Origin of the sequence: Chitinophaga jiangningensis (assembly GCF_900142605.1) — a bacterium.
Lineage (GTDB): Bacteria > Bacteroidota > Bacteroidia > Chitinophagales > Chitinophagaceae > Chitinophaga > Chitinophaga jiangningensis.
In genome coordinates this window covers 749,727-803,839 of sequence record NZ_FRBL01000002.1, presented here as the reverse complement: position 1 = coordinate 803,839, position 54,113 = coordinate 749,727, and the positions used below count along the sequence as shown (strand labels likewise).

General features: G+C 48.5%; 40 protein-coding genes (1 of these 40 only partly in view). 15 read left to right on the top strand and 25 right to left on the bottom strand.

Annotation, left to right across the window (positions count from 1 at the left end):
• Positions 1 to 91: 91 nt before the first annotated feature.
• Positions 92 to 2,422 carry a beta-glucosidase family protein gene (locus tag BUB18_RS07605; protein ID WP_073079534.1) on the bottom strand — a complete coding sequence of 777 codons (2,331 nt, stop codon included), beginning with the start codon at positions 2,420 to 2,422 and terminating at the stop codon, positions 92 to 94.
• Positions 2,423 to 2,471: 49 nt separating this feature from the next.
• On the bottom strand, positions 2,472 to 3,434 hold the full coding sequence (locus tag BUB18_RS07600; RefSeq protein WP_073079600.1) for a 2-hydroxyacid dehydrogenase: 963 nt from the start codon (positions 3,432 to 3,434) through the stop codon (positions 2,472 to 2,474).
• 589 nt (positions 3,435 to 4,023) lie between these two features.
• Here BUB18_RS07600 and BUB18_RS07595 point away from each other — a divergent pair.
• The 3 genes from BUB18_RS07595 to BUB18_RS07585 all read left to right on the top strand — a co-directional run bounded on the left by BUB18_RS07595 (position 4,024) and on the right by BUB18_RS07585 (position 6,803).
• Entirely contained in the window at positions 4,024 to 5,523 is a 1,500-nt protein-coding gene (locus tag BUB18_RS07595; protein ID WP_073079532.1) for an ArnT family glycosyltransferase, read from the top strand.
• Between the two features lie 211 nt (positions 5,524 to 5,734).
• Positions 5,735 to 6,424, top strand: coding sequence for a hypothetical protein (locus BUB18_RS07590; RefSeq protein WP_073079530.1), 690 nt, complete (start codon positions 5,735 to 5,737; stop codon positions 6,422 to 6,424).
• A gap of 1 nt (position 6,425) precedes the next feature.
• Positions 6,426 to 6,803: a hypothetical protein gene (locus BUB18_RS07585; RefSeq protein WP_073079528.1), complete on the top strand. Its 378-nt coding sequence runs from the start codon at positions 6,426 to 6,428 to the stop codon at positions 6,801 to 6,803.
• 286 nt (positions 6,804 to 7,089) lie between these two features.
• On the opposite strand, the gene BUB18_RS07580 is transcribed toward BUB18_RS07585, so the two are convergent.
• Together BUB18_RS07580 and BUB18_RS07575 are read right to left on the bottom strand one after the other, a co-directional pair.
• Complete coding sequence (locus tag BUB18_RS07580) at positions 7,090 to 8,136, bottom strand: response regulator (RefSeq protein ID WP_073079527.1); 1,047 nt, start codon at positions 8,134 to 8,136, stop codon at positions 7,090 to 7,092.
• Between the two features lie 4 nt (positions 8,137 to 8,140).
• Positions 8,141 to 9,451 (bottom strand): PAS domain-containing sensor histidine kinase, encoded by a 1,311-nt coding sequence (locus BUB18_RS07575; RefSeq protein ID WP_073079525.1) that lies wholly within the window; start codon positions 9,449 to 9,451, stop codon positions 8,141 to 8,143.
• Between the two features lie 50 nt (positions 9,452 to 9,501).
• Between BUB18_RS07575 and BUB18_RS07570 the strand changes: the two genes are divergently transcribed.
• A complete protein-coding gene (locus tag BUB18_RS07570) occupies positions 9,502 to 10,164 on the top strand; it encodes a Rossmann-fold NAD(P)-binding domain-containing protein (RefSeq protein WP_073079523.1) in 663 nt (220 codons plus the stop codon).
• 87 nt (positions 10,165 to 10,251) lie between these two features.
• On the opposite strand, the gene BUB18_RS07565 is transcribed toward BUB18_RS07570, so the two are convergent.
• The 11 genes from BUB18_RS07565 to BUB18_RS07515 form a co-directional block, all read right to left on the bottom strand.
• A complete protein-coding gene (locus BUB18_RS07565; RefSeq protein WP_073079522.1) occupies positions 10,252 to 15,813 on the bottom strand; it encodes an Ig-like domain-containing protein in 5,562 nt (1,853 codons plus the stop codon).
• Positions 15,814 to 15,843: 30 nt separating this feature from the next.
• Complete coding sequence (locus tag BUB18_RS07560) at positions 15,844 to 16,755, bottom strand: PorP/SprF family type IX secretion system membrane protein (protein WP_073079520.1); 912 nt, start codon at positions 16,753 to 16,755, stop codon at positions 15,844 to 15,846.
• A 92-nt stretch (positions 16,756 to 16,847) separates the two neighbouring features.
• A complete protein-coding gene (locus tag BUB18_RS07555) occupies positions 16,848 to 17,897 on the bottom strand; it encodes a helix-turn-helix transcriptional regulator (protein WP_073079518.1) in 1,050 nt (349 codons plus the stop codon).
• 367 nt (positions 17,898 to 18,264) lie between these two features.
• Positions 18,265 to 20,826, bottom strand: a complete 2,562-nt coding sequence (locus BUB18_RS07550) for a TonB-dependent receptor (RefSeq protein WP_073079516.1) — start codon at positions 20,824 to 20,826, stop codon at positions 18,265 to 18,267.
• 119 nt (positions 20,827 to 20,945) lie between these two features.
• A complete protein-coding gene (locus BUB18_RS07545; protein ID WP_073079514.1) occupies positions 20,946 to 21,659 on the bottom strand; it encodes a LytR/AlgR family response regulator transcription factor in 714 nt (237 codons plus the stop codon).
• A complete protein-coding gene (locus BUB18_RS07540) occupies positions 21,659 to 22,693 on the bottom strand; it encodes a sensor histidine kinase (RefSeq protein ID WP_073079513.1) in 1,035 nt (344 codons plus the stop codon). The genes BUB18_RS07545 and BUB18_RS07540 overlap by 1 nt, the downstream gene beginning before the upstream one ends.
• Before the next feature lie 73 nt (positions 22,694 to 22,766).
• Positions 22,767 to 24,098 (bottom strand): ABC1 kinase family protein, encoded by a 1,332-nt coding sequence (locus BUB18_RS07535; protein ID WP_073079511.1) that lies wholly within the window; start codon positions 24,096 to 24,098, stop codon positions 22,767 to 22,769.
• 2 nt (positions 24,099 to 24,100) lie between these two features.
• Complete coding sequence (locus BUB18_RS07530) at positions 24,101 to 24,727, bottom strand: TetR/AcrR family transcriptional regulator (protein WP_073079509.1); 627 nt, start codon at positions 24,725 to 24,727, stop codon at positions 24,101 to 24,103.
• A gap of 94 nt (positions 24,728 to 24,821) precedes the next feature.
• Complete coding sequence (locus BUB18_RS07525; RefSeq protein ID WP_073079508.1) at positions 24,822 to 25,994, bottom strand: MFS transporter; 1,173 nt, start codon at positions 25,992 to 25,994, stop codon at positions 24,822 to 24,824.
• Positions 25,995 to 26,153: 159 nt separating this feature from the next.
• Entirely contained in the window at positions 26,154 to 27,152 is a 999-nt protein-coding gene (locus tag BUB18_RS07520) for an LLM class flavin-dependent oxidoreductase (RefSeq protein WP_073079506.1), read from the bottom strand.
• A 182-nt stretch (positions 27,153 to 27,334) separates the two neighbouring features.
• Positions 27,335 to 27,892 carry an NADPH-dependent FMN reductase gene (locus tag BUB18_RS07515; RefSeq protein WP_073079504.1) on the bottom strand — a complete coding sequence of 186 codons (558 nt, stop codon included), beginning with the start codon at positions 27,890 to 27,892 and terminating at the stop codon, positions 27,335 to 27,337.
• 75 nt (positions 27,893 to 27,967) lie between these two features.
• Between BUB18_RS07515 and BUB18_RS07510 the strand changes: the two genes are divergently transcribed.
• Both BUB18_RS07510 and acnA read left to right on the top strand, forming a co-directional pair.
• A complete protein-coding gene (locus BUB18_RS07510; protein WP_073079502.1) occupies positions 27,968 to 28,603 on the top strand; it encodes a helix-turn-helix transcriptional regulator in 636 nt (211 codons plus the stop codon).
• 40 nt (positions 28,604 to 28,643) lie between these two features.
• Positions 28,644 to 31,370, top strand: coding sequence for an aconitate hydratase AcnA (gene acnA, locus BUB18_RS07505; RefSeq protein WP_073079500.1), 2,727 nt, complete (start codon positions 28,644 to 28,646; stop codon positions 31,368 to 31,370).
• A gap of 86 nt (positions 31,371 to 31,456) precedes the next feature.
• Here the strand turns inward: acnA and BUB18_RS07500 are convergent, their stop codons facing one another.
• Positions 31,457 to 33,694, bottom strand: coding sequence for a cation:proton antiporter (locus BUB18_RS07500; RefSeq protein WP_073079498.1), 2,238 nt, complete (start codon positions 33,692 to 33,694; stop codon positions 31,457 to 31,459).
• A gap of 151 nt (positions 33,695 to 33,845) precedes the next feature.
• Complete coding sequence (locus BUB18_RS07495; RefSeq protein WP_073079598.1) at positions 33,846 to 34,373, bottom strand: dihydrofolate reductase family protein; 528 nt, start codon at positions 34,371 to 34,373, stop codon at positions 33,846 to 33,848.
• Between the two features lie 80 nt (positions 34,374 to 34,453).
• Between BUB18_RS07495 and BUB18_RS07490 the strand changes: the two genes are divergently transcribed.
• Positions 34,454 to 35,350, top strand: coding sequence for a YihY/virulence factor BrkB family protein (locus tag BUB18_RS07490; RefSeq protein WP_073079496.1), 897 nt, complete (start codon positions 34,454 to 34,456; stop codon positions 35,348 to 35,350).
• An 8-nt stretch (positions 35,351 to 35,358) separates the two neighbouring features.
• Here the strand turns inward: BUB18_RS07490 and BUB18_RS07485 are convergent, their stop codons facing one another.
• The 6 genes from BUB18_RS07485 to BUB18_RS07460 form a co-directional block, all read right to left on the bottom strand.
• On the bottom strand, positions 35,359 to 37,467 hold the full coding sequence (locus BUB18_RS07485; RefSeq protein WP_073079494.1) for a type IA DNA topoisomerase: 2,109 nt from the start codon (positions 37,465 to 37,467) through the stop codon (positions 35,359 to 35,361).
• A 39-nt stretch (positions 37,468 to 37,506) separates the two neighbouring features.
• Positions 37,507 to 38,880: a polysaccharide lyase 6 family protein gene (locus BUB18_RS07480; protein WP_073079492.1), complete on the bottom strand. Its 1,374-nt coding sequence runs from the start codon at positions 38,878 to 38,880 to the stop codon at positions 37,507 to 37,509.
• Positions 38,881 to 38,966: 86 nt separating this feature from the next.
• The gene (locus BUB18_RS07475; RefSeq protein ID WP_073079490.1) at positions 38,967 to 39,377 is read right to left on the bottom strand and encodes a response regulator; all 411 of its coding nucleotides are present in this window, start codon (positions 39,375 to 39,377) and stop codon (positions 38,967 to 38,969) included.
• Between the two features lie 406 nt (positions 39,378 to 39,783).
• Positions 39,784 to 41,463 carry an NAD(P)/FAD-dependent oxidoreductase gene (locus tag BUB18_RS30135; RefSeq protein WP_218587999.1) on the bottom strand — a complete coding sequence of 560 codons (1,680 nt, stop codon included), beginning with the start codon at positions 41,461 to 41,463 and terminating at the stop codon, positions 39,784 to 39,786.
• A 6-nt stretch (positions 41,464 to 41,469) separates the two neighbouring features.
• Positions 41,470 to 42,870: an ATP-binding protein gene (locus BUB18_RS07465; protein ID WP_073079489.1), complete on the bottom strand. Its 1,401-nt coding sequence runs from the start codon at positions 42,868 to 42,870 to the stop codon at positions 41,470 to 41,472.
• Between the two features lie 10 nt (positions 42,871 to 42,880).
• Positions 42,881 to 43,705 carry a universal stress protein gene (locus BUB18_RS07460; RefSeq protein WP_073079487.1) on the bottom strand — a complete coding sequence of 275 codons (825 nt, stop codon included), beginning with the start codon at positions 43,703 to 43,705 and terminating at the stop codon, positions 42,881 to 42,883.
• Between the two features lie 171 nt (positions 43,706 to 43,876).
• Here BUB18_RS07460 and BUB18_RS07455 point away from each other — a divergent pair, with 171 nt between their 5' ends.
• On the top strand, positions 43,877 to 44,854 hold the full coding sequence (locus tag BUB18_RS07455; RefSeq protein WP_073079484.1) for an NAD(P)H-quinone oxidoreductase: 978 nt from the start codon (positions 43,877 to 43,879) through the stop codon (positions 44,852 to 44,854).
• 20 nt (positions 44,855 to 44,874) lie between these two features.
• Here the strand turns inward: BUB18_RS07455 and BUB18_RS07450 are convergent, their stop codons facing one another.
• Positions 44,875 to 45,585: a Crp/Fnr family transcriptional regulator gene (locus BUB18_RS07450; protein ID WP_073079482.1), complete on the bottom strand. Its 711-nt coding sequence runs from the start codon at positions 45,583 to 45,585 to the stop codon at positions 44,875 to 44,877.
• Between the two features lie 76 nt (positions 45,586 to 45,661).
• Between BUB18_RS07450 and BUB18_RS07445 the strand changes: the two genes are divergently transcribed.
• Complete coding sequence (locus BUB18_RS07445) at positions 45,662 to 46,282, top strand: class I SAM-dependent methyltransferase (protein WP_073079473.1); 621 nt, start codon at positions 45,662 to 45,664, stop codon at positions 46,280 to 46,282.
• A 56-nt stretch (positions 46,283 to 46,338) separates the two neighbouring features.
• Positions 46,339 to 46,554, top strand: coding sequence for a hypothetical protein (locus tag BUB18_RS07440; RefSeq protein ID WP_143159859.1), 216 nt, complete (start codon positions 46,339 to 46,341; stop codon positions 46,552 to 46,554).
• A 445-nt stretch (positions 46,555 to 46,999) separates the two neighbouring features.
• On the opposite strand, the gene BUB18_RS07435 is transcribed toward BUB18_RS07440, so the two are convergent.
• Positions 47,000 to 47,785 (bottom strand): AraC family transcriptional regulator, encoded by a 786-nt coding sequence (locus BUB18_RS07435; protein WP_073079469.1) that lies wholly within the window; start codon positions 47,783 to 47,785, stop codon positions 47,000 to 47,002.
• A gap of 137 nt (positions 47,786 to 47,922) precedes the next feature.
• Here BUB18_RS07435 and BUB18_RS07430 point away from each other — a divergent pair, with 137 nt between their 5' ends.
• The 5 genes from BUB18_RS07430 to BUB18_RS07410 all read left to right on the top strand — a co-directional run.
• A complete protein-coding gene (locus BUB18_RS07430; protein WP_073079467.1) occupies positions 47,923 to 49,254 on the top strand; it encodes a TolC family protein in 1,332 nt (443 codons plus the stop codon).
• A 6-nt stretch (positions 49,255 to 49,260) separates the two neighbouring features.
• On the top strand, positions 49,261 to 50,325 hold the full coding sequence (locus BUB18_RS07425) for an HlyD family secretion protein (RefSeq protein ID WP_073079465.1): 1,065 nt from the start codon (positions 49,261 to 49,263) through the stop codon (positions 50,323 to 50,325).
• Complete coding sequence (locus BUB18_RS07420) at positions 50,318 to 51,913, top strand: MFS transporter (protein ID WP_073079463.1); 1,596 nt, start codon at positions 50,318 to 50,320, stop codon at positions 51,911 to 51,913. The genes BUB18_RS07425 and BUB18_RS07420 overlap by 8 nt, the downstream gene beginning before the upstream one ends.
• Before the next feature lie 295 nt (positions 51,914 to 52,208).
• Positions 52,209 to 53,471 (top strand): acetyl-CoA C-acetyltransferase, encoded by a 1,263-nt coding sequence (locus BUB18_RS07415; protein WP_073079462.1) that lies wholly within the window; start codon positions 52,209 to 52,211, stop codon positions 53,469 to 53,471.
• Between the two features lie 66 nt (positions 53,472 to 53,537).
• Positions 53,538 to 54,113, top strand: partial view of a hypothetical protein gene (locus BUB18_RS07410; RefSeq protein ID WP_073079461.1) — the start only. The gene runs 2,178 nt beyond the window's last position; only the first 576 of its 2,754 coding nucleotides appear in the window; its start codon is at positions 53,538 to 53,540; its stop codon lies off the right edge, out of view.

The following is a 54,113-nucleotide window of genomic DNA, read 5'->3' as shown; positions in this document are numbered from 1 at the left end:
ATTTGGAGTGAGTTGATTTTAGGGTAGATTAGCAGGGAGATGTAATCGGATAGACGCCTGCGAGGCGTCTCTACTTCACGAAATCATAGTCCTACCATACCGCCATATTTTTCTCTATAATTATTTCTTTCCCAATTTTATATTCGGTAGATGTAATAACCGATTCCGCATTACTGCCGATTTCTATTTTATAAGTTCCGGGTGTCACTACCCAGGCCATCCTCGTGTCATCAAACCAGGCCAGGTCGGCCATTCCCAGGGTTAACTGCAGTGTTTCTTTTCCACCTGGTGGCAGTATACCAGTTTTTGCAAATGCTTTCAGTTCTCTTACCGGGCGGCCCTGTTTAATGGCCGGTGCAGCTATATACAGCTGTACTACTTCCCTGCCAGGGCGGGTGCCGGTGTTGGTAACAGTTACGGCTACACGGATTGGTGTAACACCGGGCGCACTCGTTACACGTGGACGGCTATACGTAAAATTCGTATAGGATAATCCGTATCCGAAAGGAAATGCAGTGGCAATCTTCTGTGTGGTATATCCTCTGTAACCAACATAAATATCTTCCGTGTAATTTACCTCAGCAGGCCTGCCCATCATAGGATTACCATTATCGTTGCCGCCGGGAAGTTCTTTTCCGGGGAAGTCTGCAGCGGAGGGAACATCCTTGTACTGCATAGGGAAGCTCGCTGCAAGTCGCCCGGAAGGATTAATATTTCCGCTGATCACATCGGCGATGCTGCTGCCACCTTCCTGACCGGGTTGCCAGGCCAGCAGGATTGCATCTGCATAGCGGCGCCAGCTGGCTGTTTCAATCACTCCACCGATGTTGAGTACAACTACCACTTTTTTATTGTTCGCATGAAATGCTTCGCTGATTACTTTCAGCATGGAGTGTTCATCGTCGCGTAGCAGGAAGTCGTCCGCTACTTTGCGGTCGCTGCCCTCGCCGGCATTGCGGCCGATGGTGATGATGGCTACATCCATGTATTTGGCGAGGCGGCTGATGGCCTCTGCATCCGGCTGTTGCTCCGGTATGGGTGGTGGCGTGCTGAATAGGGTGGTGGGTTTCGGCAGCTGTGCTGTTTTTTCTGCAATATAGCGGGCGTATTCTGTTTGCAGGCCTGCATCAAGCACGTAGCCACCTTGCAGCAAGGCTTTGTCGAGGTCGGTGACGTAAGCTTTGTTTACATCACCACTGCCGGTACCGCCGGCGATGAGCTTATAGGAGGTAACGCCAAACAGCGCTATTTTTCCCGGCGGAGCAATGGGCAGGGTACTATCGTTTTTGAGCAGCACCATGCTTTCTGCGGCGGCCCTGCGTACGATGGCGGCGTTAGTGGTAAGGTCCGGCTTATCGGAATATTTATATTTTTTGAAGGAAGGGGACTGCACTACCATTTGGAGGATGCCTGTAACATTGGCGTCCAGCGTTTGGGTGGTAAGGGAGCCGTCTTGCAAGGCGCCGAGCAGGGCTTGTGATTGGGCGTGGAAGCCTGGCATCAGCAGGTTGTTCCAGGCGTTGAGCTGTTTCACCGGGCTGGTGCCGCCAAACCAGTCAGTCATTACAATGCCTTTAAATTTCCATTCATCGCGCAGGAGGCGTTTTAGCAGCGCGGGGTTTTCGGAAGTATATAAGCCATTAATTTTATTATAGGAAGACATTACCGTCCAGGGCTGACCGAGTTTTACGGCCATTTGGAAACCGCGCAGGTATATTTCACGGAGGGCACGCTGACTCACGATAGTATTAAGTTGCATGCGATTGAATTCCTGGTTGTTAGCGGCGAAATGCTTGATGGAGGTACCTACTCCGGTAGACTGCACGCCGCGAACCATGGCGGCGGCCATATGGCCGGTGAGCAGCGGATCTTCTGAATAATATTCGAAGTTACGCCCTCCCAGCGGATTACGCTGGATATTCATGCCGGGGCCGAGGATCACATCAATACCATATTCCAGTGCTTCCTTACCCATGGCTTTGCCGATTTGCGTTACCAGCGCCGTATCCCAGCTGGAGGCCAGGAGGGTGGCTACGGGGAAGCCGGTGGCATAGTAAGGTTTGGTGGAATCGTTGTTGCGGTAGGGGTTGATGCGGATGCCTGCGGGGCCGTCGGACAGGGTGATGCTGGGGATGCCGAGTCGCGGGATGGCATGCGTACGGCCGGCAGCACCGGGTACTTTTTCCGGGATGTCGGCATCCTTCGGGTCACCGGGCGGGAGGAGGCCGGGTGGGAGGCCTTCCATGCGCAGGCCCATACCTGTTACCAGGCTCACCTTCTCCTCTGGTGTCATAGCCGCTACTACGCGGGGAATACTTTGTTTGTCTGTAAGTCTGATATTGTTTTTATCCTGTGCCATCGTACTTACTGTTAATCCTAACAGGATAGGGATGGACAAGCACGGGGAAATGTTGTACTTCATAGGGAACAGTATCTGCTATTCCCAAGATATTCATTTTACCGTATTTTTTCTAGCTTTTAATAAGGCTGGGCAGCGGCTGTCCTTTAGCTGCAGCGATAATGTTTTCAGCGGCCAGCAGCGACATCTTACCTCTTGTTTCGGCGGTGGCGGAGCCAATATGCGGGAGTATGGCTACGGTAGGCAGCGACAGCAGCGGGTTATCAGGGCTCATGGGTTCCGGGTTGGTGACGTCAAGGCCGGCGCCCCAGATGAGGCCTTCCTGAATTGCCTCGTACAGGGCTGTTTCATCGTGTATGCCTCCCCGGGCCGTGTTAATAAAGATGGACGTTGGTTTCATCTCCCTGAAAACCTCCTTGTTAAACCTGCCCTTTGTTTCGGGGGTAAGGGCCGTATGTACACTCAGCACGTCGCTGTTATGCAGCAGCTCTTCGAAGCTGACATAGGTGGCGTTAAGTACTTTTTCTGCTTCCGCGTTAGGATGGCGGTTATTGTAAATGATGTTCATGTCAAAGGCGCGCTGACAGCGGCGTGCCAGGATAGTGCCGATATTGCCGAGCCCCCATACGCCCAGCGTTTTACCTTCCAGGTCGATGCCCAGATTGGCCGTAGGATCAGAAAAGCCCCATTCATGATTGAGGATGCGTTTGTGCATATAGAAAGCCTTGCGGGCAACAGATTGCATAAGCAGAAAAGCCACGTCGGCAGTGGATTTGCTGGGAACGCCCGGTACGTTGGTAACGGGAATGCCTATTTCTTTTGCAGCCTGTACATCAATATTATCGTATCCGGCACTCATGAGTGCAATGATTTTCAGGTGGCTGCATTTGTTGAGGAAATCACGGTTCATGGCTTTGCCGCCGGCGTAATATAGTGCCTCGTAGGCTTTCAGTGTATCCGCCAGTTCATCTGGCGAGAGGCTTCTTTTTTCCTTCCATTCTGTTACCTGTATTCCTGCCTGCTCCATGCGGATGCGGCCTTCAGCAGGAATTACTCTTGTTGCAAAAACCTTCATAATATGTTTATTGGTGGTGGGGGTATGGAGCAAAGATAATGCCTTTACGGTTTTTGTTGACCGGGGTTGGGATCAGGGCCGCGGGCCCTGATCCCAACCCCGATTATTCCGCTGGAATAATCGGGGTATATTAATAATTTGTTTTTCTTTTTATACCTTTAACCTCCGAACAGTGTAACAATGATGAAACGCCACAGCACAGCTGTTGCTGAAAGGCCCTGCTATTAATTCTCACCAGCATCTTGTTGCCTGCTCACTTAAGTATCAAACCAGTATTATTAAAATATTGATACCAACCACCAGGAGCGTCGCAGCAGCAAGATCCTTGACCGCATGAAGGATCCCGGGGATGTTTCCCCATGCTGCCGGCTTCCATGGTGAAGTGGCAGGCAGACAAAATTCACAGCTTCATCGATTCTTCTACGCCGGTTTAGTTAACTGTCCATACTTTGCCCCTGCATTTACAAATTGTGGAAGAAAATATGCAACAATACTTATTCAGGTTTGTTATAATATGCTATTTACTTCGGGGGCATGGTATTTGCGCAAGGGCAAAAAACAAGACTGTCACACAATAACTGGGGTATGCATGATCCAACCGGCGACTAACCTATATGGCTATATTAAAACTGATAAGTGGGTATATATTTCCCTGGCGATGATATTGGTAATGCGTGTCGCTTTTATATGGCTGATGGGACCGATGCCACAGGATGCCTATTATTATTTCTACGGGCAGCACCCTGCGCTCAGTTATTTCGATCATCCTCCCGGCGTGGCGGTATTGACACGAACATTCACAGAGATTTTTGGCGCACATAGTTTTGCCATTAAGCTGGGTGATACAGTGGTGACCTTGCTGATGGCAGGATGTTTTTATATGCTGTCGAAAAAGTTTCTGAGTCCGCATAAATCCTGGAAAGCCTTACTACTCATGCTTTCCACGCTGATGGTTACTATTTTATCGCTGGTTACCACGCCTGATGTGCCGCTGATGCTATGGTGGGCAATATCACTGTTATGTTTGTATAAAGTAATTTTTGAGCAAAAGGGGCATTGGTGGATATGGACGGGTTTTGCCATGGGATTGGCTTTTGACAGTAAGTATACCGCAGTGTTTTTGCCGGCGGGTACCATCCTGTTTTTGCTGCTGAGTGCACGCAGCAGGAAGTGGCTGCTATCACCGTGGTTTCTGCTTTCAATCGTATGTTTTTTCATTGCAATTTTGCCGGTGATCATCTGGAATGTAAATAACGGATTTGCATCGTTTAAGTTTCAGTCGTCCGAACGGGCAGGTGATATTGAACTGAACTGGCTGGATGTACTGGGTGTGGTAGGGCATCAGGCGGCGATACTGATTCCGGTATTATTTTTTGCGCTCTGTTATTTTATCTGGAGAGCAGCGCGGCGTTATGGCATACGTTGGTGGCGTGTGCCGGAGAAAGAACTATGGCTCTTATGTTTCTTTTTACCTGTTTTCATTGGCTTCTTCCTGATATCCCCCATATACTGGGTGAAACTAAACTGGATGATGCCGGGTTATATTACGGGGATTATATGGGTAAGTGTATGGATAGGGCAGCGTTGGATGCGTTGGCAATATATTATTTCGCTGGTGGTGCATCTGGCATTAGGGGTGGAAATTTTGTTTTATCCGGTGCCGGTGAAGTCGGACGATACCTGGGCGGGCTGGCCTGGCCTGGGAAAAGCGGTGCAGCAGTTACACGCAACTTATCCTGATGATTTTATTTTTTCAGCAGATGATTATAAAACCAGTGCGATACTCAACCTTTATATGGGGAAGATGGTTTACTCCCAGAACATTATTGGCAGGCGGGCGTTGGAGTTTGATTATGTGGGTACTGATTTGCAGACGCTGAAAGGCAGGAATGCTATTTTTATCAATTCGCTCACGGATGTAAAAGATGATATTGATGAGCAGGCCTTTGTGAAGGATTTACAACCGTATTTCAGCAGCATCACTCCGCTGGAACCTATTGTGGTGAAGCGTAACGGCAGGCTGGTTAGAAAATGGCTGGTATTCCGCTGTACGGATTATAAGCCTCCGGTAGTCAGGGATTTAGAATAACCGATGATCGTCGTCAATGCTTTTGTTGATTACAATCATCATCGTTTGTATAAACATCATTTTGTTTTAGATGTCAGGTGTATTAGATTTGTTGTACAGTTAACATCTATCTAAAGTTAAACGGATGTCGGTCTTTACCGGTATCTCGTCACCGCAGCTAGCTGCGGTGACATTTTTTTCCAGTGACAATTACAATAAAACGTACCATCATATGTATACAGAATTTTCTCTCAACTCCATCCAACAAAGATTTTGCGAAGGTTTTCTGTTTTTTCCGTTTAAGCAGTTGAAGAAGTCTGGGAACTATATATATAAGCAGTACAAGCCCAATTCCGGCATTCGCCAGGTATTGGAAGAGCGGAAGGTGGCGTTTGATTTTCATGTTTTCTTTGCACAGCAGTTGTTGGAGAAAATCAATAAAGTCGCCATTCCTAACGGTATTGCTCTGATGCGGCAGGTAGAGCGGTTGTTTGAAAGCAACCATCGGTCGGAGCAAACTACAGCTGCGGTATTTACCACCTTCACGGACATGCTTAGTACTTATTACAACGAGCTGTCCAATTATCAGTCAGTGGTGTTGCTGCGGCAGCAGGAGGCTGCCAAGCCAATGGTAAAGCGTACACCGGACTGCACAAATGCAGGGAATGTATTCAGTAATGAATGGTCGCACTTAATTAAGCAGTTTATTTTAAACGGCAATGCGGTCATTGAATTTTTACAGGAAAACCTTGAAACAGAAAATAGTTATAACCACCTGCCATCTGATTGCACCCGCCAGGATGTTGAAGAAGTCGTAGTGGCTATCAGAGCCTTTAATACCATCCAGTACCAGCTTATTTCCGTACTCCAGCAATGGAGTCAGCGGCAACAGCAGCACAACAGGCAGGTATATCTGAACTAGTATGCATTATTTAGAGAATAGCACTCATTCAAAGGCGGAACTTGACAGGATTTGTTGTTCATGGTTAACAATAGTAGAAGATCTGAGGGAAGAAAATGCGTTGTTAATCCGCCTGCTGGCAGCAGTATTATCAACCACTGTAACCCAGGAGTTTGTTGAAACCGCTGAAAAATATCAGGCAAGGTTTCTTATCGTTGAAGAAGGACTACTTTTATTACGTCATGAAATAGGTGAACAACGGCAATGGCTGAAAGGGAAACAAAAAGGTACAAATCCACATTCGCCCGAAAGATTACAGCGCGACATAGACCGAACTGAGCTTGACTTTGTAACACTCAGAGCCAACTTCCTGCAGTTTGCAGGAGTGGAGCGCTCATAATTCTTCCCGCACTCATTGGCTCGCAAAAGGACATAAGGATTTTAAGCTCGCAAAGACTTGTTGGGATTTAGGCGCCTTCGGCGCCAGGACGCGATCTTTTTGCACGCAAAGCAGCAAAGCAGGTAAGCAGCAAAGACTTGTGTTATGTTGTTTGTTGCAAACATAGGAATAGCATATACAGGTGAGCAGCCAGAGAATTACTATATAAAAGTCGCGGGGTTTTCGTCCCGGGACTTTTTCAAAAAGAAGGGTCGCTGTAGGCGATCCTTCTTTTTGAAAAAGCAAATCACGCAATAAGCGTCGCTAACTTCTCCCGGTCAGTAATGATAATATCTCCTTCTTTTAACTGTATCAGTGATTCATTCCTGAAATCCCCGAGCGTCCGTATCAGGGACTCCTTCGCTACACCTGCCATGGCAGCCAGGTTTTCGCGACTGATATGCAGCGTATAGTCGTTGCCGGTATTATTGAATTTCTTATCCATCATCAGCAGCGCCTCCGCCACTTTTTTACGGAGTGAGTTATAGGCGAGGCCTATCAGCTGCTTCTCGCGCTCAGCTGCATTCCTGGCCAGCAGCTGCACAAACTTTCGCATCACCTGCGGATGCTGATTGATCAGCAGTTCGAAGTCGGCCTGTGGTATAAGTCCCAGCACACAGTCTTCCATACATTCCGCATCTTCCTGGTACATACATCCCTGCATCAGGGCCTGGTAGCCAAAGAAATCGCCTTCGTTATACAATCCTACGATCAGCTCTTTTCCTTCTTCATTTCTTTTGGAGATTTTAATTTTCCCTTGAAAGATATAGTAGAGGTACTGCGGCTGGTTACCTTCGGCGTATACCTGTTGCTTCTTTTTAAAGTGATTAGTGGGTTTGTGTTGCTTCAGGGTATCGAGCAGCTCCTGTGTGCTCAGGTGCTGCAAGAGCTGTGTGGTGCTGGCTACGGGCTCGTATTGCAGTTCCGTGCGGCGGCGCAGCCGCGACGCAATGGCATTGAGCAGCTCAGTGCCTTCAAAAGGCTTGGTGATATAGTCATCGGCACCCAGGTCCATGCCTTTGCGCATGTCGCTGCGTTCCGTTTTAGCGGTCAGAAATATGAAAGGGGTATGCTGCAGTGTTTCGTTTTTATGCAGGAGGTGCAAAACGCCAAATCCATCCAGGACAGGCATCATGATATCACATACAATCAGGTCGGGCTTATGCGCTATCGCCATTGCCACGCCTGTTTTACCGTTTGTTGCAGTTAACACCTGGTAGTTGGCCAATTCGAGAATTTCGGTCATGTTGTCCAGAATCTCCCGATTGTCTTCAATCAATAAAATTTTCTCCATAAGCTTAAATTTCCCGCACAGGAAAGGTTACAATGAACTCAGTCCCTTCGTTTATACGAGAGTGACATTGGATGTTACCGCCCATTATTTCGGTGTACCGGGATACGATATGCAAGCCCAGGCCAGTTCCCTGGATATGAGATACATTACTTCCCCGGAAAAACCGTTCAAATAAATGCTGACGGTCCTCTTCCGATATGCCGATTCCATTGTCCCTGACAGACAGTTGCAGGTTGTGTCGATGATCGCTTTTGCTCCGGACAGTGATTACCGATCCTTCCGGTGAAAATTTAATGGCATTGGACACCAGGTTCATCACAATGTGTTTCAGGAGGCCGGGGTCGAGCATTGCTTCCTGACCGCCTTCGTGTATGTACTCCACGTGTTGTGACGCCTTTTGTAGTCCCTGCATTTCGCTAATGACAGTGCCTATTAGTTTGCCCGGCTCAAAGGTACTATTCCGGACCTGAATTTTTCCTTCCTCAATTTTACCTACAGAAAGGAAATCATTCAAAATATCAGTTAACATATTAACAGAAGAAACGATCCGCTGGATATGTTTATCGCGTTTTAACTGATCATCACTGGTTTGGTACTGGCTGATCAGGTATACGGAAGATAAGATGGTACTCAACGGGGTACGAAACTCATGAGAGGCCAGCGATACAAACCTGGATTTCAATTCATTTAGTTCCTTCTCCTTCTCCAATGCCTGCCTTAATTCAGCTTCCGCACTTTTCTTTTCTGAGATATCGATGGCAATGCCAACATAACCGGTGATTTGGTTGGCATTCCTGATGGCACTGATGGTAAGCGATACGGGAAGCTTTGTGCCATCGCGGCGGATATAGTTCCACTCGTACTCATTGGGCATGTTAAGCTTGGCCTTAATAGTCAGCGTATCCAGCCCCGGATCTACAATCTGCTGCAGCTGTAAGGAAAACTCGGCAGCCCTGGTTTCCATTTCTGCGTAGTCGTGGAACAGGAGGGGGGATTCTATTTCAATCACGTCTACAGCCCTATAACCCAGCAGGCGTTCTGCCGTTGGGTTAAAGTAACGGATATAGCCTTCCGGACTAAACACCATCATGATGGCATCGGCATTGTTCCAGATGCTGTTCAGGAAGCTGTTCATTCGCTGAAGCGCATTGTCCTTTGCTTGTTCTGCACGGAGCCTGTTCTTCAGTTCTTCTACAGTAGCAGTCAATGTACGGGTACGTTCTTCCATCAGGCTGTCAATAACAGCCTGCTGCTCCTCGGTAAACCCTGTGATCTGCCCCTTGTTGCTGATGGTCATATGAATACGGTCATACATAAATTTAAGGATTCCGGTTACTTTCTGTAACTTTCCTATGACATATTTCGATGAAAATTAATGTGATCATAACAGGTACGACCGGTATGGTGGGCGAAGGCGTTTTGTATGAATGCCTCGAACATCCTGACATTGCCGCTGTTCTGGTCATTAACCGCAAGACTTGTGGCGTGGTGCATCCCAAACTCAAAGAAATAATTCATCACAATTTCTTTGATATTACTGCAATCGTCCCGCAGCTACGTGGATTTCATGCCTGTTATTTTTGCCTGGGGGTTTCCTCACTGGGTATGAAGGAAGAAATTTACCGGCATTTTACGTATGATCTTACCTTGTATATGGCGGGCGTGATTGCGGAAGAAAACCCCGGGATGACCTTCTGCTATGTATCCGGCGCCGGTACGGACACCACCGGCACCAGCAGGCGCATGTGGGCCCGCATTAAAGGGCAGACCGAAAACGCCCTGCTTCAACTGCCATTTAAAGCGGTATACAATTTCCGGCCGGCTTATATACAACCTATGCGCGGTTCAAAGAACACTCATAAATTCTATTACGCTTTTTCATGGCTTTACCCCCTATGGCGGTGGGCATTCAGGAGTTATGTTTGTACGCTGAGGGAGCTCGGCAGGGCGATGATAGTAGTGACGGAAAAGGGGTATGAGCGTAGTACGCTGGAGTCTGGGGATATTGTGCGGGTGTTGAAAAGCTAATTTTTCAGGTGGTTGCCCCCACCTTCGGTGGGGACAACCACCTGATTCGTTTAGGGACCTGTGGTCCCTAAACGAATCAGGTGGAGACTACCGGATAATGGTAATAAACCCTTTTATCTGATGTTGTCCATTCTCAAATTCCAATATATAATAATAAGTACCTTCTGCTAACGGCTGCCCGTTCACCGTACCATTCCAGTTGTTAGTATATCCTTTTGCTGTATACAACAACCTGCCGCTACGATCAAAAATCTTCAACTCATTTTGGCGGTACATATCTATATTCTTAATCACCCAGGTATCGTTTATACCATCCCCGTTAGGGGTGAGGATATTGGTGGCCACGAGGTTGAAATCATGCTTTACGGTAACGGTTATATCTTTTTTCACGCTGCAGCCTGCGGCGCTGGTGATGGTTACTTCATATCGTGCATCGTTTTCAGGGCGGGATACCGGGTTCGCAATATGGCTGTTGCTGAGCGGGGCGGTGGAAGTCCAGCTGTAGCTATCGCCGCCACCTGCCTGTAACTGCACTGCTGCCCCTTTGCTGATGTTGATATTATCAGCAGCGATAGTACCTGTCGGCAACGGATGCGCGGTAACCATCACCGGGGTACTGGTTTTGCGGAAACCGTTGGCATAAGTTACCTGCACCTGGTAAGTGCCGGATGCGGTGGCTTCCAGCGTTGATACGGCAGCGTCAGGTACGGCAATGCCATCGTGCACCCATTGATATGCCGCGCCAGGTGTAGCGGAGAGCACCACCCTGTCTCCCTGACAAAAAGCTAAGCTACTACCGGCACTGATTTCCGCCTCCGGCCATGCTAATACTTCTACTTCAAAGGTGACAGGGCTGGCAGGTTCATAGGTGCCGTTACCTGCCTGTGTCAGCGTTATCAGGGCTTTACCTGGCTGCTCAAAGTGCAGCTGGCTGGCCTGGATACTTACCACCCGGGTGTTGCCCGACTGGATACTTACCGGCAATCCGGCGCTGGAGGCAGCTTTCAGGTCGTAGTTCGCATCGCCTTCATGAATAACGCCAGGGGCCGTGTATTGCAAGTGTTGCTGCAGTTTGCTAACAGTGATGGTAATGGTAGCCTGTAACTGTTGCGGGTTGGCACTATTAGCGTCTGCCACCGGTATGCCGTAGATTGGGTAAGTGCCGGCAGTATTGCCGTCATAATTTCCCGGCAGCCAGGTGATATTGGCATCGGCATGGTCACCATTATCATAGCTGATGCGGACGGTAGTCGGCAGCGTAAGCTGGCCAAAGGAGGTGCCCACTGGCACCGTGATGTTGTTAATGGCTGCTAATGCTGTCATATTCCGTTTATCCACCACCACCTGCATGCCTGCGAAAACCTGATTACGGTTGTCTGTAACGGCATCCATGATAACCGTCCCGGTATAGGTGTAGTTGCCCGCTTGTGCCGTGTTGGCATTGCCCGCCCAGTTGATGCCGGCCGTAGCTGCAGTACCATCGCTATAAATGATATCAACGGTGGCGGGTAAACGAATATCCGCAGGATCACTGCCCAGCGCTACATGTATATCAGCCGATTGATGGATTACAGTGATAAAGCGCTTTTCCACTGTTACCTGCAACCGGGCCGTTTCTCCGGCCGCATTGTCCGTATTTACATCTGTCTGCAAACTGCCTGTGAGCGTATACGTTTGCGGCAATGCCGGATTATAGCTCCCGGCTTGCCAGCTAACAGGCACCTGGGCCGTGCTGCCATTATCAAAGTCTACCTGGATAGCTGTGGGTAATCCTATCTGTTGGAAGGCCGTGTTATAAGCCACGTTGATGGCTGCTGGTGAATGCACCACGCTAACCAAGCGTTTTTTCACTACCACGCGCAGGCTGGTTAGTACATTATTCCGGTTGTCCGTAACGGCATCCAATACCGGAATACCCTGGTAGTGGTAGGTGCCGGCAGTTTCCGTATCTGTGCTTCCTGTCCAGCTAACAGGTACCATGGCGGTAGTGCCATCGCTGAAGGTAGCCGAAAGGTTAGCCGGCAAAGTAATGTCCGCAGGGTCACTGCTGAGAGGAACGGTAATATCCGCTGCGGCCGTGATAGCGGTGAGGTAACGTTTATCCACGATTACTTTTGTCTGCAGCTTCAAATTGTTTGGATTCAGGGTGTTGGCATCCAGCGTAAAGCTGCCCTGGAGAATGTATTCGCCCGGTTGGTCAGCCAGGTAGCTGCTTCCATCCCAGGTCACATTTGTGGTAAGGGCAGTTTGATCATCGAAATGCAGTTGCACCGTGGCAGGTAATCCAATGTTTTCAAAGGAGGTATGGAATGGTACACTGATATCCGCTACGGGCGCAATGCTGGTAAGATGACGCCTATCCACAATTACTTCCTGCGTTACCTGTATGTTGTTACGATTGTCAGACACATTATCCGTTACCAGCGTACCGGTGTAGGTGTAAGTGCCGGCTGTGAGGAGATCAGCGTTGCCATTCCAGGTGATGCCGGTGTTAATGGTGGAATGGTCACTATAGGTAGTCGCTACCGTTGCAGGAAGTATTAATGCTGCTGCACTGCTACCATACGGCACATGCATTGGCGGTAGTGTAGCCGTTGCCGTTACATATCGTTTATCTACTGTAATATTTATACTGCCTTTTAAGGGAAGGTTATTTGTGGAGATGGCATCTGTCACCGGATCTCCATAGAGCGTATAAGTGCCTGGTGCCGTTGCATCATAATCACCTGCCTGCCAGTTGATATAGACGTTTTCTTTCACATCGCTGTTATAGATGGTGTATAGGGTGGCTGGCAAAGGCAGTTGGGAAAACGCAGTACCATATGCAACAGTGGCCCCCGTTGTAGTTTCCAGTGTTTGCATATTGCGTTTCACTACATGAACGGTAAAGGTAGGGACAATGCCCAGCGTATTATCCGTTGGATAGTCCACTTGCAAGGAACCTGTAAAATCATAGCTGCCTATCCTATTGTAATCAGCAGCACCACTCCATGTTACAGGGTAGCTGGTGGCAGTGCCATCGCTAAGGGTGACTGCTATTTGTGCTGGTTTATTCAACAAGCCGGAATAGCCTACCGGTACCTCTGCCAGGGGAGTTGCTGTGTAAGCGGTAACGTACCGTTTTTCCACGGTAACCTGTACATATGCCGTGTATTTATTGGGGTTGGTATAACCCTGCGGAAGCTGAAGCATGCCACTCAGCCTGTACGTGCCCGGTTGTGTTGGATTGTAGCTGGCCGTATTCCAGACTACCGGCACCTGTTCGGGGTTAGTCTGGTTTACAATATTTACAATAACGGTGGATGACAGATTTAATCCGTCCAGACTCGTACCATATGGTTTCGTGATGTTGCCAACAGGAGCAATGCCTGCAATCAGCTTCGGCCCTACGGTATAGGTAAGTGTAACGGTATTGCTGCCGTCATCGTAAGCGTTGAGCGGAAATGATCCCGTGATGGTATGTGTACCGGTTATCTTGGTTTGCAGGTCATCGCGATTCCAGAGGATTGACCTGTACTCAATTTTACCGGTGTTAAAGGTAACTTTTGCAGCCGTTGGCAAAGTCACATTCGATGGTGCGGTCCCCCATTGCACGTTAATGGGGGAAAACGGGTCCATCGACGTAATAATTCTTTTGGCAAAAGTAACGGCTACCGGTGTAAAGCGGAAATTCCCTGCCAGGTCCCTGGCAGTGGTATTCAAATTAATAACACCCTGATTGGCGGACCAGTTTAATGTGGTGGTAGTAAAATCAAATATCAACTGGTCCTGTGGTGTATAATTATCTGTACCGCTAATATTCAGGTCTGTGAGTTGCACCGTAACCTTTCCTAACTCATCCGGATATACGGTGATGGGGGCCACCGTAACTATAGGTGCTGTTCTGTCGATGGTAATGGGTACACCAGCGGTAAAAGAAGCACTGGTGATTTTTGAAATATTCCCTGCTGCATCAGCGAAGCTACAATCTGGTACCACTAAGCCTTCTGGCGTATTGTTCTGTACCACCACATAAGCCCGGTAGTTATTACCGGTAGAGGTGGTGGACATATTAATTCCGGATATGGTACCTCCTGCCGGGCTCACCGGCTCATTTGTATTAAAGGTGACCGACACCATATCACCAGCTTTCGCAAAACGGGACGGAGTAGTGGTATTGCTGGAACCCATCACAGGTGTACGCAGTTGTGGTGGCGTACGGTCGATGGTGTAGCCTCTGTCTGCTGCCGTCAAACTGGTAATAATATAATCGATACCATCATCATTTGTCATTTGCAGTCCTACTGTTCCCTCAGTGGCAGGCTTAACTGTCACGATCCACGCACGCAGGTCAGTCTGATCATTTTCTACAGCGGTTACAGTAGCACTGGCGGTTCCGCCCACCCCAAAATTAGCCGTATTTACACCGGATACTGCCGTGGTAAACATGATTCTAAACCTTACTGTGGCGGCATTGGTAATAAGTGGGTCCATAGTGGTAAACGTGGTGATGCTGGCACTTCCCGGATAAGGGGATTCCGCAGCTCCTATATCCACTATGCCGGTAACGCGTGCATTGCCGTAATAATCTGTGGAGTTTATTGCTGCAGGAGCATAACCGGCGTTCACACCCGGCGCAGTTTTTTTCAATTGAAACCCTTTACTCAGATTTTGAAAATGTGTGCTGAGGGACACATCGTTTGTAATGTTTAAATTTGATTGCTGGTTATTGCCGGAGCCTATTGGAGGTACGGCCGCCTGGGTCAGACTTCTGTTTATTATAAAAATATTGTTCCATAGTTCGTACGGGCTGCCACCTAATACGGCATAGTTGCATTGGTTCCGGTAGAAATTACAGTTGTAAACCCTCATCTGTTGCTGATTCTGGCCGGAGCTGGAAATGATATAGCTGGAAAATTGGGAGGTAGCAACGTTACCGGAAAAAATAGAATTGGTAATCGTTGTTTGCACATTGGCTACATAGATAGCGGCATAGTCAACCGCGCTGTTAAGATAGAAAGAGTCTCTGTCCAGCGTGAGCGTACCGTTAAAGGCAGTAATAGCTCCACCGGTGCTGGCAGTATTCTGACCAATCAAACACCTGGTGAGGTTCAGGTTAGCGCCGTTTGCATATACACCACCCCCATAGGTTTGCATGGCCATCAGGCCACTGCTATGATAAATGTCGGCCGAAGGGGTACGCCAGCCGGCATAACCGCTTCTGATAGTCAGGTTTTCCAGCTTTACATTCAGGCCATTACCAAGTACGGTAATGATGTGGCATGGCCGCTGTACGTCCGGAGAGGTAAGGTCAGCCAATACTGTCTTGTATAACGCAGGATTAGCTGCTTCGGGGCCCATGGAGCCGGATGCATCCGGTGGAAAGCCTCCCAGGATTTCCAGGTGATGATCAATTAAAAATGTTTTGCTGCCGGGGCTTCCGGGCTCAGCTTCCACCACAGGCATGTAATTACCTGCTGTGATGTATATTTTAGTAATGCTGGCATCCGTTTGTTGCGCTGCCAGCGCATCATCCAGGCTGTTAAATGCTGTAGCCCAGCTTTTACCATCGCCACCGGCAGCAGCTGATTGCTTTACATAGCAAATGCCTTGCGCCAATGATTGTAGCGTAAAAAGGATAAACAGGAAGGAAGTGTATACTTTTTTCATGCAAATAGTCTGCTATAGGTTAGGATATAATTAAAAGAGATGCACACGCAGGTTTAGCTCCATGGTTCCGTTGGTGTAGGATCGTAAACCGTTGGTTTGAGAGGTATAAAGGAATTGCAGCTGTACATAGGGGAGCCAGCCAATACCCGCACCGGCAGTGAAGTTTCCGGTACTGTGATACATACCTGTTACATCAAATAAATTACGCAGGAAGCCTACCTGTACACCTGCATCCACCACACTTTCATGGCCATAAACATTCCGGTAAAAGACCTTTGGTGTAGCAAAACTGATTTCTTCCCCGATAAAAAATTTGTAACCTGTGCCGGCAATGAATTTTTCGGTGCCTACGACCCGGCTCTCTTCACGGGTTACACTAAAAATATTCGGCACCGCTGCCTGCACCATCCAGTGACTATCTGTATAGGATATCCCAAAATCTGATTCGAAGTAGTTGTCGCGGCGGTTGAAAGCGCCTACCGACGGGTCGTTCGGGTCACCATTGATATCTTTAGCGTTGATGTATTTGCTGTAAAACACGCCCGAGATACCGAAGTTGAGGTGCTGGTTATCATCTCCCAAAGGTAAATGATAGGCATAAGTACCGGCTACGCGGGTGTTGGATAATAGTCCGGCCACATCATTGTATACCTGCAAACCAGCGCCCACCCGATGGCCAATATAGCCGTTGGCCGCCAGCAGCTTGGTTTGCGGGCTACCCGGCATATCGGTCCATTGTTTACGGTAGGCGATGCTGATGTGCAGGCCGGAATCCAGTCCCGCAAAGGACGGATTGGCCATATAGGGATCAAGGAAAAATTGTATTCCCAAAGGAGTGGTGGCAGCGTTGGTATTCCCAAGCGATTGCCCACTGGCAGGCATGCTGGCACAGAGCATGAAAACGGCAATAAGCAGCCCGTTGAAATGTTGGAAGGGTCGCATACTAAATGGCATGTTTAAACGGCAGGGATGTGTAATCGGTTTAAACGTGCAAAGATAGCCGGGGTGCTTACTCTAATGTGTTCATATAGTACTCACTTGTGTTCAGGCAGCGATGGAAATAACTTCTCCCTGAAGGCAGAAGGGGTAATGCCGAAGTTAGCTTTGAAAAGTCTGGTGAAATTGGCGGGATTGCGGAAACCTAAAGTTAGGGCTACTTCCTTTACGCTTACCTGCTGTTGCAGGCTTTCGTAAGCAAAGTTCATTTGCACCTGTCTGAAATATTCATGTGCTGTTTTTCCGGTGAGATGTAAGAACTGCCGGCGCATAGTGGCCTCGCTCATATCTGCCAGCTCCGCCAGGAAAGGTATCCCCGGGAATCCCGCACGGTAGTGTTGTTCGAGGTAATGCCTGATCCGGTTTACCGACATTTCGTAAGAAGCATTGCTACCCAGCAGCGCCTCCGCCGGCTGTGAAAGCAGGGTGAAAATATTACTGATAAGGCTATACGCAAATTTCCGCAACAGCAGCGGAAACAAGGGCGAGCGTGGCGTTTCCTCCAGCAGTGTGTTTAATTCCCGTAAAGGATCGGTGTTAAAATGGTGCGACAAAATAGCGATGCGGTCCGCCGTTTTATCAATGATGTTCATCAACGCATGCTCCTGCGGAATGGCCGCCAGGTTTACCCGTTTTTCCAGCCACTCGCGGGTAAACGCAAAAATGCGGGAATCGATGACAGCACCAGCTTTCATGCTGGTTTCATAACCGTACTGGTTGTTGTAAAAACTACAGATTTCTTTGCCACCCATCACTTCGCCACCGGCGTCAGGCACCAGCGGCGTCCGCTCTACACCGCCTTCATAGGAGGCATAGGCGAGGTAATAAAAATCGCTGTTGGAATTAGGTGCCAGGTGATAATGTGTATCCTGCTTTGCCTGAATATGTACAGATACGAGCATACAGCCTTTCTCCAGCATTTCGTAGGACACGCGTTCGTAACGCTGATCTGTTTCGGTAATGCGCGGTGCCAGCCGCGTATGGGCATCCGGTTTACCGGGTTTGGCTGGCAGCGACTGCGTTTCGGCGATATTGTCCAGGTCCCGTACTTTCCAGCCGTGGCTGGCACTTTTCTGAACTTCAGGCATGCGGAATAGTTGTATAGGTATGGTGTAAAATTAGCTAAAAATTTGTCTTTTTTCTGGCAAGGACTTATTTAGCTTTAGGCGCCTTCGGCGCCAGGAGAGAGACTTTTTTTCACGCAAAGCAGCATAAGCAGGTAAGCAGCTAAGACCTGCAGTTTGTTCTAATAAGTTTGTTTGATTTGGGAGAGGCCGAAGGTCTCTCCCAAATCTTTTTACAACAAAACACAATCCTTAGCTGCTTACCTGCTTATGCTGCTTTGCGAGAGATAAGATCGCCAGGGCCGAAGGCCCGGCCGCAAATAAACAAAAAACCGGGAGCGGAGTGAACCTTTCCGCTGCCCGGCTTTCTAAACTATAGGACTTGTGTGTGTTATTGCATTACGCCCGACATTCCTTCCATTCCGGCGCCCATATTCTTACGTTTGAAAAGGGACACATCCATTTTACCGAAGCGGTAGGCGAATGTGAGGCGGAACATCTGCGGGTCACGCAAACGGCTGTACGTTTGGTTAAAGAAAGTACTTTCGGAGTACTGCTCGTTGATACGGCTTCTGAAAATATCGTTGGCAGCAAAGGTGATGCTGGCAGCATTATTTTTCAGGAAGCTTTTCTTCAGTGCAGCATCTACACCATAAAAGCCTTTGATGTAACCCTGGGAGGCGTTTTGTGCCTGCTGCATCGGCGGACCATCCATACGCTGCTCTTTGTTAACCGGCAGGTTGGTTTTGGACTGGTAAGTACCGGAAAGTTGCAGTTCCAGTGCCAGCGGCAGTTTAATGTTGTTGTTCAGCTTACCATACCAGCTCCACAGCGCATCCTGGGAGGCACTTACAATGTCGGTATTGATCTTACTGTTGTAAATATTTACGTTGGCAGAAAGATTCCACCATTTGGTAACATTGGTAGTGGCGGTGAGCTCCGCACCTGCAGCATAGCTGGAATTAGCGTTGATGTAGGTGTTGATCAGGATACTGTCGCCCGTAGCAGGATTGGCTTCCTTGGTCAGGTAACGGGTGATCAGGTTAGTCGTGTATTTGTAATACAGTGTAGCCATGAACGTAGCCTTGTTATCGAACGTTTTCAGGTAGGAAAACTCGAGCGACTGCGTAAACTCCGGTACCAGGTCAGGATTACCCCTGTTGATGTTGAGGCGGTCAGTAGAATCCGTATAAGGGATCAGCTGCATGAAGTTAGGCCTGTTGACGCGGCGGGTATAGCTCAGTTGCAGTTCCTGGTTTTTATTGAGCTTCTGGCTCAGGAACAACGATGGGAAGAGGCTGGCGGGGTAGCTGTTGCTGAATTTCTCGCTTTTGCCCATGATTTCGCCATCGTAGTTGCTGCTTTCCAGGCGTAAGCCAACCTTATAGCCAAATTTGCCGATGTTATCGGAAATGCTGGCGTATGCTGCGTATACGTTATCGTTGTTTTTGTAGTGGATGCTGGCCGCGTCAATGAAGTTGAATTCTCCGGTTGCGGGGTCCAGGAAGTAGTTATCACTTCTGGTATCTGTGGTTCTCCGGGAGAATCGCAGCCCTGTTTCCAGCTTCATGGTTTTGGTGAGCGGGTCCACATAGTCGGTTTGCGCGGTGAGGAAAGAAATCTTACCGCCGCCGTTAATGCGCTGTTGATCCATGCTGGAAGGCTCAGTAGCCTTCAGGTAGTTGGTGGTATACAGCGAATTGTTTTCGGCTTTACCTCCGAAGTAGTTGACATCAACCGTCAGCTCTTTACCTTCTTTGGGGAACAGGTGTTTCATGCCCAATACCAGCCCGTTGGCATTGAATTCATTCTTCATGTCCGATACCCTTTGACTGTAATACGTCTCCTTAGTGCCTGAGAAGATGCTGTCTGTGGTGATGTCAATTACTTCGTTAGGTTTCATGGAACCATGTACTTTAATACCTGCAACGGACAAAGTAGTACGGTTATTCATGAAGTAATCCACACCCAGTTTCCCGAATACAAAACCACCATCGGTCCTGTTTTTATTGTCCTGGTGGACATGGGAAGGGGTTTGGTCACCGAAGTTATTTCTATCTGTGAAGCCGGTGCTTCTGCTTTTTTGCTGGTTGCCCATTGCACTGGCGGTGATGTTAAATTTACCCTGGCGGAGGTTGAAGTCGGCGCCGCCGTTTACTGCGCCGCGTTTATCCACACCGGCACGGAGGTTACCATTGTATCCTGTTTTACGGTTCTTTTTCAGCACCAGGTTGAGGATACCGGCATTGCCACCGGAGGCGTCGTATTTAGCGGACGGGTTGGTGATCACTTCCACGCTTTCGATCGCATCAGCAGGGATCTGCTCGAGGGTGAGGGTGGTGGGGCGGCCGTCGATATACAGCTGCGGGCTGGCGTTACGAACGGAAACGTTCCCATCGATGTCCACGTTTACGGAAGGAACGTTTTTCATCACGTCTACGGCAGTACCGCCGGCGCTGGTGAGGTTCTTTTCCACGTTGAACACTTTTTTGTCGATATCCAGCTGCATCAGCGGCTTGCTGCCGGCAACGGTTACACCCTGGAGCTGACTTACATCGGCTTCCATTTTGATGTTGCCCAGGTCTTTATCGAAAGGAGGAAATGCTACCGGGCGCTCAATGGCTTTGAAGCCTGTCATGCTGATGCGCAGTTTCAGGCCGCGGCCCATTGGAATTTCGTCCAGGCTGAATTCACCATTTACTTTTGTGAGTGCACCTTTTACCAGCACATCCTTCGTTTTTTTGGTGGCCGGGTCCATTTTTGGTTGAAGGATGATTACAGATGCGTAGGGGATTGCTTTACCATCGTTGTCAAGAATCTTACCATACAGATGTCCGGTCATACCACCCATGGCAGGCATGGCGCCGCCGCGGGGAGGCCCGCCGGCAGGGGCTTGTGCCCATACACCGAGGGTCAACAACATCATGGTAATTAACAAGTAATACTTTTGCATTATAGAAGGAATTATGAATATGCAAAAGTATTCCGCAGAAATTATGTTTTTCAGTAAATGCGACCAGTGTTGAAAATAATGCTACGAAATTGCCGAATTCTTCGTTGTATCGTTACCGTTTAAAATCCGGCCTTTCCGGTAAGTGCCTGTATGGCATCCCTGAAAGTATCGCCTACAGGGAGTTCCAGCTCATCCAGGAAAATACTGTTTTTGCGGATGGCCGTAATGTGGCTCACGGCTACAATATAGGATTTATGTATGCGCAGGAATTTGCTGGCAGGTAACTGCTCTTCCATTGATTTAACGGACATACGTGTTACAACAGGTTTTGCGCTGCTCTTTAAATGAATGCGCACATAATCCTTCAGGCCTTCGATCCAGATGATATCATCGAACACGACTTTGAACAGACTGTAATCCACATTTACAAAGAAGAATTCAGGCGCCGGCTCTTTACCTGTTTTACTGGCCGCTTTCAGGAGAAACAGCTCATGAGCTTTGTTACATGCCTTGATGAAACGCTCCAGGGCCACGGGTTTTACCAGGTAGTCGGTCACATCTAAATTAAATCCTTCCAGTGCATATTTTTCGTAGGCGGTAATAAGGATGACCATGGGTTTGTTGGCCATCGACTGTAAAAACTGCAAACCGGTAAGGCCGGGCATTTGTATGTCCAGAAAAATGAGGTCCACCGACTGGCGCTGCAATACTTCAATGGCTTCAAAAGCATTGTTACATTTAGCTATCAGGTGGAGGTAGGGTACTTTGGCAATATTATCTTCCAACAGGTCGAGTGCCAGTGGTTCATCGTCAACGGCAATACATTTCAGCATCAGTGCAGATTTAGTTGCAATAATACAGAAAACCAGCCATCCTGTTTGCGGATATCCAGCTTATATTGTTGATTGTACAGGAGGTTCAGGCGACGGCTTACATTTACGAGGCCAATGCCGCTGGTTTTATCTTTTATTTCCTGCGGTAAGTCCATGTACTTATTTCTCACCGTAAAATACAGCACATTGTCCTGCACTTCCAGGTTGATGGCAATCAGGGCATCCTGTATCATGCCGGTACCGTGCTTGAAAGCGTTTTCCACAAAGGGAATCAGCAGCATGGGTTCTATCTGGTAGCCTGTTTCAGGGGCATTTAATTTGGAGGAGATGGTCACGTTTTTCCCGAAGCGTTGCTGCTGCAAATCAATATAACTCTGCAGGTAATCAATTTCCTTTGCCAGCTCCACCTGCTGCTCGTCCGTTTCATAGATCATGTATCGCATCAGGCTGGAAAGCTTTATCAGCGAAGGTTCCAGCGCATCTGACTTTTTCCGCGCCAGCGCCACCATGTTGTTGAGCACATTAAACATAAAATGCGGGCTCACCTGCGAACGCAGCAGTGATAATTCTGTCTGCAGGTTTTCATTTACTTTTTCAGATGTCAGCCGTTCCTCGCGTAAGCGGTCACGTATCATCTGAAAAGCTGTGCTGGTAGAAAGTATGAAGAATGCAGTGAAAAAAGTAAAGAGGAATGCGGGTTTTACATCTACCTTATGGGCCTCGGTAAACACCATTTCAAATGCGTAACGCAGGCTGTAAAGGGCCAGCAGCACGGTAAGTATGCTGGCTGCATATTCCAGGTAACGTTTTTTATAAACAAAGGAGGGAATATAAACGAGTGCATTCAGGTAAAAGAACCCGATGAGCGCCAGGAAGTAGATAACGGAGAAAAACTGCCAGGCATCGTGATCCGGCGATGGTTTGGGATCTTCGTATGAAGGCTTCAACAGGCGTGGCAGCATAAACAGCAACACCCACGCAAATATATGCATGGCAGTTATGGCCCACTTATTATTATACCAACCTTGTTTCATCCGATAAAGGTAGAGATAATAGATTTTTAGGGGGCCATAATGCGACCAACTGCGAAAAATATACGACGAATCCTTATTCGGGCTGATGACCTTCCACCAGTTGCTGAATGCGGTGCTGACCTGTGATGATATTGGCTTTCAGGTCGCTGAGGATGCTGTACAGGCCGAAGTAGGTTCTGTTGATGTACAGCGAGTGGCTGGAGCCACGTGCCACCTTGGATTCCCTGACTTCCTTCATGTTGTAAAGTTCATCCATGTAGGCATACACTTCGTTGAAATAGCTGTCGTTGCCGAAGTCGAATGTTTCCAGGGTAAACGGTAAGGTCATCAGGTCAATCATATGCTGGAACAACTCCGAGAAAAACGCGATCTCCTGCGGTGTATCGTTAGGGTGCAGCATTTCCAGGTTGATGTATATCTGGTGGCGGCGGGCGGTATCTTTCAAGACCTCTTTATCTACCAGCTGGAAGTAATTGACATAAAAATCTTCCGGAATCACCTTTACACAGCCGAAGTCAAAGATACCCACACTACCATCCGGTTGCATCAGGAAGTTGCCCGGATGCGGATCGGCGTGTACCTGGCGGAGTTTATGCACCTGGAACTGGTAGAAGTCCCACAGGGCCTGGCCTACTTTATTTCGGATTTCCTGGCTGGGATTTGTTTGCAGAAATTCTTTGAGATGGAGGCCGTTGAGCCAGTCCATGGTGATGATGCGGTCGGAGGAATATTCCGGGTAGTAGCCGGGAAACAGGAGTCCCGGAATGTGGGCGCAGGCGGCCGACAGGTCCATGGACCTGCGCAGTTCCAGCTTGTAATCGGTTTCTTCCAGCAGCTTGGTTTCAATCTCCTCAAAATATTTATCCATATCTACTTCGTTCATGCCTACAATGCGCATGGCGAAGGGTTTTACGATACGCAGGTCCGACTTCACACTGGAGGCTACGCCCGGATACTGGATTTTAACGGCGAGCTGTTTACCGTTTTTCTCTGCCTTGTGTACCTGCCCGATGGAGGCGGCGTTGGAGGCATGCATGTTAAATTTATCGAACAGCTGGCTGGGTGTTTTGCCCAGTGTTTTTACGAACGTGTTTACCACTAGCGGCCCTGATAAAGGCGGCGCACTGTATTGCGACATGGCAAACTTTTCTGAATAGGCTTTGGGGAGCATACCCTTGTCCATACTGAGCATCTGCGCCACTTTGAGGGCGCTGCCTTTCAGGTTGCTGAGGGTATTATAAATATCGGCGGCATTATCCTGGTGAAGTTCTTCCTTGCTAATGGAAGGGTCCATCAGCTTACGGGTGTAATGCTTAATATAGTTGGTGCCTACTTTGAGGCCGGTGGTAACAAACTTTCCGGCACGTTCTACTTTCCCGGTGGGTATATTGGATTGTTCCTTCATCACTATTTCTTCATGAATATAAACTTGCCAAAATCGAGCAAACTATCGAAAGTGTTGGAGCCTATCAGCTGGAAGCTGAGGTTCACCGCTTTTTCAATGGCGGCATCGGTGAGTTCGAAGTTATCGCTGGTATCTTCCAGCCAGTATTTGAGTACGAACAGGGCCTGCACCCAAAATCCGTGAACGTATTGGTCGGAAATATATTTTCTCTCTTTTATTTCGGTAGATACATATCCTTCTTTTACCAGGCCTGAGATGTAGTCGTAAAATGCCGTTTTGAAAGCGGACAGTTTATTACGGTAAATTAACGGAACGGTAAAGATATCCCGCTGTAGCAGGAAGTAGCTGCGGTCTTCCCGCAGTTTGGATACCCATAGGAAGTAGAAGGAGAGGAGTTTTTCCTGCGCGTTGTACTGCGGATAGGTTTCATCGGCCTGTAGTTGCTGGAGGGTGTCTTCAAACACTGCCAGCCAGATGTCTCTTTCCACTGCTTCCAGGGAGCTGTAAAATCCGTAGAAATCACTTTCCGGCATATCCATACTCTTGCAAAGCATGTATACAGATACCGGTTCTTTCCCGTTTTCCAGCAAATACATCTTATATGCGTTGCGGATTTGTTGTTTGTCCATATATTGACAATTTTGGGTCACACAACAAATTTACGTCACTTTGTAATACAAAGTGAAAATTTCTGCACCAGGAAATGTTAAATCTCTTAACGGATTAATCTTCTTTGATTTTGCTGACCATCCATATGATCACCAGGCCGCAGATGGCCATGATAGAAAAAGAGATGCGGAGACTGGAAGCCTGCGCCACAAAACCCACCAGTGGCGGTACTACGAGGAATCCCAGGTAACCGATGGTGGATATGCTGGCAATGGTTTGCCCGCTGTTTGCATGGCTGGTTTTGCCTGCCAGACTAAATACCAGCGGCACCACGCAGGCTACGCCGAGGCCGGCACAGATAAACCCGGCTATAGCCGTTACCGGGTGCGGGAACAGGATGGCGGTGCCGAGTCCTACAGAGATAAGTACACCGCTGTATTTAAGAATCGGTTTGATACCGGTGCGCTGCACCACCTTATCTCCAAACAGGCGGCCAAGCGTCATGGCGCTCATATAAATCCAGAAAGCGGTGGCTGCATCTGCCCTGGTGCCGCCTACAACTTTCTCGTAGTAAATGCTGCTCCAGTCGTACATGGTATTTTCAGTAGCCATGCAGGCGAAACAGATGAAGGAGAATTTAAGTAAGGATTTGTCAGGGAGAGAAAAAGCCGGCTTTTTCTCAGATTCCTTTGCCGGGGTCGGTGTATCCGGGAACGTAGCAGGATAATAAAGTATGGTAAACACCAGCAACAGCAGGCTTACACCAAACAGGTGCCAGCTGGGAGCAATGTTGTACTTAATCATGAGGAAACCGAGCCCGGCACCGGTAACACTGGCAATGCTCCATATCCCGTGAAAAGTAGTGATAATTGACTGTGTAAAGAGTTTCTGCACCAGTACCGATTGTCCGTTCATACTGAGATTGAGCAGGTTACGGGCGGAACCAAAGCAGAAGAGCACCAGTGCCAGCTGCCAGATGGATTGGGTAAACCCCGGCATACTGAGAATGAGGTTGAAGAAGAGCGCGCCAAACATCATGATCTTACGGCTGCTGTATTTTCCCAGCAGGTGGCTGGTGATAGGCATGGTAGCCATCAGGCCGATGGGAAGCGCCAGCAGTACCAGTCCCAGCTGTGCTTCGTTCAGGTGCAGCTGCGCCTGTATAGAGGGGATCCTGGAAGCCCAGGAAGAATAACCTAATCCGGAGATAAAGAAAAATACGGAAGTTGCTATTCTGTAATGTTTGGCAGTGAGTTCCCGGGTCTCGTTGTGTAAGTTTAAAAACATCCTCGCGCGGTTCTTCAGTTATTAGAAGAGTGCAAAATTAGTTAGAAAAAGTTATTTATTATCGATGTAATCTTCCACCTGCGGTGGAAGATTACATCGATATGCGGGGACCGGCGGTCCGTGCTCCGCTAACGACTGTATACCTGGATGCAGCAGTTATTAAAATAAATTCGCGCAAATCGTCACTGAATTCTTTACCGCTTCAAAATCATCCGCAAAAGTGGAAAGAATGATTTCGTCCGTGTCATAATCCTCCGCAATCTGCAGCAGCTTCGCCTTCATCTGGTCAGGCGTGCCGTAAAGCATACGTTTACGGTTATATTCAATCCGTGCCAGGTGGGCAGGTGTATATTCAATTTCCTTTATTTCTTCAAAGGTGGGATATTCCCCACGAGCACCGGTTTCGATCCAGAGCATGCGGAAATCCATCTCAGCGAGCCAGCGGTCTATTTCTTCCTGCTTTTCGGAAGTAAACCCAAAGATGCCCACATTTACCTGCGGTGTTTTCAGGAGTTCGGAAGGCCGGAAATGCTGGCGGTATTGCTGTACTGCCTCAGGGCCGCCGTTCGGATTAATAAAATGTGCGAAGGACAGGGACATACCCAGGTGCGCCGCAAAATAGCCGCTACCGCCACTGGAGCTCAGTATCCACATTTCAGGCACTGTTTCGGCCTGCGGAATGGCGATGATGTTATCATAGTTTCCTTCCCCATTTTTATGATCCGTTAGCCAGCTGCGCAGGTCTTTGAGTTGTTGCAGAAACTCCTGGTCGTTAAACGTGTTGGATGGATTGAGGAGGGAGGCCGTTTGGCGGTCACCGCCCGGGGCGCGACCAATCCCCAGATCGATCCTGCCGGGAAACAGTGTTTCCAGCATGCGGAAGTTTTCCGCCATTTTCAGCGCGCTGTGGTTAGGCAGCATGATACCGCCGGAACCTACGCGGATGCGTTTGGCTTCGCCTGCCAGGTGCGCGATGAGCACTTCCGGCGTAGAGCCTGCGATCTTAGGGAAATTGTGATGCTCCGACACCCAGAAACGGGTGTAGCCCAGCTCGTCCGCTAATTTTACCAGTGCCGATGTACGGCGGATGGCATCCACAGCAGTATCTTGTCTTGCTATAATCGATTGATCCAATATGCCCAGCTTAATTTTCTTCATTTTTTCAGGTGTTTGTGGAGAGATACAAATTTACCGCTGAAAAAAGTACCAGAAGGGAATAAGGTATTGGTAATAACTATGCGGGTATAGATAAAAGGGAATAACTCTGCGGGGTGAAAGAACGTAATGTAGCAATAGCAGCAGCCCGATGCTGCCATTGCTACATCTCCAGGGCAGGGCTGTTACTCTGCAAACTGGAATTTAACGTCTGTTAACAGATTTACAAGGAGGTCAAATTTCTTACTATACTCTTCGGAAATGCTGTAGTCGGCCTTATTGTATAAGTGGCCTCTTACTGCCGGCACAGAGTAGGGCAGTACCCATGCGCGCAATGCCTTGGCAACTGCTTCCATGGTGTTGATGCCCTGCATCGCATGACCGCCTTCTGCCCAACAAACCATACCTATTACCTTATTGGTAAGGTAAGGTACAGGCTCGCGGGAACTGATCTCAATCCAGTCCAGGCAATTTTTCATAGCCCCAGTCATACTACCGTGGTACAATGGCGTCAGCCATATATGCAAATCCGCATCGCGGAAGATTTTAGTCATTTCTCTGGCGGCATCAGGAACTTCCTGCAAGCCTGCGGTATCAAAAAATGGGATAGATGCTTCCGCCAGGTTGAATACAGTTACGTCCATGCCCTTTCGCTCCAATTGCTCACGTAGGTAGGCAATGATCGCAAAGGAGGTGCTGGTAGGCTTTTTCTCCAGCGAACCGTTAAATAATAAAACTTTCATACTGGCAGTTTGAATTTTTAGTGTGGAACAAAGTTAGTAGTTTTGTGAATAAACCAAATAAATACTTTGTTTATTATGAAAAATAATTTGCCGGATAATGAGCAGGCGGTGTGGATACTTAAAACAAAAGGTCCGTTGCCTTTACAGGCCCTCGCTGATGCATTAGGCGTAACCACCGAAGGCGCCCGCTTTCAGCTGCACAGGCTCGCGGCAGAAGGACTGGTGCAGGCAGCCACGGCTGTTAAAGGTAGGGGCCGCCCCCAGCAAATATGGTCGCTTACCGATAAAGGCCAGGCAAAGTTCCCCGATACCCATGCGGACCTCACCGTTCGCCTTATCAACTCCATCCGCGATACCCTGGGCGAATCCGCCCTCGAAGCGGTGATAAAGTCGCAGCAGCAAAACAGTATACGTAAATATAACACGGAATTAAAACAATACCCGGCACTGAAGGACAAAGTAGCCGCCCTTGCCGGCATCCGCAACAGCGAAGGCTATATGGCCGAATGCATCGAAGATGAACAGGGCTTGCTGCTGGTAGAAAATCATTGCCCCATCTGCGCAGCCGCCAAATCCTGTCAGAACTTTTGCAAAGCAGAGCTGGAGGCTTTTCAGTCGGTGCTCGGTAAAGAAGTGATAGTCAACCGCATAGATCATATCGTACAGGGCGCCCGCCGCTGTGCCTACCGCATTTCCCCGCGAACAATATAGACGGCTAACTGGTTGTAGAGTATGGTCAAAATCTATACTAATGCAAGCAAAAATAGCCTCGCTGACAGAGCTGGAAAAACAGGGGAAACAAATCTCCCGACTCCCCTTTTCCATCAGGATTCTATTAGAGAACGTATTGCGTAATCACGATAAATTTGCCATCACGGATGAACATGTGGAAACGCTTGTCAACTGGACACCTGCGCCCATAGATAAAGAAATTCCTTTTAAACCGGCACGTGTGCTGATGCAGGACTTTACCGGCGTACCCGCCGTGGTGGACATCGCCTCCATCCGCTCGGAAGTAATCCGCAGAGGAAAAGATGGCACCCGCATTAACCCGCTGATCCCAGTGGACCTGGTAGTGGACCACTCCGTACAGGTGGACTTTTACGGCACCAATTACTCCTATACGAAAAATGTGGCCTATGAATACGAACGTAACACTGAACGTTACCAGCTGCTGAAATGGGCCCAGCAGGCATTCGAAAACTTTACGGTAGTGCCACCAGGCATGGGTATTTGTCACCAGGTAAACCTGGAATACCTGGCCCATGGCATCATTGAGCGCGACGGCTGGATCTTTCCTGATTCATTGGTAGGTACGGACTCACACACGCCAATGGTAAACGGTATCGGCGTTATTGCCTGGGGCGTTGGCGGTATTGAAGCAGAAGCGGCGATACTGGGGCAGCCGCTGTATTTTACCTGCCCGCAGGTGGTAGGGCTCAAACTAACCGGGCGACTCTCAGAAGGCGTAACGGCTACTGACATGGTACTTGCTATTACAGAACTCCTGCGCAAATACGGCGTGGTAAACAAGTTTGTGGAAGTATTCGGTGATGGCCTCGATCACCTCACGGTGCCGGACAGGGCTACGATCTCTAACATGTCGCCCGAATTTGGCTGTACCGTTACTTACTTCCCGATCGATGATCAAACCCTGCGCTACATGCGGCGTACAAACCGCCCGGAAGAGCTGGTGCGCAAGGTGGAAGAGTACTGCAAGGAAAATATGTTATGGCGCGCCGGTGAAGAGAAGATTGAATATTCCGATATCCTGGAGCTGGACCTTTCCCGTGTAGAATCCGCTGTGGCCGGCCCTAAACGCCCACAGGACCGTATTCCGGTAAAAGAAGTGCACGACCGCTTCGAAGAACTGCTTGGTAAGGAGTTCAAACGGATGTACACCCCGGAAGGCAAGCGCCGCGATACCGCCTGGTTGTCCGAAGGTGGTTCCGGTACCGCTTTTACCTATGAGATACAAAAGCCTACAGAAGATGTGGAAGTGGAACAGGACAGTTTACAATCCGTAAGAATCAAACTCAGGAACCAGGAATATGTACTGAGTGACGGAGCGGTGGTGATTGCCGCTATCACCAGTTGTACCAATACTTCCAACCCCAGCGTAATGATTGGTGCGGGCCTGGTGGCCGCAAAAGCAGTAGCCCGCGGCCTGAGCGTAAAGCCATGGGTGAAAACCAGCCTGGCACCGGGTTCCAGGGTAGTAACGGAATACCTTAAACGAAGTGGCCTGCTCACCGACCTGGAAGCACTGCGCTTTCACATTGTAGGCTATGGCTGTACTTCGTGTATTGGTAACAGTGGTCCGCTGCCGCCACACATTGCCGAAGCGGTAGACAAAGGCAACCTCGTAGTGGCCTCCGCGCTTTCCGGCAACCGTAACTTTGAAGCAAGAGTGCACCCACAGGTAAAAATGAACTTCCTGGCTTCTCCTATGCTGGTAGTAGCTTACGCACTGGCTGGCCGTATTGATACCGATCTGCTTACCGAACCACTCAGCTACGACCCTAACGGGGAAGCGGTATACCTCCGTGATATTTGGCCTACACAAGAAGAAATCAATGAAGCAATTGAAAGGGCCGTGTTACAGTCCGATTACGCGGAAACGTACCGGGTAATTTTCGACGGTGACGATCAATGGCAGGGATTACTGGCCCCGGTAGGAGAGAATTACCATTGGAGCCGCAACAGTACTTACATCCGCGAGGCACCGTTTTTTGAAGATCTGCCCGATACACCTGCACCTGCACAGGATATTGCCGGCGCAAGGGTGTTGTTAAAACTCGGCGATTCTGTGACGACGGATCATATCTCTCCCGCAGGATCTTTTAAGGCAGATACCCCGGCGGGTAAATACCTGATAGACCATGGGATTGATCCCCGCTTATTCAACTCCTACGGCTCCCGCCGTGGCAACCATGAAGTGATGATCCGCGGCACGTTCGCGAATGTGCGTATTAAAAATGAGTTGTCGCCAAAGGAAGGAGGTTTTACTACGGTGATACCCAGCGGCATGGTGATGTCTATCTACGACGCGAGCGTACAGTATGCGCAGCAAAAGGTGCCGCTGCTGATACTCGCCGGGAAAGAGTATGGTAGCGGATCTTCGCGGGACTGGGCCGCTAAGGGTACCAACCTGTTAGGTGTGAAGGCCGTGCTGGCGGAGAGCTTTGAGCGTATTCACCGCAGTAACCTGGTGGGAATGGGCGTGTTGCCGCTGGAATATATTAACGGCCAGAATGCGGCGCTGCTGGGGCTTACCGGCACGGAGCTTTTTAATATTACTGGTATTGCCGAGGCGTTGGAGCCGGGTAAACTATTAACGGTAACGGCTACACCGGCTGAAGGCAACAACATTGTGTTTAATGTGAAATGCCGCCTGGATTCGGCGATTGAGATTGCGTATTATACCAATGGGGGCATTTTGCAGTATGTGCTGAGAGATTTTTTGAAGAAAGCGTAATATGTTTTTACGATGGCCTTCGGCGATCGTAAAAACTTTAAAGGTGGCCGCCAGCTGGCGGCCACCTTTAAAGCATAAAAAAAATATTATCCCCGGAAATCCTGTATCCGCTTGCGGTTACCCACGAGCCAAACTACATCTTCCCATTCAAAAACGGTATCAGAAGAAGGATTGAGCATTTTCTCGCCTCCTCTGGCAATGCCTACTACCAGCGCCTGTGTGGTTTCACGGATGCCGGAATTGCGGAGGGTTTTGCCGGTGAGGCCATTATTCTCATCCACTACAATGCTTACCAGGCCAATGTTTTCACTGCCGCCATTTTCATCGGCTTTCACGTGGTTGATACTGCTGCTGGCGATTTTGTTAAATGCTTCCAGCTCGGCTTCATTACCGATCACGGTGATTTTATCATATGGAAACAGTTTCTCGTAGCGGGATGGCGTGTAAATGGTAACATCACCGCGACGGATAGCCCCGATGTTGATGCCATATTTTTCACGCAGTTGCAGTTGCTCCAATGGTATATCGACGAGGGTGCTCCATGGATCGATATCGATTTCACTTACCTGCGCATCCCATGGCAAAGTAACCAGTTGCTTGGCCTTCGCCTCTTCAGCCGCCGTTTCACGCGCGTTGAGGTTGGTGAGGAATCGCTTTTCGATACGGTTATAAAACTTCTGCAGTTGACTTCTCACTAAAATTAAAACTACCAGCATACCCAGGATAGTACCTATCAGGGCCGGCAGCAGCGGGAAGAACTGGTTGATGAAGAAACCTACAATGAGCACAGCTACCACACTGCGCATTAGCTCCGCCACCACGAGCGGGCCGCGGTTATACTTGGAGTCGAGCCAGAGCGACTTATACGCAATACTCTGGATCTTTTGCACCACCATGGCCCAGATGAACGGAGCCATCGCAATCATACCGAGCAATACGGTGGACATGCGTGCCCAGAAAGGACTGGCGAACTGCTTCATGAAAAACGGCCCGATATAATATTTACATAGCAAAGTGATGGCCAGCATCAGGATGCCGTTGAGCACTATCACGCGAACGTATGAACGTAATACCAGTTTCCAGTCGCTTTCCCCTTGCAGGGTTTGGGAGCTGGCACTGTACCGGTTGAGTGATTCCATCCATTTGGCCGGCAGTACTTTTTCCAGCCAGTTATAGAATGGCAGCGCCATTTTGATCATGTAAGGTGTGGTGAAAGTGGTGATGGCAGAGGTACCCACGGCTACCGGGAAGAGGAAGTCGCTGGTAACGCCCAGCGTCATACCCAGTGTTGCGATGATGAAGGCAAACTCACCTACCTGCGCCATACTCATACCTACCTGTAAGGCCTGTTTAAGCGGCTGACCGGATAGCAGTGCACCAAGGGTGGTACTGATACATTTACCCACGATGGTGAGCAGGGTAATCCAGAGTACCGGCCATTTGTATTCGATGATCATTTCCGGGTTGATGAGCATACCCACGGATACGAAGAAGATGGCGCCGAATAAATCTTTTACAGGTTGAATCAGGTGTTCTACTTTTTCAGAAGAGGTGGTTTCTGCGATGATGGAGCCCATGATGAAGGCACCAAGTTCCGCGGAGAAACCTACTTTGGTGGCCAGGATCACCATACCGAAGCAGAGTGCTATACTTATTACCAACAGTGTTTCACCGTTGATATATTTTTCCATTTTCTTGAGAAAAGTTGGCAGCAGAAAAATGCCGGCAATAAACCAAAGTGCGAGAAAGAACATCAGTTTGCCGATGGTGAGGATCATCTCTACGCCTTCAAATTGTTTGCTGACGGCCATTGTAGACAACAACACCATCATCAGGATCACTACTATATCTTCAATAACGAGTACGCCGAAAACTATTTTGGTAAAAGATTTCTTTTTGATGCCCAGTTCCTCAAAGGCGCGGATAATGATGGTGGTAGAGGAACTGGCGAGCAAACCGCCGAGGAAAATACTATCCATAAAAGACCATCCCATCCATTGCCCTACGAAATAACCGGCAACGGTGATAAAGGCAATTTCGGTGAAGGCCGTAATGGCGGCGGTGCCTCCTACCCGCATTAATTTCTTGAAGGAAAATTCAAGGCCAAGGGAAAACAGCAGGAATATCACGCCTATTTCAGACCATGTTTTGATACCGGTGGTATCGCCGATGGAAGGGAATAAACTGAAGTTAGGACTAACGATAAAACCTGCAATTATATAACCCAGCACCATAGGTTGCTTCAGCCGCCGGAACAATAAAGTGATTATTCCAGCGGCGCCCAAAATCAAGGCCAGGTCAATAATTAGTTGTGGTACATGCATACAGAAAAGGTGGTTTAATTACGCGTAAATATTCTTTGTGCCAGCACAGGAACGTGCTATTCTATTGATCAAAGCCCGGAATCGAGATTCTTTGTCTGCTCGCTAATATATTAATTTTTTTCGAGGAAACCGCGGTCAGGTGCGGATTTCCTTATTTGCTGTACTGCATTTGGGTAACACCGTTATTGTATTTTTCGAGGTTTGTCAGCTTAAATTGCTGCTGCGATATGGTAGCACCGAACAATGGTTTTCCGGTACCTAAGGTTACCGGCATATGCGTAATAATCATTTCATCAATGAGGCCTGCTTCCAGTAAAATGGAGTTGATCTGCCCGCCGCCCATTAGCCAGATATCCTTGCCGGTACCGGATTTTAGCTCTTTTACCAATGCCGGGATATCTCCGCTGAAGAATTTAACATAGGGTGCTTCCAGGGTGTTGGCATGGCGTGTAAAAACGTAGGTGGTGAGGTCAGGATAAGCCCATTCTTCCTGGTTACGTTGCAGCCAGCGGTAGGTTTCATTGCCCATCAGGCAGGTGTCGATTCCTGCGAGGAATGCTGCATAACCGTAATCTACGCCTTCGAGTACAGGGAAGTTGATCAGCCAGTCCAGGTTATCGTTGGTGGTAGCAATATATCCATCCAGACTTACAGCAATGTAAAGTTTAATCTTTCGCATATTTCCGTAATTTTTTGGTTCCAGATAAGGATACACTTTTTTTTCTTTTTTTACAAATAACTACTGTCGTAATTTCGTGTATGCGTTGGAAGAGACTGTTCACAGCCTTTAAGGAAGCTTTTAAGAACCTCATGATTAATGACCCGCTGCGTTTGGCGGGCGCAACTGCGTTTTTTGCGACGTTTGCATTACCTGCCATTCTCGTGATATTGATCCAACTACTCAGGCTGATCTTTCGGGTGCCCCGTTCCGGGAAGCGCCTGTTTGAACAACTGGAAGGCATTATAGGCGTAGAAACTGCTCACATGGTGGCTGATACGTTGCAGGCTATACGCGGTATTGCACAAAATCAGCTGATCACGGTACTGGGATTTGTTTTCCTCTTATTTGTGGCCACTACGCTGTTTAAGGTGATCAGTAGCAGTCTCAATCAATTGTGGGGGGTGCGTGTGGTGGATAAGGAGAATTTCTGGGATATACTGTTGGCGCGACTCAAAGGCTTACTCGTCATTTGCTTCATCGGTGTCATCTTCATCATTGATCTGGTGGCCAGTGCTGGCCAGCAACTCATAGGGCGCTTTATCGATTTTTATGTGCCTGCGCTTACCGGTTATTTCAACAGTGCATTGAATTATGGGCTGGGCGTTGTAACGGTTACCATATGGTTTGCGCTGGTGTTTTATTTTCTGCCGGCTGGCCGTCCGCAAAGGAAAGTACTGTTTACCGGTGCTTTTGTAACCAGCATCCTGTTTAATATTGGTAAGCTGATATTGCGTGTGGCATTGAATTACAGCAGTATCAACAATATTTACGGCGCATCTGCCAGCACGGTGTTGTTATTGTTGTTTGTATTTTATACAGCGATGATATTTTATTTCGGTGCAGCGTTTACCAGGGCCTGGGCAGAGGTAAATGAGCAAACGATTGTCCCACGCAGGCATGCGAAGAGTTATAAGTTGACGGTGGTGGAGGATTGAATTGCCTATTACTCTACCTCAAGTGTATAAGCTTTACTCAACAGGATCTTACCTTCTTTTTCGCTGCCATCCGGCATCTTCAGCCCTTTAATCTTCCCGGTTTTGGATTTCGTCAGCAAATCATTGATTTGTTTGTCGGATAATTTTTTACCGAATGCTTCAAATGGTACTTTGAATCCGCATACCTGGAAGTTGCTGCAGCCGTAGGCGGTATTGCCTTTTTTGAGCGGATGTGATTTGCATTTCGGACATTGCAATTCCTGGATTTCCGGTGCCGGTTTTTTCGGTGCTCTTGGTTTCTTTGGTTTTTCTTCTGCAGCTGGCGGTGGCTCATGTGCAATGGTGATCACCTTGTAGCTACCGGTTTTTACTTCTTTGGTGAGGTCGATTACCATTTGTATCAGCTCCTGTTTGAACGTTTCCATGGCGTATTCGCCTTTTTCGATCTGCCGGAGTTTCAGTTCCCATTGGCCCGTGAGTTCAGGGCTTTTGAGGATTTCAGTTTCAATGGTATCGATGAGGTCTATGCCGGTTTGTGTGGCATAGATGTTCTTTTTCTTTTTGTCGATGTACTTGCGCTTGAACAGCGTTTCAATGATATTCGCCCTGGTGGAAGGCCTGCCGATGCCATTATCCTTGAGCATCTCACGCATTTCTTCATTTTCCACCTGTTTACCGGCGGTTTCCATGGCACGCAGCAATGTGGCTTCGGTGAAGGCTTTGGGCGGCGTGGTTTTACCTTTGTGGATGCGTGGTTCGTGTGGGCCTGATTCACCTACTGTAAACTCAGGAATAATCTTTTCCCCTTCTTCTTCTTCTTCGTCTTTCTGGTCGTTGGCATATACTTCCTTCCATCCTGGTTCGAGGATCTGTTTACCGGTGGCTTTAAATTCTACCTGACCTACCACACCGAGTACGGTGGTGTTGGATATCTTACACTCGGGGTAGAAGGCGGCAATAAAGCGCCTTGCCACGAGGTCGTAGATGCGTTTTTCTTCCAGAGGTAACCCTTGCGGATATACGCCGGTAGGAATGATGGCGTGGTGATCCGTTACTTTCTTATCATCGAAAACTGTTTTCAGTTTTGGGATAGGCTTGGCCAGCAGCGGTGCAGTGAGCGCGGCGTAGGGCGTCATATCCTGTAAGATGCCGGGGATTTTCGGATGGAGATCTTCAGAGAGGTAGGTGGTATCTACGCGGGGGTAGGTCACTAACTTTTTCTCGTACAGACTTTGTATATATTTCAGTGTATCGTCCGCTGAGAAAGCGAATTTTTTGTTCGCATCTACCTGCAGGGCGGTGAGGTCGTATAGTCGTGGGTTGCCTTCCTTGCCTTCCTTTCTTTCGAAGCTGGTAATTTCAAAAGGATGTTCCTTGAGGTAGGCCAGGCCTTTGTTAGCTTTCTCGATGTTTTTTAGACGCTCTATGGTAGCGGTAAATTCCGTTTCGCGGTAGATCGTTTTGAGCTCCCAGTATTCCTCTGAAACGAATGCATTGATTTCTTTCTGCCTGGCCACGATCATGGCGAGGGTAGGGGTTTGTACCCTGCCAATGGAGAGTACAACTTTTCCTACAGCAAATTTTTTTGTAAAGAGACGGGTGGCATTCATGCCGAGCAGCCAGTCGCCGATGGCGCGGGCGCTCCCGGCAGCGTACAGGTTGTTGTATTGTTCACTGTCCTTAAGCTGCTGAAAGCCGTTACGTATAGCCTCTTCTGTTAGTGAGGAGATCCAGAGTCGCTTCACCGGGGCGGTACATTTGGCTTTCAGCAGTACCCAGCGCTGTATCAGTTCCCCTTCCTGGCCGGCGTCCCCGCAGTTGATCACTTCTTCGCATTGCTGCACCAGTTGTTCTATGACTTTGAACTGCTTTTCCACTCCGCTGTTTTCGGTCAGCTTGATGCCGAAGCTGGGTGGGATCATGGGCAGATCTTCCAGTCGCCAGTACTTCCACTGTTCGTAGTAATCATGTGGTTCTTTCAGGGTACAGAAATGCCCGAATGTCCAGGTTACCTGGAAACCGTTTCCTTCGTAATATCCATCCTTTCGTTGAGTGGCCCCTATTACGGTAGCGATATCACGTGCTACGCTGGGCTTTTCAGCAATACAAACCTTCATACCTGAATTAAAGGTCCGAAGATAAGAAATGCTGCTAAATTATTTAGCGAAGCAGCCGGTTTCGGTGGCGGTAAGTGCGTGTGCGGTGATGGGTGCGGCCGACAGCTGATCAGAGCCTGCATCCAATGGTGCAGTGCGGGGCTGGCCGTCCATATCCCATCCGATGCCCGGGATGGCAGCTTTGCTGGCAGCGGCGGCAGGACTTCCTTTTGTCAGGTGCCAGATGCCTAGCTTATCTTTTTGCAGTTTCGGATTTACATCCTGGTAGGTGCCTGCGGGCATGTCGCCAGCACCGGCGGTTTGGTAGATATAGTTGCAGGTCCATACGGCGCCTGGATAGGTACCTTTGATGGTAGCTGCTGCATTACCACCCTGCACGATGTTGTAGGCCACCGTTACCGATGTAGCGCCTAATCCGTTTTTGCGTTCCGGCAGTTCAATATTGCTTTTGTTATTGATGAGGGTGTTGAAGCCGATGTATACCGAGTCGGGGCGGTCGTGACAGGTGAGCAGGCTGCCCGTAGCTACCTCTCCATCTCCATTACCAATGGTGATGGCAGTTTGGCAGCTTTCGAAGTAGTTGCTGAATATCAGGTGATGATCTCCGAAAATGCGTAGGCCGGGTGTATTGAAGAAGTAGTTGCCGTATACGTTGCAGTAGTTACCGTGGCGGAGCGTAAACTGTGCTTTGGAATTACGCACGGTGTTGTATCGCAGTGTAACGCCGGATGACTTCACGGAGATCAGCTCATTTTCGCCGGCACAATCTTCAAAGAGGTTATGTTCCACAATGCTGTTGCTGGTGGACATGCTGAAGCCACTGAGGCCGAACTGCAGTGCTTCGGCGCCGTTGCCGGTTTGTGGTTTAAAGTCGTTGAAGTAGTTGTGGTGGATCCAGATACGTTCAGCGATCTGGCTGCCCTGGCCACGGATGGCGATAAAGCGGCCCATGCTGTTTTTGTGCTGGAAAGTGTTGTAGTCGACCTGGTGGTCACTGCCGGCCAGCATCAGGTATTCGCCGTCGCCGGTTGTTTCAAACAGGTTGCGGGTGAACCTGCAGAAGCTGGTGCCGGGTGCTGTTTTGGTGTGGTTGGAGCGGTGGGTGAATTTAAACCCGGAGATATCCACATAGGCGGCGGGGCTTGCGAGCATAAATCCGCCGTTGCCGGTGATTTCGGCGCCTAATGCAGATGCTGCTCTGATGGTGATGTGTTTGGTGGCGGTGCCGGTGCAGGCGATGGTAATATCAGCGGTGGTGGTATAGATACCGTTTGCCAGAATGATTTCATCGCCGGGTGCTGCTTTCCCGATGGCCTGTTGCAGGGCCTCGATGGTGTTGACATTCACTTTTACTGCCATGGCAGGGATGGATAGCATCATGGCTGAGATGATGCCTAAAGCCTTCATTTTCATATCGCGGACTAAGTTATTCCGCTAAAGTAAGCTTTATTGCAAACGATTGCAAAGAGATCGCCGGAAAAATGATGTGCGGTGATAGATTAATTTCTAAGCATGTGTTTGAACTTGTTTTCCAGCACATTGCGGATATTTTCGCATAAATCAGTAAAGGAGCTTGGCTTAGTCATAAAGAATTGTGCACCGAGTTCCATGGATTCATTGAAGTCTTCCCGCATAGCCGAGGTGGACAGCATGATAATTTGTGTGAGTTTGAGATGTGCGATTTTTTTGAGGGCGGAAAGGCATTCTTTGCCGTTCATCAGCGGCATATTGATGTCGAGGAAGATGTAGTCCGGAACAGATACGGTATTATCCTGTAATCTGGATAATGCTTCCACACCGCTTTCAAACACAAGCGCGTGTGTGCCGGGGGCTACTTCCTGCAGTGCATCGCAGAACAGTTGCCTGTCATCGGCATCATCATCGATCATCATTATGGTACGCTTATGCATGGTTTATTATTTTGTTTTAGCGCCGGGTTTACTTGATACCAGGTATTTTCGATTAATCGTAAATTCTCTATTACGGATATGGTGGTTGGATAAAGGTAGTGAATTGATCCGGGATTAACTATTTTAATTCATAGTTGGTACCATGGCGGATTAGGCGGCAATAATCTCCTGTAAGTCACTCGTCTGGCACGAATACCGGATGAGTAACTGAAGATTTGGGTGCTTACCCATTATTATGTGGGCTATGCGTTGGAATATTTCATCTCCCCGAAAAAATAAAAGTGATAACGGTAATGGATATACGATGCTGAAAAATAGCAGTGACTAGTCGTATTGTTTTTGGAAAATGAAAACAGCCGGCATGAAGCGTGCCGGCTGTTTCCAACATGTAAAGTCTTCAGCAATATTATTTCACCTCCGCTAAATACTTATGCACAAAGCTAATCGCCATTGACCCCTCGCCAACCGCAGCGGCTACACGATTCATCGCTTTCGCCCGCACATCACCGGCAGCAAATATACCAGGACAGCTGGTTTCCAGCAAATACGGATCCCGACTCTGCTTCCAGATGCTACGGAAATCATTGTAATTTTTCAACTCATTGCCGGTTTCAATAAAGCCTTTTTCATCGCGGATGATATTGAGGGAGATCCAGTCTGTAATGGGCTTGGCGCCAATGAATATAAACAACGCCACAGCATCCACGGTGGCTGATTCACCGGTGTTGATGTTGCTGATCACGAGTTGTTCGAGCCTGTCGCCACCTGTGGCTTCTGTCACTTCTGATTTACCCTGTACTTCAATGTTAGGGGTGTCATTGATCTGATCAATCAGGTAGGCGGACATGGTACTGGTGAGGTCAGGCTTGCGGATAAGGATGATCACCTTACGGGCAAACTTGGAAAGGTACATAGCTGCCTGGCCGGCGGAGTTGCCGCCACCAACGATGTATACATCGCCGCCCATACAGGCGGTGGCTTCTGTCATAGCGGCACCGTAGTATACGCCTGCGCCGGTGAAGTTGGAGAGGCCTTTCGTATCCAGGGTGCGATAATCCACACCGGTTGTGATGATAATGCTGCGGGTATTTACCGAGCTGCCATCTTCCAGGTTAATTTTATTATAGCCGTCTATCTGTTCTATACTGGATACAGACTGCGGTGTGATAAATTCAGTGCCAAGGCGGGTAGCCTGTGTAATGGCTCTGCGGGTAAGCTCTGCACCGCTGAGGCCAGTGGGAAAGCCCAGGTAGTTTTCTATGCGACTACTGGTGCCCGCCTGGCCGCCAGGGGCCCGCCTCTCAATCAATAGTGTTTTTAATCCTTCCGAGGCGCCGTATACGCCGGCTGCTAAGCCTGCAGGGCCTGCGCCGATGATTACCACATCATACACGTCGTGTTTCACCTGTGGGTTAAGCCCTACTTTCTTTGCCAGTTCCTGGATACCAGGGTTTGATAGCCAGTTGCCATCTTCAAAAAAAACCAGTGGCAACTCTTTTGCCGTAAGCTGGTTGAGTTGCAGCAGTTGCTGTGCCTCTTCGGATGTTTGTATATCCAGCCACTGGTAAGGAATCAGGTTGCCTGCCAGGAAATCCTTGATGGTATGGGATTTCTGGGAGTATTGATAGCCGGCCACCTTGATGCCTTTGAAGGCAGGACGATAGCTGTGCTGCCATTCGTCCAATAGTTCATCCAGTACTGGATAAAGCTTTTCTTCAGGTGGGTCCCAGGGTTTCACCAGGTAATAATCCAGCTGTGCCTTGTTGATCGCACGGATAGCCGCGTCGGTATCAGAGTAGGCGGTGAGCAGTACCCGCTTGGCTTCCGGGTAAAATTTACGGGCGTATTCCAGGTAGCTCACACCATCCATTTCGGGCATGCGCTGGTCGGATATAAACATGGCGATGGTTTCGCCTTTGTTTTTCAGTTCAGTCAAACTTTCCCTGGCTTCCTTTACAGAAGCGGTACTGATAATGCGATACTGTTCGCGATATTTACTTTTCAGATCGCGTACTATCGCCCGCAGCACCTGTGGGTCGTCGTCAATACAAAGAATAATCGGGAGGCTCATGTCAGGTTTCAGCATTATTTGTTAGTCGTGCAGCGGTAGTAATACCGTGAAGGTAGTATTGCCCGGCTCACTGTTTACTTTTTGATGGCCACGATGGTGGCGGATAATTTGTGCTACAATATCAAGTCCCATTCCGGTTCCTTTTCCAATGTCTTTGGTAGTAAAGAAAGGGTCAAATATTTTGTCTTTTATTTCCGGTGAGATGCCAGGGCCGTTGTCGGTAATTTTCACGGCCAGGCATTTGCCATCCATGGCGGTAGTCACGGTAAGATGCCCTTTGCCGTTAGGTTCCATGGCATCAATAGCATTATCGATAATATTGGTCCATACCTGGTTTAGCTCTCCTGCGAAAGCACTGACCTGCGGTAAGCTGGTATCAAAGTTACGGGTAACTTCGATATTACCTTTACGGAGTTTGTATTCCAGCATATTGAGCGTGCTTTGCAGTCCGGTATGGATATCTATCCAGGATTTATCCTGCCCCTGATCCATGTGCGTAAACGATTTCACCGAGTCCACCAGTTTACTGATCCGGGAGGCTGCCTCTTCAATGTCTGTTACCATTTTCTCCGTTACCAGGTTGGTGTTGATCCAGTTCAGTACTGGTGAAACGGCTTTATCAGCAATATGTTTTCTGAATTGTTCGATATGTACCTCAGAAAACCCGAAATCTACCATGTTTTCCGCGATGTCCATTGCATTCTCCACCTTGTATTTGTCGAGTATATCCAGCAGCTCATCCGTTTTATCACTGCGTTCCAGCATGCCCATGGGCGGTGGCGGACCCTGGTGGATCACTTCAAACATAATGCAGTTGATCGCATCTACCTGTGCTTCCGTCAGCTGAAGGTTCATCAGTGCTTTAAACACATCCGGTACCAGTTGCAGGTGTTGTTTAAGACTTCTGGCGCCGCGCAGCACGGCGGATGCGGGGTTATTCAGTTCATGGGTAAGTCCGGCGGAGAGCTTGCCCAATGCCATCATTTTTTCGCTTTGCTGTTGCAGACTGGTAAAATCGCGCACGCGGCTGGTCATCACATGTACCAGTGCCTGCGTGAGTTCAAAATGTTGATGGATCAGGTCATCGATTTTTTCCCGGGGGAAGGTGAGCACCTGCATATCTTCCATTATCTCGCAGCTGGCGGCGGCTTTGGTCATCCGGGAAAAGGGCAGGTAGCCGGTGATGGACTGTGGTTCCAGTGTCATCAGTTCCACCATATCGTTGTGTTGTTGCAGGTATAGTTTAGCGCGGCCTGAAATCACGATATGTGTTCCGGGAACGGCGTCACCAGCTTTAAACCAGGTACTGCCAACGGGATAGTGGTGATGTTCGCTGTTATCAATGAACCATTGGAGCTGACTGACCGGTACTTCTTTAAGCGCGTCAACGGTTTGCAGCCAGTCGGCGGTTACTGTTGTCATTAGCATATTTTTACTTAGGGAGCACCATTAATGGGATGTTACTGTTCCAGGCCAGTTTCTGGGTAATGCTTTTCTGGAAGAAGGAGAGTACGCTGTTATTTTTCCTGTGAATGGTAATAATCATGTCTGCACTGTTGTTCTGGGCAAATTCGCTGATGCTTTTTGCAACGTCGCGATGGGTGCTGTAGGTATATTCTACGTTATAGGGATCGAGTAGTTCATGCAGCTGCTGGATTTCATCTCTCAGTTCTGTCTGGTATCTTTCATTTTTTGCTATGTTAATCACCAGTATTTGTGCCTGGAAGAGATCCAATACTCTTGTGAGCTGTGATTTTTCAGCAACCTGAAAAATTTCCAGGTCTACTGCCAGTACTATTTTTTTAGGAATAGTAATTGGGGCATCTGCGGGTATGAGCAGTAGGGGAATGTTGGTGCTGTTCATGGTGCGGATGGCGGTGCTTCCTACCAGTACTTTTTCCAGGTTGGATTTACCTTTCATGCCCATTACCACGCAGCGTACATCTTCTTCTGCGGTAAGTTGCTCAATCACTTCGTTGATGGGCAGGTTGGAGGTGATACCGTGCACCTTGGTATTTTCGCCGGTGATCACGCTCATTTCTGTTTGCCATTGTGCGATTAGTTTTTCGCTTTCTTCCTTAATATCCGGCAAGCTAAAGGCTACAACGGGTTGATTTGCCAGCGCGGTAGGATTCAGGAAGTAGCTGTTTAAGAGGATTAATTGCTGGGTTTTATAGTGTTTAGCCAGAAAGCTGGCATATTCAGCCGCATGGAACGCTGTGTCAGAAAAATCGGTTAATGCCAGAATAGTTTGCATAAGATGAAGATATTTACTTTAATGAAAGAACAATCGAATAGCGTTATGGTTGTTACGAATATAACGGGTGTGATAGCTTGATCAAAAGAAATACCACAATTTTTGTGGTTATTTATGTTGAGAGCAGTTTGTTGGGATGCTTAATTACATTCAACTTACAAAAAATATGTTATGCAGGCAATTATTATTGTACAGCCAGGTGCGCCATCGGTCATGCATTTGATGGAGAGAGACACACCGAAGCCGGGGACAGGGGAAGTGTTAATAAAGGTACATGCTGCGGGTGTAAACCGTCCGGACGTGGCACAGCGCAAAGGTAACTATGCAGCGCCGCCGGGGGCGCCGGTGGATATTCCGGGACTGGAGGTGGCCGGCGAAATTGAGGCGATAGGGGCAGATGTGCGCGACTGGAAAATCGGGGATAAAGTATGTGCTTTGCTGGCAGGCGGAGGCTATGCAGAATATGCGGTAGCGCCCGTAGGGCAGTGTTTGCCGGTTCCAGATGGGTGGGATTTCATACAGGCATGTACATTACCTGAAACGGTGTATACGGTTTGGCACAATGTGTTTCAGCGTGGGAAACTCCAGCCCGGCGAACATTTCCTTGTTCATGGAGGCAGCAGTGGCATAGGCATTACCGCTATTCAGCTGGCTAAAGCCTTTGGCGCTAAGGTGTTTGCCACAGCGGGCACGGATACCAAATGCGCAGCCTGTTTGGAATTGGGCGCAAGCATATGTGTGAATTACCGCACAGAAGATTTTGAAACACGGTTAAAGCCGGAGGGCGTGGATGTGATCCTGGATATGATCGGTGGTGATTACATCCATAAAAATATTCATTTGCTGAATGTGGACGGTCGACTGGTATTCATCAATGTGATGCGGGGTGCAAAAGATACCCTCGACGCGCTGGCGGTGATGCAGAAGCGCCTCACAATCACGGGAAGTACTTTGCGGAACAGGGACCTGGCGTTTAAAGCGGCGCTTACGAAGGAGATCAGGGAGCAGGTATGGCCGGTTATCGCCGCAGGTAAATTCAAGCCGGTAGTGAGTCAGGTATTTCCGCTGGCAGAAGCTCCTGCTGCCCATACTTTGATGGAAAGCAGTGAGCATATCGGAAAAATAGTACTACAAGTGTTGAAAGATTGATATGTGTTTACGACTCATTTTCAGGAAACATAATTCGATATCTCAATTAGTTTTTTGATATCGATGATATGGATTTTTCTGCCGGCGGTGTGAATGAGCTGTTGCTCTTTAAATTCTTTGAGGAAGCGGACTACATTTTCTTTCGCAGTGCCCACAATGTTTGCCAGGTCAGTACGGGAGATATTTATGGTCACTTCTTCGCCGGGTGCGCTGTCATCTTTATATTTCTCCCGTAATACGATAAGGGCGATGGCGAGTCGTTCCTTTACGGAGCGCTGGGCAAATACGGAGATCGTGTTGCTCAGCACGGCGAACTCATGACTTAGCGCCTTGAGCAGCCGCTGGGTAAGTATGGGAGATTGTTGTAATGCGGCCAGAAAATCTTCTTTTGGCACAAATTTCAGCAGGCAATCTTCCAGGGCAGCCGCAGAATCGGGGTAGCGATCATCCCCCAGAATGGCATGATAACCGATTATTTCGCCAGTATTTGCCACATAAATTATTTGTTCCCGTCCATCTTTATCGGCCTTATATTTCTTTATTTTACCATATTTAATAAAGTATATACCGGAGGGAATTCCGCCTTCGCGGAAAATGATTTCACCCTGCTCAAACACTTGCTCCTGCTGGTTTGCACAGAGGAGTTCGTACTCTTCATCGGGTAAGTTCAGGAAGATCGATTGCGACCTGAAATTCCATTTGTCTATCGGAAAAATGCCAGTTAAGCTCATACGCACGATTATACCAAAACCTGAAAAATTGATTTTTATCAACGCAACAGGTTAAATGCAAAGTTAACTTTGCAGGATGGAATTATCAACAGGCTTTGGCTTGAGTGAGCGATTGGTTAAGCCTAACTGTTTTTTAAATGACGGGGCATTTGACTGGCTGTATCCTGAGCGCATACAACGTTTATCCAGGCGACACTGGACACCACTGGGGGTAGCAAAGGCTTCGGCCCGGTTTCTTGCAAATGCACCAGGAAAGCGAATTTTGGACATTGGCAGTGGTGTAGGGAAATTTTGCCTGGTAGGCGGCCATTATAATCCGGACGCCTTATTTTTCGGAGTGGAACAACGGGAAGAGTTGTATGACCTTGCCATGGACGCCCGAAATATGACAGGAAAATTTAATGTAGATTTTATTCACGGAAACTTTACTCATCTGGACATGGATGATTATGATAATTTCTACTTTTACAACGCTTTTTTCGAGAATCTTGACCACCAGGACAGAATAGATCATAAAATAGAATATTCACAGAGCTTATACGTCTACTATTGTAAGTACCTGTTTAAAGTCCTGGATGCAAAACCTTCAGGTACGCGACTGGTGACTTTTCATAGTCTCGGGGATGAAGTGCCACCTGCCTATCACCTGGTGGATTGCTCAGTAGACACTCTCTTGAAGATGTATATTAAAAAATAATTTGATAAGCGATAAACAAAAGCATGATGAAAGCAGAAGGAAATATCCCGATGATAATGAGTCAACTTAAGAAAGGTGAAAGCATCGCCGAAGTAGAACAAATCATCCAGAATGCTGTAGGTGATCTGTCTGAATCAAACAAGGCTGCATCATTGGAGCAATTACAATCCGCATTGGATGAGGTGTCTCCACTGGACTGCACGACTGCTGAATGGAATGCCTGCCGTTACGCACGCATGTACCTCAGCTCACAGATGGCGGAAGCTGTCTGATTTAATCAGAATATTTTTATTGAAAACTATTGGAGAGGGCTTGTGGGCCCTCTCTTTTTTTGTGTTTAGTCAGGACCTGGGTACTGGCTAAACACACGCCGCACAGGTCGCACGGGTTGCATGGGTCGCACACGTTGCACACTCCGCACAGGTCGCACACTCCGCACAGGTCGCACGCGTTGCATGGGTCGCACGCGTTGCACACGTCGCACAGGTCGCACGCGTTGAATGGGGCGCGCGTTGTACACATTGCACGCGTCGCACGCGTTGTACACGTCTTACGCGCTGGCAGCGTGGGGAAGGTTCCTGCCACCGGATATTTCCGGCTGGCACCGGGCCGTTCGTTACGCCACCCGGCGTTTTTCCCGGCCGGCGGTGAGGCCGCAGGCCTCCCCCCACCCGGATTCACCCGGACCGAAGGTCCGGGTGAATCCGGGAAAAAAAATCAACTCTTCCTGAAATCCGTAGGCCTCGAATGCGTAAACTCATGAAACGCATCTGAAAAGCTGCTGATAGAAGTATATCCCACCTCATAGGCAATATCACTGACAGGCTTCGATGTTTTTAATATCATCTCTATTGCCTTCACCATACGCAAAGTTTTCAGGTACTGTAAAAACGAAATCTGCAACGAGCTTTGGAACAGGCGCGACATAGACCGCTCACTGAGATTGAAATGCTTACTCACACCGGCAAGGGTGAGTCGCTCCCCGATATTTTTTTCCATATAACGTATTATGCCCAGCATCTGGCCGTCATCGGTAGTAGGAAGAATAATAGGCAGCGCCTTATTATTGAGCTCCGGCAATAATTTCTTTATAGCTACCAGGAATTCGAAATTATCGTCCTGGCTGGTGACATGCCGGCCATCCCAGCGTTCGGAATAGTTGATCATTTGTATCAGCAGTTCGCTGGCAGGGTATATGCCGAGCTGACTGTAAAAAGCGTTGCTATCATCGTCATGGGCATAAAAATACAGGGAACGCAGCACGGTAGCCGAGTGCCCGATGCGTAGTATATGTGGCATGCCTTGTGGTACCCAGAAGTAATGCCTGGCGGGCACTACATAGGTACGGTTAGAGATAGTGATATAGGCGATACCACCTTCTACATAACTCAATTGCCCTTTATTATGTGTATGCAGGGGTATTAGTTTCTCCGACTTTTCGTGCATTACAAATACGGCGTTGCGTTGCTTGTTGATCTCCGGCAATGATGCAATCAATCCCATAATGGCATAATTAATCTCCTGTAAAGGTAAAATTTTAATTTGGCTGGAATGATGAAAAGATTGACGTTTTGTCTGAAGTGGCATATTGTAACTCGTGATAATTTTGCACCCGGATATTGATTTAGGTATCTATTATTATGAATCACAGACAAGGAATTATTGCCACGGGACTGCTCCTGGCAATTCATTCATCGCACATTTACGCACAGGCCACCACAGTAAATGATACCCTGAAGATTACGCTGCCAGAGGCCTGGCAAAAAGCGGAAGCCTACAGCAGGGCAATTGCCATCAGGAAAAAAAGTACGGCCATTGCAGCCGAAGAAATTGAGGATCGTAAAAAAGAGCGACTACCCGAACTGGATGTAGCAGGAAGCGCTGAAAAAGCTACCAACATTCCCATTTACGGCGACGGTGTATTCACCAAACCTACCAGTCAGCATGAAGTTATTCACACCTTATATAAAGTAGGTGCCGATATGTACTTCAATATTTACAACGGCAACAAGTTAAATCTCCGGTTACAGGCGGATAAAGTATTACACCAGATGGCTACCATCCGGGAAGAAGAAACCACTTCCGAGATACGTTACAAAACCGCTGCACATTACCTGGAACTGCAGCAGGCACTGATTTTCAGGGACCTGATCAAAAGTGATATTGCTGACCAGGAGAAGCAGTTACAGGAAATTAAAACGTTTTATAAAAACGGTACCGTGCTCAAAAGTGATGTACTGCGGGTAGAGCTGGACCTCTCCAAACGCCAGCTCACGCTGGTGAAAATTGAAAATGATATTTTGGTGGCTACACAAAAGCTCAATATTATTTTGGGAGAAGAAGATGAAAGACCGGTCACCCCGGCGGCACTGGAAATGCCCGAAACAGGGATTGATTACACCCACTGCCTGCAGGAAGCCATGGCCCATTCGTATCAGTATCATCTCTCCGAAAACCAAACAGCACTTAGCAAAATAAACCTCCGGCAGGTGAAAGCGAACGTACGGCCAAAAGCAGGCCTGTACGGAGATTTCTACTACGCCAACCCACAAATCTTTTTATACCCTTACAACCCAAGCTGGTATTCACTTGGCATTGCAGGGGTAAAAGTATCATTCCCCCTTTCATCGCTATACCATAACACACATAAAGTAAGCGCTGCGAAAATCGAGCTGGATAAGGAAGAAGAAGCACATAAGGACACCGAAGATCAGGTGCGGCAACAAGTGAAGGAAGCCTTCCTTCGTTATAAGGAGTCGCTGGTACAAATCGACGTTGCACAAACCAACGTTACACGAGCACAGGCAAATGCCCGCATTATCAAAAGCGCTTACTTTCACCAGGCCTCGCTGGTGACCGATCTGCTGGATGCAGATGTGCAGCTGCTGGAAACCCGCTTCGAGCTGGCTGCCGCAAGAATTATCGCCCAAAATAAATACTACTTACTCCGCCACATCACAGGCACGCTATAATACAAAATGAAAAAGAAATACATAGTATCCGACAGGCTGATCACCAGGATCACAGGCTGGATGGCTGGCATTATTGTACTCGCTATGGCCGTTTGGGGCTTCCAGTCGCTCCGCTCATATTATCTCTTTGAACAAACCAACGACGCTCAGGTACAGGAGTACGTGAACCCCGTCATATCACGCGCCGGCGGCTTCATTGTAGCCGTTAAGTTCGAAGAAAACCAGCTCGTAAAAAAAGGGGATACCCTGCTGGTGATCGATAACCAGGAATACACATTGGAAGTGGATCAAACGGAAGCGGCTATACGTAAAGCACAGGCACAGCTGCAGGTACTGGACGCTAATATCCATACCCTGGAAAAAACCGCCAGCGCTGCTCAATCCCGCATCAGCGGCGCCAAAGCCAAAGTCTGGAAACAGGAACTGGAATATAAACGCTATAAGGAAATGTACGACGACGAAGCCGCCACCAAACAGCAGCTGGAAGATGTACAGGCCACCCTCGATATCAATAACAGCGATTATAAAACAGCAGAAGAAAACTACGGCGCTGCTACCGCTCATATCCAGGATATCTACGCGGAAAAAGCCGTGGTACAGGCAGAAATAGCGCGACTCAAAGCCTTGCGCGACCGCCGTAGTCTTGACGTAGGCTACACCGTTATCCGCGCTTCCTACGACGGCCGCATGGGACGCCGCACCGTAGAGGTAGGCCAGATGATTGATGCCGGCGAAACGCTCGCCTACATCGTCAACAACGAAACGGACAAATGGGTGGTTGCCAACTACAAAGAAACACAGGTCGAAAAAATGCGTATAGGCGATACCGTTAATATTATCGCGGATGCCTTTCCGGATGAGCAGTTCAAAGGAACTATCATTTCGCTGTCGCCCGCTACAGGTTCCAGCTTTTCCCTGTTGCCACCTGACAACAGTACGGGTAACTATGTGAAAATTGTACAGCGTGTGCCGGTACGCATCCGTGTGGACGGTAAACGTGCCGACATAGACCGGCTTAAAGTAGGAATGAACGTGAACGTATATTTGCCTAAAAAACAACACCATGGATAAGGGTACTCCTATTCCCATATTCAAGTCCATGGCGCCCGAGTGGCTTATCAAAGTAGTATTGTTTCTGCTGATACTGCCAGGCATCGTCATCTTCTTTTTGCCGATGGCCAATATCAGCGCAGCAGCAGGCTACTATGGCAGCGAGCCCGCGGACATACAGTTTGCCGTAGCACTGTTTTATGCAGGTTATGTAGGCTTCTACAGCCTGGAGCGCAGGTTCTTTGCGTACCTGGCGGCAAAGGAATATTATATAATATTTACCTTTTTGCAGGTAGTCACTTGTATCATCTGCTACCTCACAAACGACCTGTACATCTTTTTGCCGGTCAGATTTATTCAGGGAATGTTGTTTGCCTGTACGGTAAACCTGTCGCTGTCGCTGATGTTTACCAGGCTGGTAAGTGAAAGGGCACGGGAAGTTAGCTTCTCCGTATTTTTCGGCTTCCTGCTGTGTGCCGTGCCATTCAACAACTTTGTAACTGCTGATATGATCGATGCATACAACTTTAACATTGTATACAAGGCAGTAGCATTTACATATGTACCCGGTTTGTTATTACTGTTGCTAATGATGAACAGCGTACGGCTGAAAGTGAAATTCCCGTTGTATAACCTCGACTGGCAAAGCTTTACACTATACAGTACTGCTTTATGCCTCTTTGCCTACATCATGATTTTCGGGCAGGAATATTACTGGCTGGAAGATGCGCGCATACGTAACAGTGTGATCGGTATTGCGGTGCTGCTGCTGATCTACATTGTACGACAGCATAAAATGCGCCGGCCTTACCTGGATATGGGGATTTTCAGATTCCGGAATTTCAGGGTTGGATTGCTGGTGTTATTCATTATGTATATCTGCCGTTTTGCATCCGGTATTACCAATACTTTTTACACCAGCGTGCTGAAGTTTGATCCCATGCATCTTTCCTACATCAACCTGCTGAATATTGCGGGGCTGGTGTTCGGTGTAATTGTCGCCTGCTGGCTGATTCTAAAGAAACGGCACATCCGCACGCTATGGGTGCCTGGCTTTGTGCTGTTACTCATTTTTCATGTCTGGATGTTTTTCCTGTTTGATATACAGGCCGATGAGTTTAATTATTTCCTTCCACTGTTTATACAGGGAGCGGGCGTAGGTTTTATTATGGTACCTACCATTGTATACACCATTTCGGCCGTGCCGGTAGCCTGGGGGGGCAGCGCTTCGGCCGTATGCCTGGCAATCCGTTTCATGGGATTTTGTGTGAGCATTGCGCTCATCAACTATTTTGAATTATTTGGTAAAAGCAGGCACTATAACGCATTCCAGGATCACCTTACCAAAGTGGACCCTGTGGTGAAACAAACCCTCCGCATGCAGGCCCATCACCTGGAAGCCAAGGGAATGGCTGCCGGCAAGGCCATGCGGGCATCTGACAAACTACTGATCAACAGTGTAAACACGCAGGGGCATTTACGCTTTGCGATGGATTACTATGAATTGATGTCGTGTCTGATCATCATTACATTGTTGCTCATACTATTGTTCCCGTACCTGAACCGTACGGCAGTATACCTGAGGTCCCGCAGGCTGTCGCCCGCCTGATAAAGCAATTAATCATACATGTGTTAATAATCGTCCTACGCGCACCGGTCGCTCTGTTCTCAGAGCGACCGCTTTTTTAATTTAGCTAAGGGCGCCTTCGGCAACCCTTTATGTCAAAAGTCCAGGGACTTTGCAAAAACATATACTGCTTTTGCGTACATGTAAGGTAAATCTTTGTCTCGGCAGCGCGGAGACAATTAAGTAGGGGTACATCTCATGCATTTCCATGATAATCCCGTGCCTGCCATTTCCCCATCCTCCCAATTAATCTTAACTTTAGTAAAACCCTGCTATCATGGAAAAAGTAGCCATCATCGGATCACAGCGTGTGCCGTTTGTGAAGTCTTTCACACATTACCTCCGTACCTCCAACCAGGATATGCTTACTGCCTGCCTGCAGCAGCTTGTCAGTAAATACCATCTCGCCGGGGAGCGATTGGGCGATGTGGCGCTGGGCGCTATTATGAACCGCAGTACCGATTGGAACTTTGCCCGCGAATGTGTGCTGGGCAGCGGCCTGGACTCACATACGCCAGGCTACAACGTGGTACGTGCCTGTAGCACCAGCCTGGATGCCGCTGTGCAGATCGGTTTAAGAATTAAGGCAGGGCAGATAGCAGTGGGCATCGCCGGCGGTAGCGACACGAACAGTGATTTACCCATACTTTTCAGCAAGCAGTTTAGCTGGAAGATGATTGCGCTCCGGCATGCAAAAACTTTCGGTGAAAAGCTGAAAGTGCTGGCCTCTTTCCGTATCAAAGATTTATCCCCGGTATATCCCAGTATTGTGGAGCCGCGTACAGGCTTATCCATGGGGCAGCATACCGAGCGAATGGTGAAGGAGTGGGGCATTACCCGCGAAGCCCAGGATGAGCTGGCGTATTACAGCCATATGAATGCCGAAAAGGCTTATCAGGCGGGATTTTTCAATGATCTGGTTTTTCCATACAAGGGTGTTACAAAGGATACCATTATCCGCCCGGATACCACACTCGAAAAATTGGCGAAACTACGGCCAGCATTTGATACCACAGGCGCCGGCACTTTAACGGCCGGCAACAGTACATTATATTCTGATGGTGCCGCGGCGGTACTGCTGGCGTCAGAATCGTATGCGCGTCAGCGTGGGCTGCCCGTGTTGGCCTACCTGGAAGACGCTGAATCCGCTGCAGTGGATTATGTAAACGGAGAGGGGCTGCTGATGGCGCCAACATACGCAGTAGCACGTTTGCTCCGGCGCAATCACCTTACCCTGCAGGATTTTGATCTTTATGAAATACATGAAGCTTTTTGTGGACAGGTATTATGTACCCTGAAAGCCTGGGAAGATCCGGCTTATTGCCAGCGCCTGGGGTACGATCAGCCACTGGGCAGCATCGACCGTAGTAAGCTTAATACAACCGGCGGCAGTGTGGCAATCGGTCATCCCTTTGGAGCTACCGGTGCGCGGATACTGGGGCAAACCGCTAAAGTGCTGCATGAGCGTGGTGGTGGCAGAGCGCTGATATCTATATGTACGGCAGGAGGAATGGGACTGGTGGCGATAGTACAGTTATAAGGTAAGATAATACCACACACGTCTGTATCAATGCCTTATCTTGGATGAAGAAAGGTATTGTACGTTATGAAAATATTCAGGAATATAGTGCTTACCGTTATCTGTATGGTAACAGCACAGGCACTTTTTGCGCAAAAGCTTACCTATGCCCCTAATTTAGTGGAGTTTGGGGATGATACTATTTACATGGCCACGGGTAGCACTTATGCCTATACTGTTGATACGCCGCCTGGTGAAGGCCGCGTAGCTACCACCGTCACTCCCCAGGCATTTATAGCACAGCTTAATGAGGCTTATAACCCAATACTGCGGTTCTCACTTCAGGATGATACCACAGTTATCCTCAGAGGGCACGCCATGGAGCCCCGGTCATACTTTCTCAAACAACGAGCAGCCGCACTGAGTGCTAACCTGCAGGTATCCTCACCTTTTCGTCCCGAACATGTTCCCGGAGATATAATGATTGAATTCACCGCAGGCCAGCGCTCTCCTAACGTTAACATGCAATTAGTGATTCCTGCTGCCATAAAATTTGATAGCAAGCAGGTAATGGTAAATGTAATCGGCCGGGGCGAGGTGCCATTAGCCGCCCTGGCAACCACCAGCTCCGGCAGATTCGGAGCGGGGTATCCTTATCCTTTT

What these genes read in the sequence shown, in the direction of transcription:
- BUB18_RS07605 (WP_073079534.1), bottom strand. Translation starts at nt 2,422, where the DNA reads ATGAAGTACAACATTTCCCCGTGCTTGTCCATCCCTATCCTGTTAGGA.
- BUB18_RS07600 (WP_073079600.1), bottom strand. Translation starts at nt 3,434, where the DNA reads ATGAAGGTTTTTGCAACAAGAGTAATTCCTGCTGAAGGCCGCATCCGC.
- BUB18_RS07595 (WP_073079532.1), top strand. Translation starts at nt 4,024, where the DNA reads ATGATCCAACCGGCGACTAACCTATATGGCTATATTAAAACTGATAAG.
- BUB18_RS07590 (WP_073079530.1), top strand. Translation starts at nt 5,735, where the DNA reads ATGTATACAGAATTTTCTCTCAACTCCATCCAACAAAGATTTTGCGAA.
- BUB18_RS07585 (WP_073079528.1), top strand. Translation starts at nt 6,426, where the DNA reads ATGCATTATTTAGAGAATAGCACTCATTCAAAGGCGGAACTTGACAGG.
- BUB18_RS07580 (WP_073079527.1), bottom strand. Translation starts at nt 8,136, where the DNA reads ATGGAGAAAATTTTATTGATTGAAGACAATCGGGAGATTCTGGACAAC.
- BUB18_RS07575 (WP_073079525.1), bottom strand. Translation starts at nt 9,451, where the DNA reads ATGTATGACCGTATTCATATGACCATCAGCAACAAGGGGCAGATCACA.
- BUB18_RS07570 (WP_073079523.1), top strand. Translation starts at nt 9,502, where the DNA reads ATGAAAATTAATGTGATCATAACAGGTACGACCGGTATGGTGGGCGAA.
- BUB18_RS07565 (WP_073079522.1), bottom strand. Translation starts at nt 15,813, where the DNA reads ATGAAAAAAGTATACACTTCCTTCCTGTTTATCCTTTTTACGCTACAA.
- BUB18_RS07560 (WP_073079520.1), bottom strand. Translation starts at nt 16,755, where the DNA reads ATGCGACCCTTCCAACATTTCAACGGGCTGCTTATTGCCGTTTTCATG.
- BUB18_RS07555 (WP_073079518.1), bottom strand. Translation starts at nt 17,897, where the DNA reads ATGCCTGAAGTTCAGAAAAGTGCCAGCCACGGCTGGAAAGTACGGGAC.
- BUB18_RS07550 (WP_073079516.1), bottom strand. Translation starts at nt 20,826, where the DNA reads ATGCAAAAGTATTACTTGTTAATTACCATGATGTTGTTGACCCTCGGT.
- BUB18_RS07545 (WP_073079514.1), bottom strand. Translation starts at nt 21,659, where the DNA reads ATGCTGAAATGTATTGCCGTTGACGATGAACCACTGGCACTCGACCTG.
- BUB18_RS07540 (WP_073079513.1), bottom strand. Translation starts at nt 22,693, where the DNA reads ATGAAACAAGGTTGGTATAATAATAAGTGGGCCATAACTGCCATGCAT.
- BUB18_RS07535 (WP_073079511.1), bottom strand. Translation starts at nt 24,098, where the DNA reads ATGAAGGAACAATCCAATATACCCACCGGGAAAGTAGAACGTGCCGGA.
- BUB18_RS07530 (WP_073079509.1), bottom strand. Translation starts at nt 24,727, where the DNA reads ATGGACAAACAACAAATCCGCAACGCATATAAGATGTATTTGCTGGAA.
- BUB18_RS07525 (WP_073079508.1), bottom strand. Translation starts at nt 25,994, where the DNA reads ATGTTTTTAAACTTACACAACGAGACCCGGGAACTCACTGCCAAACAT.
- BUB18_RS07520 (WP_073079506.1), bottom strand. Translation starts at nt 27,152, where the DNA reads ATGAAGAAAATTAAGCTGGGCATATTGGATCAATCGATTATAGCAAGA.
- BUB18_RS07515 (WP_073079504.1), bottom strand. Translation starts at nt 27,892, where the DNA reads ATGAAAGTTTTATTATTTAACGGTTCGCTGGAGAAAAAGCCTACCAGC.
- BUB18_RS07510 (WP_073079502.1), top strand. Translation starts at nt 27,968, where the DNA reads ATGAAAAATAATTTGCCGGATAATGAGCAGGCGGTGTGGATACTTAAA.
- acnA (WP_073079500.1), top strand. Translation starts at nt 28,644, where the DNA reads ATGCAAGCAAAAATAGCCTCGCTGACAGAGCTGGAAAAACAGGGGAAA.
- BUB18_RS07500 (WP_073079498.1), bottom strand. Translation starts at nt 33,694, where the DNA reads ATGCATGTACCACAACTAATTATTGACCTGGCCTTGATTTTGGGCGCC.
- BUB18_RS07495 (WP_073079598.1), bottom strand. Translation starts at nt 34,373, where the DNA reads ATGCGAAAGATTAAACTTTACATTGCTGTAAGTCTGGATGGATATATT.
- BUB18_RS07490 (WP_073079496.1), top strand. Translation starts at nt 34,454, where the DNA reads ATGCGTTGGAAGAGACTGTTCACAGCCTTTAAGGAAGCTTTTAAGAAC.
- BUB18_RS07485 (WP_073079494.1), bottom strand. Translation starts at nt 37,467, where the DNA reads ATGAAGGTTTGTATTGCTGAAAAGCCCAGCGTAGCACGTGATATCGCT.
- BUB18_RS07480 (WP_073079492.1), bottom strand. Translation starts at nt 38,880, where the DNA reads ATGAAAATGAAGGCTTTAGGCATCATCTCAGCCATGATGCTATCCATC.
- BUB18_RS07475 (WP_073079490.1), bottom strand. Translation starts at nt 39,377, where the DNA reads ATGCATAAGCGTACCATAATGATGATCGATGATGATGCCGATGACAGG.
- BUB18_RS30135 (WP_218587999.1), bottom strand. Translation starts at nt 41,463, where the DNA reads ATGCTGAAACCTGACATGAGCCTCCCGATTATTCTTTGTATTGACGAC.
- BUB18_RS07465 (WP_073079489.1), bottom strand. Translation starts at nt 42,870, where the DNA reads ATGACAACAGTAACCGCCGACTGGCTGCAAACCGTTGACGCGCTTAAA.
- BUB18_RS07460 (WP_073079487.1), bottom strand. Translation starts at nt 43,705, where the DNA reads ATGCAAACTATTCTGGCATTAACCGATTTTTCTGACACAGCGTTCCAT.
- BUB18_RS07455 (WP_073079484.1), top strand. Translation starts at nt 43,877, where the DNA reads ATGCAGGCAATTATTATTGTACAGCCAGGTGCGCCATCGGTCATGCAT.
- BUB18_RS07450 (WP_073079482.1), bottom strand. Translation starts at nt 45,585, where the DNA reads ATGAGCTTAACTGGCATTTTTCCGATAGACAAATGGAATTTCAGGTCG.
- BUB18_RS07445 (WP_073079473.1), top strand. Translation starts at nt 45,662, where the DNA reads ATGGAATTATCAACAGGCTTTGGCTTGAGTGAGCGATTGGTTAAGCCT.
- BUB18_RS07440 (WP_143159859.1), top strand. Translation starts at nt 46,339, where the DNA reads ATGAGTCAACTTAAGAAAGGTGAAAGCATCGCCGAAGTAGAACAAATC.
- BUB18_RS07435 (WP_073079469.1), bottom strand. Translation starts at nt 47,785, where the DNA reads ATGGGATTGATTGCATCATTGCCGGAGATCAACAAGCAACGCAACGCC.
- BUB18_RS07430 (WP_073079467.1), top strand. Translation starts at nt 47,923, where the DNA reads ATGAATCACAGACAAGGAATTATTGCCACGGGACTGCTCCTGGCAATT.
- BUB18_RS07425 (WP_073079465.1), top strand. Translation starts at nt 49,261, where the DNA reads ATGAAAAAGAAATACATAGTATCCGACAGGCTGATCACCAGGATCACA.
- BUB18_RS07420 (WP_073079463.1), top strand. Translation starts at nt 50,318, where the DNA reads ATGGATAAGGGTACTCCTATTCCCATATTCAAGTCCATGGCGCCCGAG.
- BUB18_RS07415 (WP_073079462.1), top strand. Translation starts at nt 52,209, where the DNA reads ATGGAAAAAGTAGCCATCATCGGATCACAGCGTGTGCCGTTTGTGAAG.